The sequence below is a fragment of the Micromonospora sp. HNM0581 genome (assembly GCF_012726175.1).
Taxonomy (GTDB): Bacteria; Actinomycetota; Actinomycetes; order Mycobacteriales; family Micromonosporaceae; genus Micromonospora.
In genome coordinates this window covers 173015-228648 of record NZ_JAASAD010000008.1, presented here as the reverse complement: position 1 = coordinate 228648, position 55634 = coordinate 173015, and the positions used below count along the sequence as shown (strand labels likewise).

The following is a 55634-nucleotide window of genomic DNA, read 5'->3' as shown; positions in this document are numbered from 1 at the left end:
CATTCCGCAACGCATCCGACAACCGCTCCAAAACCAAAACCCCAGCACCCTCCGAAAAACCCGTCCCATCCGCCGCCTCCGCAAACGCCTTACACCGCCCATCCACCGACAAACCCCGCTGATGTCCGAGTTCGACGAGGATTCCGGGTGTCGGCATCGTGGAAACTCCGCCGGCCAACGCGAGTGAGCACTCCCCGGAGCGCAGGGAGCGCACCGCCTGGTGGATGGCGGTCAGCGACGAGGAGCAGGCGGTGTCGACCGACACCGCAGGGCCTGCCAGGCCCAACACGTACGCCACCCGGCCCGAGGCCACACTCGGGTGCGTTCCGGTGAGCGTGTACCCCGCCACCTGGGCAGCGGCCTCGCTGCCCATGCGGGGGCCGTAGTCGACCGCGTAGAGCCCGGTGAAGACCCCCGTTTCGGTGTCACGCAGGTCGGTCGGGTCGATGCCTGCCCGTTCCAGTGCCTCCCACGAGATCTCCAGCATCAACCGTTGCTGCGGGTCCATCGCCAGCGCCTCGCGCGGGCTGATCCCGAAGAACGACGCGTCGAACCCGGCGAGGTCAGTCAGGAAGCCGCCCGACTGCGGGTACGTCGTCCCACCCGGACCGGGTTCCGGCCCGGACAGCGAGGCCAGGTTCCACCCGCGATCCGAGGGGAGGTCGCCCAGGGCGTCCACGCCGTCGGACACGATGTCCCACAGGTCCTCGGGAGACGCGACGCCGCCCGGGAAACGACACCCCATGCCCACCACCGCGATCGGCTCGCGAGCGGACTCCTCCAGATGACGTACCCGGTCGCGCAGCCGCTGCGCGTCACCGACGGCACGGCGCAAGTAGGACCGGAGCTTGTCGAGATCCTCCACCGGGCCCTCTCCTAACATTGACGGACAGAACGGACGTGACTACAGGTAGCCGCGGTCGACGAGCGCGAACAGCTCGTCGTCGGCACGGTCATCGAGGCTCTCCCCCTCCGCCGGGGTGTCGGGCTCCGGCGGTTCGACCAGGCTGAACAGGTGTCTGGCGAGCGCCTGCGGTGTCGGATGGGTGAAGCCGACGGTGGCCGGGAGTCTCAACCCGGTGAGCGCGGCGAGCCGGTTGCGGAGGCCGACCACCATCGCGGAGTCGAAGCCGAGGTCGCGGAAGCTCTGTGCCGAACGCGCGATGAGAACGGACTGCGTCAGGGGCGGATTCTTCGTGCTCAGCATCGCCGCGGCTGCCGCGCACACCAGGCTCAGGGCGGACGACTCACTGTCGACGCACGGTCCGTCACCCGGTGCCCGAGGATCGAGCGACGTGGCGGTGTCGTCGGCCGTCAACCAGTACCGCTGCCGGTGGAACGCGTAGGTCGGCAGGGTGATCCGGCGTGCTCCCGAGCCGCGCCAGGCTGCGGTCCAGTCCACGGGCAGACCCCGCACGTGCAGCTCGGCCAGCGAGCTGAGAACCTGGCCCAAGCCGCCCTCGTTTCGGCTCAGGGTACCGACCAGCAACGGGGAGGCGGACAACGCGTCAGCGGTCTCGGCCAACGCCAGCTGCAGCACCGGGTGGGGACTGACCTCCACGAACACTGTCCCGGGCATGGGCATCAGGTGCTCGATGACCTCACCGAACCGGACCATCGAACGGAGGTTGGCGTACCAGTGGGCGCTGTCCAGTTCCCGGGTGTCGAACAGCCCACCGGTAACGGTGGAGTAGAACCTGACCGACGATTCCCGGGACGTGACGCCCGCGATGGAGTCGAGTAGCCGCTCCCGGAGGGGATCGAGGTGGTGGGAGTGTCCGGCCAGGTCGACCTTGACCCGGCGTACCTGGACGTCCTCGGCGGCGGCCAGTTCGGCGAACTCGTCGAGGGCCGACGCCTCCCCGGAGACCACCACGGACGACGGACCGTTGACCGCGGCGACCGACAGCCGACCGGGTGACCGCGCCAACCGGTCCCGGACCCAGTCCAGCGGTGCGGACACGGCGGACATTCCACCGCACCCGGACAGTGCCGCCATGGCCCGGCTACGTACGCTGACGATCCGCGCCGCGTCGTCGAGCGAGATCGCTCCGCAGTCGTACGCCGCCGCGATCTCGCCCTGTGAATGTCCCACCACCGCGTCGGGTACCACGCCCATCGAACGCCACACCCGTGCCAGCGACACCATCATCGCGAACAGGGCCGGCTGGATGACATCGATCCGGTCCAGCGTCGCGGCCGATCCGGCACCGGTGACCACCTCCACCAGGGACCAGTCGAGCCACGGTTCGAAGGCGGCGTGGCAGTCGTCGATCGCGCGGGCGAAGACCTCGGACTCCGCGTAGAGTTGCCGTCCCATGCCCTGCCACTGGGAACCCTGGCCGGGAAAGACGAAGACGGTCGGGCCGACCGGGTCGCTGACCACCCCGCGGACCGCCTGCGGAGTGCTCTTCCCGTTCGCCACCAGGTCGAGTCCGGCGAGCAGCGCCTCGCGGTCGGCGCCGAGCACCACAGCCCGGTGCGCGAACATGCTCCGTGTCGAGACGAGCGACTGCGCCACGTCGGCCGCTGACAGCGACGGGTCCGCCGAGACGAACGTCCGTAGCCGGGCTGCCTGCTCGGGCAGCGCCTCCGCAGAGCGCGCCGAGATCACCCACGGCAGCGTCCCGACGGTCGCCGTGGCAGCGGGTGCGGGCGGCGGCTCGGGTGCCTGTTCGAGGATCACATGTACCGTGGTGCCACCCATACCGAACGCTGACACCCCGGCCCGACGCGGCCGACCAGGTTGCCCCGGCCAGGGCCGGGTGTGCGGCACCACCTCGAAGTACCGCGCGAAGTCGGCGAAGGTGGTGTTTGACCGGAAGTTCAGGCTCGGGACCAGCCGGCCCCGGTCCACACAGAGCGCCGCCTTGACGAAGCCGACGATTCCGGCAGCCGGCTCCAGGTGGCCCACGTTCGTCTTCACCGACCCGATGGCCAGCGGCCAAGTGCGGCCAGCCTGTCGGCACAGCTCGCGCAGCCCGGCCAGCTCCGCCGGGTCACCGAGCCGGGTGCCGGTGCCGTGCGCCTCGACGTAGCCGATGTCCCTGAAGGCGATGGCGGCGCGGTCGAGTGCGGTCGACGTGGCCGCTGCCTGCCCGCTGGGGCTGGGATCCGGCATGCGGCTGGAGGCCCCACCACTCGCGACCCCCCAGCCCCGGACCACCGCGTAGACGTGATCGCCGTCGTCGACGGCCAGGTCGAGTCGTTTGAGCACAACGATCGCCCCGCCCTCGCCGCGCACGAAACCGTTCGCCCGGTCGTCGAAGGTGAAACATCGACCGTCCGGGGACAACGCACCCAGGTTGGCCAGGCTGGTACCCGCTTCGGGGTCGGTGACCAGGTGCACGCCGCCGGTGATGGCCATGTCGACCGCGCCGCTACCGATCCGGTCACAGGCCAATGCCAGGGACAGCAGGGAGGAGGACTGGCCGGAGTCCGCGCAGAAGCTCATGCCCCGCACGTCGAACAGGCCGGAGATCCGGTTCGCGATCATCGCGCCGCTTGATCCGATCGCGGCGTAGTGGTCGTCCCGGTCGCTGCCGGACAGTTTACGCAGCTGGTCGTACCCGCAGGGGGCGGTGCTGACCACGACGTCGATCTCACGACCAGCGAGCGCGGACGCGGGGATCCGGGCATCCTCGACCGCCTCCCAGGCCAGTTCCAGTCCCAGCCGCTGGGTGGGGTCCATGGCCGCCGCCTCCGCGGCTGCGGTGCCGAAGAAAACCGCGTCGAATCCGTCGATGGCGTCGAGGAACGACCCGGTCATCAGGGTGGCGGCGTCCGGGTGGGCCGAGACCTGCGAACCGGCCAGTCGGTGTTCCGGGAACCCCGCGACGGTCGATCCGCCCTCGACGAGTAGCCGCCAGAACTCCGGCAAGCCGGGCACGCCGGGAAAGCGGCACGACATCCCGATCACCGCGACGTCCGTTCCTGCCCTGACCATTCGCTTTCCTTCCGCTGCGGGGCGGCGGACGACTGTCGTCCCGCCGTGCCGTCGTCACCGCCAGATGGTCAACAGATCTCGAAGCTCGCCCGGGGCGTCCATGAAGTCGTAGTGGCCGCCGACGACGGTCCGGAGCTGCACGGAGTCGGAGTAGTGGCGCCACCCCGCGAGCGCGTCGAGGCTCACCTCGGGATCGTCCCGCCAGTGCACGACGACGATGGGACACGGCAGCTCGACCGGCTCCTGCCGCCGGTACCGTACGGCGGCGGCGTGGTCGTCGAGCAGCACCGCCAAACCCATATCGATCATGTCCGGTCGAGGCTCGATGCCGCGGCCACGTAGGAACGCCGCCACCTCCTGGCGTAGCTGCGGCTCGCTCATCGCGAGCATCCGGTCGCGCGACGCGTGATGCGGGGCCGGCTGGCCGGACACGTAGAGGCACTCCGGGTTCGGCAGTCCACCCGCGGCGAGTCGCACCACCGTCTCGAAGGCGGGCAGCGCACCCGAACAGTGGCCGAAGATCGCGAAGGGACGGTCGAGCATCGGTGTGATCGCCGCGACAAGTCCGTCGGCGAGGTTCTCGTAGGTGCCGTAGTGCGGATGGGCCAGGCGGTTCTCCCGACCGGGGAACTGCACGGGGCAGACCTCGGCGTCGCCCAGCAGGGCAGGCCAGCCGTTGAAGGCCGAGGCCCCGGCTCCGGAGAAGGGCAGGCAGAAGATGCGGGCCGGTGGCTCCGTGGCCGGTTGCCGGATGAACCACGGCGAGGCGGAGGCGACGGTGCCGGAGGTCATGATGCCGGCCGTTTCCGGGCCACGACGGGCAGATGGGTCATCCCGGCGATGAAGTACGACCGCAGGTGCTGCGCAGCGCCGGCGGATTCGATCGAGCCGAACCGGCGCAGCATCTCTTCGAAGAAGATGCGCAGGGTCATCCGGGCCAGCGGCGCCCCGACGCAGAAGTGCGGGCCGAAGCCGAACGCGACCTGACGCTTGGCGCCGACACGGTCGATGTCGAACACGTGCGGGTCCGGGAACTGCAACTCGTCCCGGTTCGCCGAGCCGATCCAGGCCACCACCGCACCACGTGCCGGGACGGTTCCTCCGCCGATCTGCACGTCGTCCACCGCGTACCGCATGAAGTTGCACGCCGCGGAGGTCCAGCGCAGTCCCTCCTCGACCAGGTTCGGGATCAGCGACGGGTCGGCAAGCGCCCGGGTGAACTGCTCGGGCCGTTCGATGAGCGCCTCGACCGTGCCCGACACGGTGTGCGGGGTGGTCACGTTGGCACCCAGCAGGATGCTGTAGCCGTCGAGGGCGATCTCCTCGTCGGTGAGCCCCGCGTCGTCGACACGAAGGTGCATCAGGTGATCGAGCAGACTCCCGTCGTCGCCGCCGACGGACCGCCGCCGCCGCACCCACTCGGTCACGTAGGTGATCAGTTCGTGGTGCGCGATCGCCAGGGTCGCGGCTTCGCTGCCGTGCCGGAAGTGCGGGTCGGCGGGAGCGGTCACCATCGCGGTCAGCTCCACCAGTTCCTGCCAGTCCCGCTCGGGGATGCCGAGCAGCGGCCCGGTGACCATCGCCGGCAGCAGCAGCGCCCGGTCGGCAAGATCGAAGACCTCGCCGTCGAGCGCTGGACCGAGGAAGTCCACGACGGTCCTGCGGATCGTCTCCGCCCAGGGCGCCACCGCCCGCGCGGTGAGTTTCGCGCCGATGGCGCGGCGTACCCGGGTGTGGCGCGGCGGGTCGGTCGAGGTGAGCAGCTTGCCCCCAGCCGGATCGTCCGTCCCCAGGTGGGTCGGGACCGTTCCCCGCTCGGAGGTGAACTCGCGGTGGTCGCCGAGCACCCGGCAGACGTCCTCGTACCGGGTCACCGACCAGAACTGCCGACCGTCGGGCAGGACCTGGTGGTGCAGCGGAGCCTTGGCCCGCAGCACGTCCCAGATCGTATGCGGGTCGCCGTGCTCGTAGAGGTCCAGGTCGAACAGGTCGACGGTGTCCACGTCGAGGTCGCCCACCGGCCCCGGTGTCAACCTCACCTCCCGGCCCTACCCTGTGCGATCAGATCGGCGACCCGGGCCGGTGTCTGTGCCAGGTAGAAGGCCCGCACCGACAGCCGTACGCCGTACTCGTCGGCCAGCCGGTCGATGATCTTGATGCCGGCCAGCGAGGTGCCGCCGAGGGCGAAGAAGTCGTCGTTCTCCCTGGCCTCGGCGCCCAGGTATTCCGACCACAGGTCCGCGATGGCCTGCGCCTTCGGGACGGGTCGTGCCACAGCTGCGCCACCGCCACCATTCTGGTGGTCGGTCCGTGGTGACGATTCCATTCGTTGAGCTCCCTTTGGTTCGCCCGCTCGGGATTACCTTCCGATCCCTTTCGGCCCGATTTGGGCCACCACCGCCGGCACCGTCGCACGGCTGAAGGAAATGCCGCTCGGAACCTCGCCTCGCTCGGTGAGCAGTTCCTCGGCGGCCAGTTCGAGTGTCGCGCGATCTGCCGTGACGGAATACCGGTAGAAGCGATTACAGGGGTCGGTCGGGGGCGAGGGCGAGGCACCTTCCGGGTACGCCGTCCCGCCGGCGGGACAGTACAACGTGGACCGGCTTCCCCGGGGACGTCGGAACCTCCGCACCGGTTGTCTCGCGACCTGCGAGACGTGACCGTGACAGTGTCGGACAACAGCGAGGGGGTACGACGTGGAACACAGCGGCGTGGACGCGGACGTGGTGATCGCCGGTGCCGGACCGACCGGTCTGATGCTGGCCTGCGAACTCCGCCTGGCAGGTGTCGACGTGCTCGTGGTGGAGCGACTCGCCCAACGGACCGGCGAGTCACGGGCCGGCGGAATGCACTCACGGACCCTGGAGGTGCTGGACCAACGCGGCATCCTGGACCGCTTCACAGAAATCGGCGCTCCACAACCCGTAGGCCACTTCTCCGGGCTGTATCTGGAGTTCGACGAAGCGGAGTCGCGGCACCCCTATCCGCTGATGATTCTGCAGACCGACATCGAACGGCTCCTCGAAGAGTGGGCCGTCGATCTCGGCGTGCGAATCCGGCGCTCGTCGGAGGTGACCGCAATCAGCCAGAACAGTTCAGGGGTAACCGTGGAACTGGGCACCACACCGGGACCAGCGCGGACGATCCTCACCCGTTATCTGGTGGGCTGCGACGGCGGGCGCAGCACCGTACGCAAACTGTCGGGAATCGGGTTTCCGGGTACCCCGGCGACGATGACCGCGCTTATCGGCGACGTGGAGCTTCCGGAGCTGACCGAGGACTACATCTGGGTACGTCGCTGTCCCACCGGCGACTATTCGGTGATCGCCTTCGAACCCGGCTGGCACCGGGTGATCGCCTCCGAATACGACCGCGCCGCCGAACGCGACGAGCCGGTCACCTTCGAGCAGCTCCGCGCATCGCTGTTCAGGCTCGCCGGTACCGACTTCGGGATGCGCAACCCTCGGTGGGTTTCGCGGTTCAGCGACGCCGCGCGACAGGCTGCCCGGTACCGGGCCGGTCGGGTGCTGCTCGCCGGCGACGCCGCGCACATCCACTTTCCGGCCGGTGGGCAGGGCCTGAACCTGGGCGTACAGGACGCGGTCAATCTCGGGTGGAAACTCGCCGCGGTGGTCCACGGCCAGGCCCCGGAAAGCTTGCTCGACACCTACCACCGGGAGCGTCACCCGGTCGGCGAACGGGTGCTGCACAACACCCGGGCCCAGTCCGCGCTGGCCCGCCCCGGCCCGCACACCGACGCGCTACGCGACGTCTTCGGCGATCTGCTGCAGTTCGACGACGTCAACCGGCAGCTGTGCGGCATGCTCACCGCGCTGAACCTGCACTACCCGATCGACGGTGACCATCCACTGACGGGTCGCCGGGTCCCGGACGTCGACCTCAAGACCGCCGACGGCGCCACCCGCGTGTACGAGCTGCTGCACGCCGCCCGTCCGGTGCTCGTCGACCTGCATGGCAGCGCCGAGGTCGCTGCGGCGGTCGACGGCTGGGCCGATCGCGTCGACCTGGTCGAGGCGACGAGCGTGGCCGGACACTGGATCGTCCCTGACCTCGACGAACTGTCCGTGCCGGCCGCGCTGCTCGTCCGACCGGACGGCCACGTCGCCTGGGCCGCGGCCACCGACGAACCGCCGGACACCTCGGCGCTGCGGGCCGCCCTGGCCACCTGGTTCGGTCCGCCCCGGCAGATCTGAGCAGGGATCGCCGACCGGCCGGTGACGGGGAGGGCCCCGAGCGTCGCTCGGGGCCCTCCGGGAACGCCGCGGCCAGACTCAGACCGTTGCGGCACCACTGAGGGCCTCGACCTGCTCGATGACGTCGAGCACCTGCCGACCCTGATCCACCAGGTACATGTGGTCACCGGGGAACTCCACGTAACCGAACCCGCCCGTGGTCGCCGTCTGCCACTGCTGAGCCTCCGCAGCCGTCACCAGGCCGTCAGAGCTGCCCCGCAGTGAGCAGATCGGCACCGGTAGTGGCCCGTCGAAGCTCGGCACGTACGCCTCGTGCATCTCGCAGTCGGCCTGCAACGCGGGAAGGATCAGCTCCCGCATCTCCGGGTGGTCGAGCGCCTCGTGCCGGAAACCGGCGAACTCCTCGACCCGGGCGAGGAACTCTTCGTCCGGGAGCCCGGCCGCCCGCCGCTCCCGCTGCGTCCACGGTCCCGGTGAACCACTGACGATCAACGCCTCGACGGCGACGCCCCGCCTGCTCAGCAGATGCACCAACTCGTACGCGAGCACCGCACCCAGGCTGTGTCCGAACAGCACGGTCGGCGTCCCGGTACCGAGGTCGGCGGCGACGCGGTCGACCTCGGTACGGGCCGCCTCGACCACGTTGCGGTACGGCTCCTCCAAGAATCGTCGCTCCCGGCCCGGCAACTCGACGGAGGTGACCCGCCATCGGCCCGCCGCCAGCTCACGCCACGGGTGGAAGAAGGAAGCACCCGCTCCCGCGAACGGCACGCACAACAGTGTGCCGCGCTCCCGTGTCGAACCGGCCACACCCTGCCCTGTCATCTCGATCAACTCCTGTCCTCGACCGCTTGCCGGTTCACTGCGCCGCGAGCTTGCGGTTGATGACATCGAAGATCTCAGCAACCGGGCCGGGCAGGTTCATCTCGTGGTGCGTGGCGTCCACGTCGTACTCCTCGATGGCACCGAGAACGTACGGTCGCCACAGGTGCGCGTACAGGTCGTCCTTGAGAACTGCGTTGAAGAACAACACGTCACCGTCGTACACCGGCGACTCGAACGTCATCATGAGTCTGGAGTTGTTGGCCAACACGCGGGCCATGACGTCGATGGAGTCCTGCTGGTTGTCGGTGCCGATGTACTGACCGAAGAAGTCCTCCAACTCGTCCCGGTAGTCCTCGATGGTCTTGTTGGCGTGAATCTCGGACCAGCCGTGCCCGCCGGGCTGGGAGTCGAGGATGGCTGTCAGGGCGATCTCGTACCCGCGGCGGGCGAGACCCGCCGCGACCGCCTGCGCCACGGTGCCGCCGTAGGACCAGCCGATCAGGTGGAACGGCCCGTCCGGCTGGATCCGCAGCATCTCCTCGATGTAGTGGTCGACCATCTCCTCCACGGACGTCACCAGCTCGCCGACACCGTTGTAACCACGCGCCTGAAGCGCGTACGCGGGCCGGTCCGGCACGTGCACCACGAAGCTGAAGTACGCCCACCCCAGCCCACCTCCCCCGTGGAAGAACCACAGCGGCGGTTTGCCCGTACCGGGGTCAGCGTTGAGCGGCAGCACCACACCGAGCGGGTCGGCGGACTCCCCGGCAGGCTGACCGATCAGCAGCAGCGAGGCCAACTCGGCCACCGTGGGGAACTTGATGATCGTCCGGAGTGGGAACTCGATCCCGAACTCCTTGCGGATACGCACGCTGAGCCGGGTGGCCAGCAGCGAGTGACCGCCCAGGGCGAAGAAGTCCTCGTCGACGCCGACGACCTCCCGGTCCAGCAGGTCACCGAAGATCGCGCACAGCCGCCGCTCCTGCGAGTTGCGCGGCTCCCGTCCGCTTCCCCGGCTGGTGTCCTCCTCGGGCAGCGCCCGACGGTCGAGCTTCCCGTTCGGCGTGAGCGGCAGCTCGGTGAGGGGGATCAACGTGCCCGGCACCATGTAGTCCGGAAGGCGCCCGCGCAGGTAGGTGACGAGTTCGGCGGGGAGCTGCTCGGTCCCGACGTCGGGCGACGTGGGCACCACGTAGCCCACGATGCTCCTGTCGCCCTGCGGGTTCTCGCGCACCACGACCGCGGCCTGCGCCACGCCGGGATGCGCGGCCAGTACATGCTCGATCTCCCCCAGCTCGATCCGGAAGCCTCGGACCTTCACCTGGAAGTCGGTACGCGCGACGTACTCCAGTTGACCGTCGCGGTTCCACCGGGCCAGGTCTCCGGTCCGGTACATCCGCGATCCGGCCGGCCCGAACGGACAGGACAGGAACCGCTCGGCGGTCAGGTCCGACCGGCCCTGGTAGCCGCGGGCCAGTCCATCGCCGGCGATGTACACCTCCGCGGTCACCCCGCGCGGCACCGGGCAGAACCGGGAGTCGAGCAGATACACCTGGGTGTTGCCGATCGGGGTGCCGATCGCCACCGGCTTGCCTGATGTCAGCGGCGCCATCGTCGACCACGTCGTCGTCTCGGACGGGCCGTACCAGTTGCCGACCTCGCTGGCCTGCCCGGCCAGCGTCTCGGCGAGTCGGGCGGGCACCGCCTCCGCACCGGTGATGATGCGCAGCCCCCGCGCGGCGTCCGGTTCGTGGGCGAGCAGCATCTGCCAGAATCCCGGCGTGGCCTGCACCACGCTCACTCGGTTGCGACGGATGAACGCGAGCACGGCCGCCGGATCGGTGACGGTCTCCCTGGCGGCCATCACCATCGTCGCGCCGGCGACGAAGGGGAGGTACAACTCGGTGTTCGCCATGTCGAACGACACCGTCGTGCTGAACAGCATGCGCTCCCCCGGCGACAACGGGAACCGCCGCTGGACGGAGGCCAGGAAGTTCGCGACCGCGCTGCGCGGAATCGTCACGCCCTTCGGAGCACCCGTCGAACCGGACGTGTAGATGACGTACTGGGTGTTGCCCGGATGCACGACCACCGTCGGCGGATGGTCCGGGTAGCCCGAGCAGTCGAGGCCGGACAGCGCTTCGTGGTCGAGTACCAGCACCGGCCTCGCCTGGGCCAGAATGTGGTCGATGCGGGAGCGCGGGTGTTCCGGGTCCAGCGGCACGTACGCCCCGCCGGCCTTGACGACCGCCAACAACGCCACCACAAGGTTCGCGGTGCGGGGCAGACAGACGGCGACGACCGACTCGGCCCGCACGCCGCGTTCCACCAACCAGTGCGCCAGCTGGTTGGACCGGACGTCCAGCTCGTGGTAGGTGAGCGACGCGTTCTCGGTGAGTACCGCGGGTGCCTGCGGTGTCTCCTGCACCCGGCGACGCACCGCCGCCAGCAGCCCGCCTTCGAGTGTCGGCTCGGCGGTGTCGTTCACCCGCACCAACAGCCGGTCACGTTCCGGTGCGTCGAGCACGTCGACGTCGCCGACGCACCGGGTCGGGTCGGCGACCAGTTGCTCCAGGACTCGGACGAACCGGGCGGCCATGGCCTCGACGGTGTCCCGGTCGAACAACCTGGTCCCGTACTGGATGTCGCCGTAGAGCACACCCGCCGCGTCGTCCAGGGTCATGCTGAAGAAGAGGTCGACCATGGCTTTCGTGGTCAGGGCCTGCTGGAACTCGGCCGTGAGCCCCGGGAAATCGAGCACCGGTCTGGCGAAGTTCTGCCAGCCGCACATCACCTGGAACATCGGCCGGTACGTGGCGGAACGATCCGGGTTGATCTCCTCGACCAGTACGTCGAACGGCACGTCCTGGTGCTCGTACGCGGTCAGCGCCTTGTTGCGTACCTGCGCGAGCACGTCCAGGAAGGTCGGGTCGCCGGACAGGTCGACGCGCAACACCAGGTTGTTGACGAAGCACCCGACCAGGTCGGCCAAGGCCTCGTCGGTCCGTCCAGCGATCGGAGACCCGATCGGCACGTCCTCGCCGCCGCCGAGTTTGCACAGCAGCACCGCCAGGGCGGCCTGCACGATCATCGACATGGTCATGCCACGTTCGGCGGCGAGGCGTTCGAGGCCGGCGGTGACAGCGGACCGCACCACGAAGGCCACCGCGTCACCGTCGGTGCTCAGGTCCGCCGATCGTGGACGGTCGAGCGGCAGGTTGAGCGGCTGAGGAACACCTGCCAGTTCCTTACGCCAGTACTCCAGCTGCGCCGCGGCGAGGCTGTTGGGGTCCTTCAGGTCACCGAGCACCTCACGCTGCCACAACGTGAAGTCCTTGTACTGCACCGGCAACGGCGTGAACCGGGGCGCCCGGCCGGCGCGGCGGGCGGTGTAGGCCGTGGCGAGGTCCCTGGCCAGCGGGAAGCTGGAGCTGCCGTCGGTGGCGATGTGGTGGATGGCCAGGACGAGGACGTGGTCGCGGGGCGAGGAGCGGATCACGCTGGCCCGGAACGGGATCTCGGTCGCCAGGTCGAAGGGGTGCGCGACCGCCGTGTCGACCGCTCCGGCCACCTCCCCCGGTGACACCTCGATGACCGGAGTCGTCACCCGGGCTTCCCCTGCCGGCAGCACCCGTTGGTACGGCTCGCCCTGGTCGTTGACCACGTACGTGGTGCGCAGGATCTCGTGCCGCTCGACCACGTCCCGGATCGCCGCGTCCATCGCGGGCAGGTCCAGTTCTCCGGTCAGCCGCAGGGCAGCCGACATGTTCCAGGTCTCGCCACCCTCCAGTTGGTGCAGATACCAGTAGCGGCGTTGCGCGAAGGACAACGGGATCATGTGCTTACTCCTCTACGGTCATCTTGCGCAGGCGGGGGCGACGCGGAGCTGCTGGTGCTTCCGGTCCGGCCCGGTCCAGCCATGCAGCGAGCGTGGCCACCGTGGGCAGGTCGAATATCGTGCGGATGGAGATCTCCGCTCCGGTCTCCGCCCGGAGGCGGCTGATCAACCGGGTGGCGAGCAGGGAATGTCCACCCAGCTCGAAGAAGTCGTCGTCGACGCCGACTTGTTCCCGCCCGAGCACCTCGGCGAAGAGCCTGACCAGGCACTCCTCACGGGCGGTACTCGGCGCCCGGTGGTCGGTCCCGCCGAACTCCGGTTCGGCAAGAGCGTCCCGGTCCAACTTGCCGTTGGCCATCAGCGGCAGCCGGTCCAGCAGCACGAAGGCCGACGGCACCATGAACTCCGGCAGCCGCTCGGCGGTGTACCGCCTCAACTCCGCGGCGTCGACGTCGCCCGAGGCCACCACGTAGGCGGCGAGTCGGGTGCCGGTCACCGCGCCGGGCCGGGACACCACGACGGTCTGGGCCACCGCCGGATGCGCGGTGAGCACCGCCTCGACCTCACCCGGTTCGATCCGGAAACCGCGCACCTTGACCTGCGTGTCGCCCCGGCCCGCGTACTCCAGCTGCCCCGCGTCGTTCCACCGGGCCAGGTCGCCGGTGCGGTACATCCGGGCCCCTGGCGGACCGAACGCGTCGGCGACGAAGCGCTCGGCGGTCAGGTCGGCGCGGCCGTGGTATCCACGACCGACACTGCCCCCGACGTACAGCTCACCGACGACCCCCGCCGGCACCGGCGCCAGGCCGGGACCCAGGACGTACGCCCGCATGTTGCCCAGCGGTGTGCCGACCGACACGCTCCCCGTCTGATCCGGTGGGTCCCCGGCGATCGTGAAGGTGGTGGCGTAGAACGACTCGCTTTGCCCGTAGGCGTTCACCACCCGCACGCCGGGGAAGACCGCCCGCGTCCTCTCGACGAGCGATCCGGGCAGCGCCTCGCCAGCGAACACGATGGTCTCCACGCTGGTGCGGCCGGCGATCCCGTCGACCAGCTCGGCGAAGGCCGACGGCACGGTGGAGATCACACTGCCACGCCAGCCCGCCCGCTCACCCAGAACCAGGACGTCCCGCACCATTTCGACGACTCCGCCGCAGGCCAGCGTCGTGAAGATCTCGAACGCCGAGACGTCGAAGTTCACCGAGGTGCTGGCGAGGAGCCGCTTGCCGAGCCCCAGGCCCACCCGGGGCGCGAGCCTCAGCACCCCGTTGACCAGGTTCGCGTGTGTGATGGCCACCCCCTTGGGCCGCCCCGTGGAGCCGGAGGTGTACATCACGTACGCCAACTGCTGTGCCTCGATCCGCCGTTCGGGGCCGGTGTGCTCGCCGGTCAGGTCGAGCGTGTCGAGGAGGAGGTCGGGTGCGTCGTGCTCCGGCAGCCCCGCCACCGTCGACGAGTCGGTGAGCACGAGGCCGGGGCGGGCCTGCCGGAGAATGGCGGCGGTGCGGGAGCTGGGGTACCTGGGGTCGACCGGCAGGTACGCGCCACCCGCCCGCAGGATCGCCAGCAGCGCGACGACCAGGTCCACCGACCGGGGCAGAGCCACCGCGACCAACGACTCGGGGCCCACGCCGCGACCGGTCAGCTCGTCTGCGAGACGGGCGGCCCGGACGGACAGGTCACGGTACGTGAGCGATCCGCCCTCGGCGACCACGGCCACCGCGTCCGGGGTCCGCACCACCTGGGCCTCGACCAGCCCGACGACCGTGGTCGACGGAGTCGGTACCGCAGTGTCGTTGACCTCGGTGAGCAGCAGTTCACGTTCGGCCGGGTCGAGGATGTCGAGCTGCGCCACGGTCGGGCTCGGTGTGGCCACCAACTGCCGCAGCACACGTCCGAGGCGAGCCGCCAGCACCTGCACCGCGTCCGGGTCGAAGACGCCGCGCGCGTACTGCAGGAGGAGTTGCAGCTGCGGATCCGCCGCCGCCATCAGAGTCAACGGGTAGTTGGTGGCCGTGGACGGGCGCAGGCCGGTGAAGGCGAGACCGTCAGCGGCGTCGGCGGCGGCGGCGAGCGCATCCCGGTCGACCGGGTAGGACTCGAAGACGACGAGAGTGTCGAACAGGGACGGTAGGCCGACCGCCTGCTGGATCTCGGTCAACCCGTGGTAGTGGTGTTCCAGCAGCCGGGCCTGCCGGGCCTGCGACCGGGTGAGGACCGCCACGACACTGTCGCCGGGGGTGAACTCGACGCGTACCGGAATGGTGTTGATGAACATGCCGACGATCGAGTCGACGCCGGCCACCGCGGGCGGGCGTCCGGAGACGGTCGCCCCGAACAGCACGTCCTGCCGGCCGGTGAGCTGGCCGAGCAGCAGCGCCCAGGCGCCCTGGACCAGAGTGTTGACCGTGATACCCCACTCGGCCGCCCGCCGGTTGAGGGCCTGCGCCTCGTCCGGGTCGAGTACGACATCGACCTGACCGACGCCCTCTACGTCTGCCGGGTCCGCGCCGGGGGCGAGCAGGGTCGGTTCCTCGACACCGTCGAGCTCGCTCGTCCACACCCGGGCGGACTCCGCGTGGTCCTGCTGGGCCCGCCAGCGAAGAAACTCACCGAAGTCACCGGATGTGGGCAGCCGGGCCGGGTCGCCGCCGGAGGCATAGAGCAGCAAAAGGTCCCGCAGCATCAGCGGCATCGACCAGCCGTCGACAAGCACGTGGTGGGCGGTGAGCACCAGTTCCGCGCGGCCCGGCGTCGCGACGACGAGGGCCATCCGCAGCAGCGGCGGGCTGGCCGCATCGAAGTGGACGGCCCGGTCCCGCGCGAGCAGGCGCTCGAACCTCTCCGTGCGCTCTGCCGCACCGAACACGGTCAGGTCGTGGTACTGCCACGGCAGCTCAACCAGCTGTGGCACCAGCTGCACCGTCGTGCCGTCCGCCCGGTCGACGAACGCCGCCCGGAGGGTGGCGTGCCGCGCCACCAACGCCTGCGCGGCGCGGCGCATCCGCTCCGGATCGACCGCGCCCGCCAGGTGGAACACCAGTTGCATGTGGTACGCGTCAAACGACGACCCGGCCATGGCCGTGTGGAACAACATGCCGGACTGCACCGGTGTGGTCGGCCAGACCGTGGTCAGTGCCCCGTGACGGTTCTCCCACGAGTCGATCTCCGCTTGACTCACCTCGACCAACGGTGCGTCGCTCGGGGTCAGCCCGCCGGCGCCGGAGGTGCTGGCGTGGCGTGCCAGGGCGCTGAGCGCCTCGACCCACAGCTCGGCCAGCTCGGTCACCTCGTCGCGGTCGAGCACTCCGGTGGGGAAACCGAAGTAGGCGGTCAGCTCGTCACCGTCGCCGGTGTGCGTGACGACAGCGTTGATCTCCAGTGCGGACAGAGCCGGCATGTCACCGTCCGGGGCGGCGATCAGGTCCCGGTATGTGGGATCCGGTGCCCAGCCGAGGCCGCGTAGTTCCTCTGGAATGTCGGTGCCGGAGGCACGGCCCAGGTAGTTGAAGCCGATCTGCGGCTCACAGGTTCCCGCCAGCGCGGCGGCGGTCTGCGTGTTCAAGTGACGCAGCAGGCCGTACCCCATGCCGTTGTCCGGCACGGCCCGTAGCTGCTCCTTGACGGCTTTGATCGCCCGCCCGGCCTCCGGACCACCAGCGAACGCGTCCGGCAGGTCCACACCCGCCAGATCCAGCCGGACCGGGAACATCGCGGTGAACCAGCCGACGGTGCCCGACAGGTCGGCGCCGGGAACCACGTGTTCGGCTCGGCCGTGCCCCTCCAACCGCACCAGCGTCGAGGTGCCGGAGCGGCCCCGCGTCGCACGCCAGCGGCGCAACGCCAGCACCAGACCCGCCAGCAAGGCGGCGTCCACGCCGGATCGGAACACCGCGGGCACAGTGGTCAGCAGGGTCCCGGTGACCTCCGGCGGCACCTGCACCCGCAGCGTGTCCACTGTTGCCGCCACGTCGCGGGCCGGATCGAGCCGACGAGCGCCGAGCACCGGCTCGTCGGTGCGCAGGATCTCCTGCCAGACGGGCAGTTCGGCCTCCCGACGCGGGTCGGTCGCGGCATCGGCCAGCGCCCACATCCACCGCCGCAACGAGGTACCCACCGTCCCCGTTGGTGCGGAACCACCCCCGTCGACCCGCTGCCAGGCCGACACCAGGTCGGGGACGAGGATCCGCCACGACACCCCGTCGACGACCAGGTGGTGCAGCACGATCAGCAGTCGGTCCACGTCCGTGTCGGAGGTGAACCGCACGAACTGGGCCATGACACCGGCGTCCGGGTCCAGCCGGTCCGCAGCCGCGTCCAGTTCGACCCGCACATCAGCTTCGTGCAGGGCGACGTCCCGCAGCAACGCGTCGGCGTCCACGCTGCCGACGGCCGCCATGACGATGCCCGCCCCGGCCCGGTCGAGCCGGGACCGCAGCACGTCGTGCCGGTCCAGCACAGCCTGCAGCGTCGCGACGAGTTCGCGCCGGCCGATGTTCTCCGGCAGGGTGAGCAGTGCGGACATGCAGAACCGTCCGATACCACCGCCCAATGCGAGCACGTGTGCCGCCGTCGGCGGCAGGGGTGCCCAACCCACGCCGCCGCCGGGCAGCTCAGCCAGGGTCACCGGCTCCTCACCCACCCGACCGTCGACCAGTTCCGCGAGCCGGGCGACGGTGCGGTGCTCGAAGATCTCCCGTGGGCTGAGGACCAGTCCCCGTGCTTTGGCCCGCGCGGCGACCTGGATCGAACGGATACTGTCTCCGCCACTCGTGAAGAAGTCGTCGTCGATCCCCACCGGCCCGGCGCCCAGCACGTCCGCGTACACCTCGGCCAGGACGTTCTCCACGGCGCTGCGCGGCGCCCGGTGCTCGGTGTCGGTGAATTCGGGTACGGGCAACGCGGCCCGGTCGATCTTGCCATTCGCGGTCACCGGCAGCCGGTCCAGCATCACGAACTGGACGGGGACCATGTAGTCCGGCAGCCGCTCGGCCACGAACGCACGCAGCTGCGCCGGTGACACTCCGGCCGCCCGTTGCTTTCCGTCGCCGGAGACGGTGTCCGCCGCGGCCACGTAGCCGATGAGCCGGGCCCGACCGTGGTGGTCCTGGCACACGGTGACGGCCGCCCGACCGACTTCGGGGTGCCGGCTGACGACGGTCTCGATCTCGGTGGGCTCGATCCGGATGCCGTTCACCTTCACCTGCGTGTCGACGCGTCCCGCGTACCGCAGTCGACCGTTGTCGTCCCACCGGGCCAGATCGCCGGTGCGGTACATGCGCGTACCCGCCGGACCGAAGGGGCAGGCGACGAAACGCTCCGCCGTCGACCGGCCGTCCCGGTGGTAGCCGCGAGCGAGTCGGCCTCCGACGTACAGTTCACCGGTCACGCCGGGGGCGACCGGTGTCAGTTCAGGGCCCAGCACGTAGACGCGCATGTTGGCCAGGGGCGCTCCGATCGGTACCGCTTCGACGCCGGTCAGCTCCTGCGGGACCGGATAGGTGGTGGCGTAAAAACTTTCCGTCTGCCCGTACGCGTTGACGACGCGCACGCCGGGCAGGGCACGCCGCACCTCGCGGACCAGGTCGGCGGAGAGGGCCTCACCGGCGAACACGACAGTCTCCACGTCGAGTACGGGACGGCCGGGCGCGCCGGAGTCGAGTTGGTCCAGCAACGCGGCGAACACGGCGGGCACGGCGCTCACGGTGGTGCCCGTCCAACCGGTACGTTCGGCGAGTTCGAGCACGTCACGAACGATCTCGATGCTCGCGCCCGTGGTCAGCGCCGTGAACGTCTCGAACACCGAGACGTCGAAGTTCACCGACGTGGCGGCAAGCATCCGGCCACCCGTGTCCACCCGAACCCTGCGACGCAGGTCCCGCACACCGTTGACCACGCACCCGTGGGTGACCGCGACCCCCTTGGGTACGCCTGTCGAGCCGGAGGTGAACATCACGTAGGCCAGATGGTCCGGCCCGACGCCGGCCGGCGGGAACTCCGGTGCCGGGCCGTCCAGGCGCAGGTCTTCGAGCCGGAGGACCGCAGCCGCGGCCGGCACCGCGGCCCCGGTCGCGGCGTCGGTCACCACCAGGGCGGGCTGTGCCGCATCGAGCAGGAAGGTGACACGCCCGGCCGGGTAGGTGGGGTCGACCGGCAGGTAGGCACCGCCGGCTTTGAGTACGCCCAGCAGCGTGACCACCAGGTCCACCGACCGGGGTAGCGCCACGGCGACCACGACGTCCGGTCCGACACCACGTTCCCGCAGCAGCGCGGCCAGCTGGCCGGCACGGTCGTCGAGCTCCCGGTACGACAACGTGACACCTCCGCACACCACGGCAGGCGCGTCCGGCGTACGGGCCACCTGGGCGGCGACCAGCTCCGCCACCGTCGTGTCCGGCACCGCTACCGTCGTCCGGTTCAGCCGGGCCAACCGGTCCCGTTCGTCGTCGGTGAGCAGATCCACCGCGGCGAGCCGAGCCGCGGGATCGCGGACCACCTGCCGTAGTACCCGTAGATAGCGCTCGACCAGGTGTGTCGCCGAGGCCGGGTCGAACAGCTCGGTCGCGTACTCCAACCGCCCGTAGGCCCCGCCGGTCGGGGCGGGGACGATGTTGAAGAAGAGGTCGAACTTGGCCGTCCCCGTGCCGGCCGGTACGGGGGTGACCTGAAGGCCAGCGAGCTCCACTTGCGTCCACTCGAACTGCCAGGCCAGCATCACCTGGAACAAGGGCTGGTAGGCCGTGGTCCGTTCCGGGCTGAGCAGCTCCACCAGGCGCTCGAACGGAACGTCCTGGTGGTCGTAGGCGGCGAGGGCCCGGTCCCGGACCTGCCTGAGCAGGTCCTCGAACACCGGGTTTCCGGACAGGTCGACGCGCAGCACCCAGGTGTTGGCGAAGAATCCGATCAGGTCGTCGAGTTGCTCGTCGGCGCGCCCCTCGATCGGGCTGCCGATCGTCAGGTCGTTGCCGGCGCCGACATGGTGCAGCAGTACCGCCAGTGCGGCCTGGGCGACCATCGGGGCCGTGGCACCGTGCTGCGCGGCGATCTTCGCGATGCCGGTGAGCAGTTCCTCGTCCAACTCGAAGTCGACGTGGCCGCCCTGGTGGCTGGCCGCGGTCGGGCGTGGCCGGTCCAGGGGCAGGTTCAGCGGTTGCGGCACGCCGGTCAACTCGGCGCGCCAGTACTCGACCTGCGCCGCGGCGATGCTGTCGGGGTCGGACTCGTCACCGAGCAGTTGTTGCTGCCAGACCGTGTAGTCCTTGTACTGCACCGGTAGCGGGGCCCACTGCGGTGCGGTGCCCCGCAGTCGGGCCGAGTACGCCGTCGCCAGGTCCCGCAGGAACGGTCCCATCGACGCCCCGTCCGCGGCGATGTGGTGGAACACGAACGCCACCAGGTGTTCCTGCGGCGCCTCCTGGAAAACGGCGGCCCGCAGCGGAATCTGCGTCTGCAGGTCGAATCCCTGGCGCACCGCGTCCTGCACCGCGGCGTGCGAGGCGTCGGGGGCGACGGTGAGGAACCGGCTGCTCAGAACCGCCTCCTCGGGCGACAGGACCCGCTGACCGGGAGTTCCGTACGCGTCCTCGACGATGACGGTACGTAGGCTCTCGTGGCGGGTGACGACGTCGGTGAGGGCCGCGCACAGCGCCGCCGTGTCAAGTGGCCCGCTCAGGCGTAGGACGAACGGGATGTTGTACGTCGCGGACGCGCCTTCCAGTCGGTGCAGGAACCACATCCGGCGTTGGGCGAAGGACAGTGGAATCATCGACGCACTCCTACACGTTCATCGGGCGCAGTTGCGGGCGACTCGAGGTGGAGAGCTTCTCGATCTGCGCCGACAGTTGGGCGACGGTCGGGCTACGGAAGACCATGGTGACCTTGACGTCGACCTCGAGTTCCCGGCGGATCCGGCCGATCAGGCGGGTGGCCAGCAGAGAATGGCCGCCAAGCTCGAAGAAGTCGACGTCGACACCGACCTCGTCGACCCCGAGCAGTTCGGCGAAGAGCCGGCAGAGGACCTCCTCGGTGTGGTTGCGTGGTCCTCGTCCGGTGGCGGTGGCGGGTTGTTCCGGGGCGGGAAGCGCATGGCGGTCGAGCTTTCCGCTCGGGGTCAGGGGAATCCGGGCCAGCGGGACGATCGCCGTGGGGACCATGTACTCGGGCAGGTGTTGCCGGGCCTGCTGGGTCAGCGTCGTCGGATCCAGCCGCGCGAGGTCCTCCGCCGGGTCGGCCGGCACGACGTACGCGACCAGCCGCTGGTCGCCGGGGCGGTCCTCGCGTAGCACGACCACGGCGGTACCGACCTGTGGGAGTGCGGTCATTACCTGCTCGATCTCACCGAGTTCGATGCGGAAGCCGCGAACCTTAACCTGGAAGTCGGACCGCCCGAGATACTCAACCTGGCCGTCGGGGTTCCATCGCACCAGATCGCCGGTGCGGTACATCCGGGCGCCGGGCGTGCCGAACGGACAGGCGACGAAGCGGTCGGCGGTCAGCCCAGTCTGGCCCAGGTAGCCGCGCGCCAGTCCGGCACCGGCGAGGTAGAGCTCGCCGACGACTCCGGGAGCGACCGGGAGCAACGCACCGTCAAGCACGTAAACCTGGGTGTTCCACACCGGGGCACCGATGGGCACCCGGTCCGCGCCCGGCATGTGCCGCCACGCCGTGACCTCCACCGCGGCCTCGGTCGGGCCGTACAGGTTGTGCACCTCGCACCCGGGCAGCAGATCGGCTGCCGCGTTCGCCAGGGCCGCCGGGAACGCTTCACCCGCCACCTCCATCCAGCGCAGGGTGTCGCACTCCTTGGCCGTGGGCTCGGTCAGGAAGGCGTCCAGGAGGGAGGGCACGAAGTCCGCACCGGTCACCCGTTCCCGCTGGATCAGGTCACTGAGGTAGGCGGGATCCCGGCGGCCGTCCGGACGTGCGATCACAATGGCGGCACCGACCTGAAGCGGTGCGAACAGTTCCGGTACCGACACGTCGAAGCTGGCGGTGGTGCTGAGCAGGACCCGGTCATCGGCGGCGACGCGGAAGTACGCCAGGCCCCAGCTCAGCCGATTCATGATCGACCGGTGGGTCACCTGCACGCCCTTGGGTACTCCCGTGGAACCCGAGGTGTAGATGACGTACGCCGCGTTGTCCGGCGACAACGTGCGCCGTGGGTCCTCCGTCGGGCAGCCGGACACGTCGGGTGTGTTCTGGTCGAGCACCAGCAGCGGCTTCGCGCTGTCCAGCACCTTGCGTACCCGGTCGGCGGGTAACTCGGTGTCCAGCGGCAGGTAGGCCGCGCCCGCCTTCACCACCGCGTAGATCGCCACCAGCAGATCGACCGAGCGGGGAATCCGGACCGCGACCAGCTGTTCGGGTCCGGCTCCCTGGTCGATCAGCCAGTGCGCCAGCTGGTTGGCGCGCCGGTTGAACTCACCGTACGTGAGGGTTTCCCGCTCGTGGATCAGCGCGAGCCGGTCCGGGTCGCGTTCCACCTGGGCCTCGAACGCGCCGGGCAGCGTGTCCGCAGACACCGGATGTGCGGTGTCGTTGACCTTCCGCAGCAACCAGTCCCGCTCGTCGTCGGAGAGCACGTCGACCGCGCCGACTGCCGTTGTCGGATCGTCGAGTATCTGCTCCAGTACCCGAACCAGTCGGGTGGCGATCACCTCGGCCCCGTCGCGGTCGAACAGATCGGTCTGGTAGTCGAGGGAGAGCCGCAGATAGGGGTCGGAGGAGTTCAGCGTGAGCGGGTAGTGCGAACCGGCGAGCGGCCGGATACCGTCGATCGTGAAACCGGCGGCCGTGTTCGCCTCGACGATGCCCGCCCGGTCAATCGGATAGTTCTCGAACACGACGATCGTGTCGAACAGGGCGGGCAACCCGGTGGCCCGTTGGATGTCGGCCAGTCCGTAGTAGTGGTGCTCGAGCAGCGCGACCTGCCGCTGCTGCAACCCGGTGACGACCGCGCCGACGGTATCGTACGGGCGGCAGTGTGCTCTGGTCGGCAGGGTGTTGATGAACAGACCGACCATCTCGTCGGAGCCCGTGAGCTCCGCCGGTCGGCCGTTGACCGCAGCGCCGAACACCACGTCGTGCTGGCCGGTCAGCTTCGACAGCAGGACCGCCCAGGCACCCTGCAGGACGGTGTTCAGGGTGACCCCGAGTTGCGCGGCCCGCCCGGCGAGCTCGCGTCCCTTGTCGATCGAGAACGGCACCTCGACACGGCCGAGAGCCGACACCGTCTCGGCGATCGGGGTGTCCGGTGCGACACGTGTCGGCCTGTCGAAACCGGCGAGTTCGGTCTGCCATCGGGCGGCCGACTCCTGCCGGTCCTGCCGGGACAGCCAGGTCAGGTAGTCGCCGTAGTCGCGGACCGCGGGCGGCGCCTGGTCGGCGTAGAGCTGGATCAGATCCTTGATCACCAGCGGTGACGACCAACCGTCGAACAAGGTGTGGTGCGCGGTGAGGACCAGCTTGGCCCGCTGCGTCCCGCAGCTGAGCAGGGCCAGGCGCAGCAGCGGCGGCCGGGTGGGGTCGAGCCGGTCCGCCCGGTCCTCGGCCAGGAACCGGTCCAGCGCGGCGTCCTGTTCCGCGTCGCCCTGTCCGGACAGGTCGATGTGCCGCCAGGGCAGGGCGACGTGTTCCGGTACGACCTGGACGGGGTCGCCGTCGGTCGCGGTGAGGAACGCGGAGCGCAGGTTCGGGTACCGACGTAGCAGCGCCTGCCCGGCCGCCCGGATCCTCGCCGGTTCGACGTGCCCGGACAGGTGCAGCACGAACTGCATGTGGTAGACGTCGAAGGCGTCGTCGGCGAGCGCGGCCTGGAACTGTATGCCGGACTGGCCGGGTGCCTGCGGCCAGACCTCGGCCAGCCGGCCGTACCGCTGCTCCCAACTTTCGATCTCGTCCTGCCGCACCGAGACCAGCGGCGCGTCGGAGGGGGTGAGGCCACCGACCGGCGCTCCGACGGCGTACGCGGCCATGCCTCGCAGCACGTCAGCCCAGAGGTCGGCCAGTTCGGTCACCCGCTCCCGGGACAGCAGACCGGACGGGAACATGAACATGGTCTCCAGCCGGGTACCGTCGACGGTGTCCACAGCGACCGAGTTGACCTCGAGTGCGGACAGGGCGGGCAGGTCCGGATCGGGCATCGCGATCAGCTCGGTGGACCACGAAGCCGGCACCCAACCGTGCGCACGCAGATGTTCGGCAACGTCGGTCTGGGAGATGCGGCCGAGGTAGTTGAAGCCGATCTGTGGTGCCGGGTAGCCGGCGAGCTGTTCGGCGGTCTCCGGGTTGAGGTAGCGCAGCAGCCCGTAACCCAGACCCTTGTCGGGGGCCTCGCGCAGTTGCTCCTTGACCAACTTGATGGCCGTCGCGGTGGCCGCACCGCCGGCCAGCACGTCGGCCAGGTCCACTCCGGAAACCGCCACCCGGGCCGGATACATGCTGGTGAACCAGCCGACGGTCCGGGACAGATCCGCACCGGCGACGATGTCCTCCTCGCGACCATGCCCTTCCAGCCGGACCAGGACGGGTTGCGCGACACCGCGCCACCGGTCGAGAGCCAGGGCCAACGCGGCGAGCAGAACGTCGGTACCGGTCGCCCGGAACGCCGCCGCAAGCGTGGTCAGCACGACGTCACTGACCTCGGCCGGCAACCGCAGCCGTACGGTGTCGACGGTGCCCATCAGGTCCACCGAAGGGTCGAACATCCGCTGCCCCAGCGCCGGGTTCGGCAGTTCCAGCAAGTCACGCCAGTAGGTCAGCTCGGCTTCCCGCCGCGGGGAGAGCGCCTCGTCCGCCAGGGCGGCGGTCCACCGGCGAGCCGACGTTCCGACGGCGGGCAGCTCGGCGCGGTGTCCGGAGCCGATCCGGTGCCACGCCTCGGCGAGGTCCGACATGAGGATGCGCCAGGAGACGCCGTCCACGACCAGGTGGTGCAGCACGATGAGCAGTCGCCCGGTGCCGTCGGTTGCGGCGAACCAGACGAAATCCGCCACGACACCGGCTTCCGGATCGAGCCGGCCGAGGGCGGCGTGCAACTGCGCCTGCGCCTGCGCCAGCGCGTCCGGCTCCGCCCAACGGCCGCCGCAGGCGACCGTGTGGAGCAGGTCACCCGCTCGTACGCTGCCCGGCGGACGGACGTCGAGGGTGGGTTCACCGTCGCGTACCAGCCGGGCACGCAGCAGGTCGTGCCGGTCGAGGACAGCGTCCAGCGTCGCGGTCAACCCACGCTCGTCGATACCTACCGGCAGCTCCAGCGTCATGGCCATGGCGAAACGGTCGATGCCACCGCCGTGCTCGAACACCTGCCGGGCCACCGGCGGCAGCGCCATCGGACCGACGCCGCCGCCCGGGTCCTCGGCGAGGGCGGGCACGCGGTCACCCCGAGCGCCCGCCAGCTCGGCGAGCCGGGCCACGGTACGGCCTTCGAAGATCTCCCGGGTGGTCAGGTGCAGGTCGCGTGCCCGCGCCCGCGCCACGACCTGAATCGAGCGCAGGCTGTCCCCACCGATGCCGAAGAAGTCGTCGTCGACACCGACCCGGTCGACTCCGAGGACATCCGCGTAGGCCTTCGCGATGATGTGCTCGGCCTCGGTGCGCGGCGCCCGGTAGGTTGCACCGAGAAACTCCGGTTCGGGCAGGGCCGCACGGTCCAGTTTTCCGGTCGGGCCGACCGGCAGCCGGCTCAGGGCGACGAAGGCCGACGGCACCATGTAGTCGGGCAGCCGTGCCGCGACGAACTCGCGCAGTTCGGCCGCTGAGGCGCCGGCCTGCACATCGACGTCCCCGATGCCACCGGCACCGTCGTCACCGACCCCACCCTCACCGGTGTGCACCACGTAGGCGACGAGCCGCCGCCCACCCGCAGGCACCTCGCGGGTGATCACGACGGCCTCGCTGATCCCGGGATGCTGCGCACAGGCCGCCTCCACCTCGGCAGTCTCGATGCGGAAGCCGCGTACCTTCACCTGGCTGTCGTCACGGCCCACACACTCCAACTGGCCGTCGGCCTTCCAGCGGACCAGATCACCGGTGCGGTACATCCGATCGCCCGGCGGTCCGAACGGGTTGGCCACGTACCGCTGCGCGGTCAGCCCCGGATCGCCGTGGTAGCCACGTCCCAGTGAGGCGCCGGCGACGTACAACTCGCCGAGCACCCCCTGCGGTACGGGGACGAGTCCCGGGCCCAGCACGTAGGCGCGCACGTTGTCCAGCGGCGTACCGATGGGCGTGACGTCACCGTCTGCCCAGTCCTGCTCCGCCGGCAGGGAGAAGGCGGTGGCGTAGAAGCTCTCGCTCTGCCCGTAGGAGTTCACGACCTGCACGTCCGGCCGGACGTCACGGATCTGCCGCACCAGCCGGCCCGGCAACACCTCACCGGCGAGGACGACGGCCCGGACGTTCGGTGCCTTGTCCAGGTGGTCGGTCAGCTCGCCGAGCACCGACGGCACCGCGCTGATCACGTGACCGTCCCAGCTGTCGCGCTCGCCGAGCACCAACGCGTCGGGCACCACCTCGACCGTGCCGCCGGTGGACAGCGTGGTCAGCAGCTCGAAGACCGAGACGTCGAAGTTGACGGAGGTGCCGGCCAGCATCCGCCAGCCGGGCGGCGCGTCGAGGCGACGGGTCAGCGCCCGCACGCCGTTGACGACGTTGCGGTGGGTGATCGCGACGCCCTTCGGTCGCCCGCTGGAGCCCGAGGTGTACATCACGTACGCGAGGTTGTCGGCGGCCGGTGCTGGCACCGGGTCCCCGGGCGGCGACGCCCACTCGCCGCTCTCGTCGAGGTTCACCACCGAGACGGCGTCCGGTGGCAGTTCCGCCGAGGTAGCGGTGTCGGTGACCGCGAAGCGCGGACGCGCCTCGGCCAGCACCCCCACGGCCCGCGGACCCAGATGCCGCGTGTCCATCGGTAGATAGCCGGCCCCGGACCCGAGGATCCCGAGGAGACCGACCACCAGGTCCTCCGAGCGGGGTACCGCCAACACCACCAGGTCCTCCGGCCCGGCACCGCGACGCCGCAGTTCCCCGGCGAGACGTTCCACCCGGTCGTCGAGTTGACGGTAGGTGAGTGTCCGGCCGTCGCAGACGACCGCCACTGAATCCGGGGTTCGGGCAGTCTGGCGCTTCACCAGTTCCGTGATGGTCTGCTCGTCGAGAGAGGTGGCGGTGTCGTTGAAGCGGGTGAGCAGACGGTCGCGTTCGTCCGGTGCGAGCACGTCGGTCCGGTCGACGTCGCGATCCGGGTCGGCGACGAGCTGGCGGAGAACCCGCGTGAAGCGGGCGGCGATGCCCTCGACCGTGTGCCTGTCGAACAGGTCGGTGGCGTACTCCAGGCGGACACCGGCTCCACCGGAAGCATTCGGGATGATGTTGAAGAAGAGGTCGAACTTAGCGGTTCCCGTCTCCAGGGTCTCCGACTCGGTACGCAGACCGGCGAAGCTCAGCTCACCCAACGGTTCCTGCCAGGCGAGCATCACCTGGAACAGCGGGTGGTACGCGGTGGAACGATCCGGGTTCAGCAGCTCGACCAGCCGCTCGAACGGCAGGTCCTGGTTGTCGTAGGCACCCAGGCACCGGTCACGCACCCGGTCGAGCAGCTGACGGAAGGTGGGGTTGCCGCTCAGATCGACCCGCAGCACCCAGGTGTTGACGAAGAATCCGACCAGGTCGCGCAGCTCCTCGTCGACCCGACCGGCAATGGGCGCACCGATCGGCACGTCGTCGCCGCAGCCGAGCTGGCGCAGCAGCACCGCCAACGCGGAGTGCATCACCATCGACACCGTGACGTCCTGCTCACCGACGAGCCTCTGCACGGCCGCGAGCAGATCCGGCTCGATCGGGAACTCCACGAGGCCGCCGTGCGGGCGCATCACGCGCGGGCGGGGCCGGTCCGTCGGCAAGGCCAGGGGCTGCGCCAGACCGTCGAGCGCCACGCGCCAGTACGCCAGCTGCCGGGCGGCCACGCTCCGCGGGTCGGACTCGTCGCCGAGCATCTCCTGCTGCCACAGCGTGTAGTCCGCGTACTGCAGGGCCAGCGGCGCCGATTGGGGTGCCTGCCCCGCGCGGCGTGCCGCGTACGCGGTGCTCAGGTCGCGCAGCAGCGGCCCGAGCGACTCCCCGTCCAGGGCGATGTGGTGCACAACCAGGACGAGTGTGTGCTGATCAGGTCCGGTACGCAGCAGCCGGGCACGGATCGGTACGTCAGTGGCCAGGTCGAAGGTCTCCGTCGCGACCGCGTCGACCGCCGCGCGCCGGTCCGCCTCCGCAACCTCGACCACCGCCAGGGCGAACAGTCCGTTCTCGGCCGGCAGGACCTCCTGGTGAGGGATCCCGTCGTCGCCTTCGACGATGACCGTACGGAGAACCTCGTGCCGGTCGAGGACGTCCCGGAGCGCTGCTTCGAGCGCATCGACGTCAAGCTCACCGGTCAGCCGCAGGGCGAAAGCGCCGTTATAGGTCGGCGACGGGCCCTCGAACCGATCCACGAACCACAACCGGCGCTGCGCGAACGACAACGGAATCATTGTTTCTCCAAATCGGCGGACCTGGGAGCGGACCGTCGGGTCAGCTCTGGTCGAGCAGGGTCAGAAGTTCCTCGTTGTAGAAGTCGTCGATGGAGATCGCCCCCGACAGGGTCGAGAAATAGCGATCGATGTGGTCCTGGTGACCGACAAGCTTGCGCAGCATGTCCGTACGGCCCTCGGGTTTGAGTTCGGCCACGTTGAGAGCGCCCTGGTAGTGGTTGAGGGCCTCGTCGCTCAGGCTGTTCTCGTAGCGCCGCAGTGCCGACCTGAGCGCGCGATCGTCGTGTAGGTTCGCGCCGATGTACCCGGTGAGCGTCTGCGCCTGCACCCACGCCTCGGTGATACCCCGAGCGGTGATGGAGTCCTTGTGGTTGACCGCGTCGCCCACCAGCACCCAGCCCGGCCCGTAGGCCTTGCGGAAGTAGTTCTCCTGGTGCCCGGTGCCGTACAACTGCTCCACCCGCTCGCCGGACTGCATCCGCTCATACAACTCGGGCGCCGTCGAACGGAACGCCTCCAGGTACGCGGGCTCCACCGACCTGCGGACCTCGCCGAAATCAGCCTGCGGAAAGTAGGTCATGAGCAGCGTCAGGTCGTTGTTCGTGGGGACGACGCCGATCCATCGGCCCGGCCGCTCGTAGAGCTCGAAGTCCGCCGGCACCCCGGCCCAGTAGCTGTAGTAGACGCAGGTCAGGCGGGCGTGTTCGACGACGTTCGGCGCACCGACCTTGCGGGCCACGAGCGAACGCATGCCGTCCGCGCCGACCACGAGACGGGCGCGTTCGGTCGTCTGCACACCGGCGGGTGTGGTGTACCTGACCCCTACGACCCGGTCGTCGTCGTAGATGAGGTCGTTGACCGCGCACGACTGCCGGAACTCCGCGCCGGCCCGGACGGCCCCGGCCGCGAGGATGGGGTCGAGGACGTACCGCCGCGGCGCGTACGTGGTCCGTAGGCCATCGATCGGCAGGGAGAACCCCTCCACACGTACCCCGGGCGCCTCGTACACCTGGTGGGTGATCGGCTGCACGTCGGTGGCCCGCAGTTCGTCGAGCAGCCCCCAGCGGTCCAGTAGCGCCACACCCTGCGAGTGCAGGTAGTGGGAGGAGAGCGTGTCCTGCGGAAACTTCGCCTTCTCCAAAAGCAGGACCCGGTAACCCTGCCGCGCGAACAGCATGGCCGTCGGCGCACCCGCACAGCGGGCACCTATGACAATGACGTCGTACATGGCGCCTCTCTTAACCAGGCTTTGACGATTTCTACGGCCCCGATGAGGCCGGGTGAGATGAGCGTTCACGGCGCGTTGGTAACAGCCGCTCTCGAGAGTCGACAGAACTGTCTGCCGCTACCCGGTCATGGTTTCTGAGGACGTGATGTACGCCGATATGGATGACACCGTCGGGTTACGGAACAGCTGGTCGACCGGCACCTCGACACCCAGTTCCACGATGAGGGACCGTTGAATTCTGGCCATTATCACCGATTGGCCACCGAGGGCGAAGAAATCGTCGTCGAAGGCTATGTCGTCGCGCCCGAGTTCCCGGCACCAGATCGCGTGCACTCTTTCGGTGATCATCATGTTCCTTTCGTCGGTCATCGGGTCGGCACCCGGGCCCGCAGCTCGTCGAGCAGCGCCGCGCGGTCGACCTTTCCGTGGGGAGTCAGTGGCAGTCGGTCGACGCGGCGGAAGGTCGCCGGGACCATGTTCCGCGGCAGTGCCTCCAGCAGACGGGCACGGACGTCGCTGTCGGCCGGATCGTCCCCGGCAGGTTCCAGGAAGGCGGTCAGCTGGCAGTCGCCGGCGGCGTCGACGGTGACCACCACGGCGGCCTGCCGAACTCCGGCCAGTCGACCCAGCGCCCGTTCGATCTCGTGCGGGTCGATGCGCATGCCGCGCACCTTCACCTGGGTGTCCATCCGACCGAGAACGACCAGTTGACCGGTCTCGGTGACGTATCCGCGGTCCCCGGTGCGGTAGATGCGCACCGAAGCGCCATGGACCTGGATCGTCGTGAAGCGGGCGGACTCGGGTCCCGAGCCGTTGAGGTAGCCGGCGCCGACGCTGCGTCCGGCGATGCAGATCTCGCCCGGCTCTCCGATGCGTACCCCGCGCAGCTGCTCGTCGAGGATGTGGATGTCGGTGTTGTAGGCGGGGCGGCCCACCGGAGCGACGTCGTGCTCGTCACGGCGGTAGTCGGCGAGGTCGTACGAGGTCGCGACGTCCGCGCACTCGGCCACGCCGTACTGATGCAGCAGGGTGCAGGTGTTCCCCTCGGCGACGGCCCAGTCCCAGACGCGTCCGACGTGCAGCGGCTCACCGCCGAACAACACGTAGTCCAGCCCGGTGAGCGCGCTCCGCCCACTCGCGGTCTCCCAGTCCACCAGCACGTAGAGGGTGGACGAGGCGCAGTTCACCGTCCGGATGTCATGCTCGGTCACCATCCGGTACGCCATCGCGGCGTCGAAGTTGCGGCTGGCCATGAGGTACTGGGTGGCGCCGCAGAACAACGGCATCATCAGGCTGCGCTGCGACAGGTCGAAGCCGAACGCGCTGACCACGAGGTTGTGCGAACCGCGGTGCAGGCCGTACTCGACGGTCAACCAGTTCAGCAGGTTGAACCAGTTCTCGTGCCGCAGGGCGGTCAGTTTCGGGGTACCTGTCGATCCCGAGGTGAAGACCGCATAGCAGATGTCGTCACCGGTGACCGGCACGTCCGGGTCGACCGCCGGCAGTGCCGCCAACTTGTCGGACAGGTGCGCCAGGTCGACGACCGGGGCTTTCGCGCACGCCACCAGCTCGACCGTGGCCGCACCGGCGACGATCGCGGCGAGCTGGGGTATCTGTCCCAGCAGCAGCCGCAGCCGTGCGGCCGGGTAGGCCGGGTCCAGCGGCACGTAGGCCGCACCCGACTTCAGCGTGCCCAGAATGGCGACAAGCATGTCGATCGAGTAGTCGAGGCAGATGCCGACCTTGGTGCCCCGTCCGTGTCCACGCTCGATGAGCAGATGCGCGAACTGGTTGGCTCGGGCATTCAGCTCGCGGTACGACATGCGCTGCCCGGCACAGAAGACAGCCGTCGCGTCGGGAGTTTCCGCGGCGTGTGTCTCGAAACGGCGGTGGACCACCGGAACCGAAGGCAGCGTGACCCGTTTACCCGGAAGAATCATGGACCTACTCCGATGTGACGAGTGGCCGGGCCTGGTCGCCGGACCACCACGAGGGGCGTACGGCGTCGTCAGGCGACGCGCCGGTCAACGGCGTCGAGGACTCGGGTGGCCCATTCGTCGACGGAGAGACCGCAGGCGGCGGCCAACTTCGAGTAGCAGTCGAGTTGACTCGCGGACAGTTCAATGATGATCTTTGTGGTGGATGCCTGGTGCTTCTCGGTGCCGCCCACCTCGTCCAGCTGTGCGACACGCTGACTCTGACGGCCACCGTCGACCGCCGAGGCGGCGGTGGCACCGCGCTCGGTCAGACTGGCCCGAACCGCCTTACGGAGCTCGTTACGCGACCACTTCTGCTGCTCCGCCTTGCGTAGCCAGTAGTCCTGCTCCGCCGGTGCCAGGCGGGCCAGCTCGGCGTGGTGGGCGAAGCTGAGGGTGTCCCGTCGGCGTCCCTGCTCGAACCGTCGGGCCACCCAGGCGTAGTTGCGCAGGGTCTGGTAGTCCAGGCCGGTCCGTTCGATAGCCTCCCGGTACCGCCGCCATCCGTACGCGGTCTCCCCGAAGATGAGCCAGTCGGCAAGCCACCAGGCCGACGAGTTCGTCAGCTCGCGCAGGCTGCTCCCGATCTGTTCCCAGGACCGCTCGGACAGGCCCTGCGGAAAGACCATCCCCGACTTCCGTACCGTCGCCTGGTTCCCGACGAACGAGACCACGAGATCGTGCTGCATGGCAACCCCGGCGCTCACTGGTCTGGTCCGGCACTCGTCAACGGTCTTCACCGATGTCCCCCTAATCCTCGTCGGACGGTGCAGGCGACGTCGACCGGATCGGTCGGATTCTCCGCCGCCCGGCCGTTTCAGTTGCTCTCAGTCAATCGGCTCATGTACTCCGCCACTTCGGGCTGCCCCCCGGCTGCTTCCTGAAAGTGACGGCAAACCCGGCCCTGTGTCTCGCGGTTCTGTTCCTGGCTGAGCTTGAAAATCGCAGCGGACCGGGTGACCGTGAAACGAAACGCACCCACCCCGGGAAGAATTCGACGGAAGTGGTCCATCGAATCGGTCATGTCCCAGCCGTTCCCGAACTCGGTTTCCAGGGCTCCCGCTGTCGCCCGCACGACCGACAGCGTCTCCTCCTCGGACTCGATCGGCTCGAGCACACCGCGCAGCTGCGCCGCCGTGTAGTTCCACGTCGGTGCGGCGGGGACGGACGGGTAGAGCGTCGGTGAGACGTACCCGTGCGGGCCGGCGAAACTGAGCACCGCGGGAATTCCGGCGCACAGTGCCTTCCACTGCGGATTCGCCCGATTCATGTGACCGAGCAGCGTCGTGCCGGTCAGGTCCGGCGAAGACTGGGCGGCCGGGTCGGTTTCGATGATGACCGGCAGATGGGTGCCGAAAGGCCCCTCCCTGTCGTCACCGTTGGTCAGCAACAACGCCAGAGGATTCCGCCGCACCAGCTCCTGGATCCACTGCGGTTCCGGCTCCCGGTACATACGAGGCACGAACATGGCTCTCCACTTCTCCGCACGCTGCGACGACGGTCAGTTCGCCGCCATGGCCTCACGGAGGCTCCGCGGGCGCAGGTCGGTCCAGTTCTGCTCCACGAACTCCAGACAGGCGGCCTTGACATCGGCGCCGAAAACAACCCGCCAGCCGGCCGGCACCTCGGCGAAGACCGGCCAGAGGGAGTGCTGGTCCTCGTCGTTGACCAGGACGTAGAAGCTGCCGCTGTCGTCGTCGAAAGGGTTCGTGCTCACAGGCCACCGTCCTTTGGATCGTCACGGGACTACTCGGATTCCACAGTGCATCCGGCAACCGGCATTCGCGATTACCGAAACAATTTCCAGGTCATCGTAAGTGCCGACTCGCAAGACGTGTCAATATCACCCACACCCCTGTTCCCGGGGCACTGCCCCACCACTCGCGGACGCCCTGCAGCAGGGGCCAGGAACCCCGCACCGGCTCCGACCCCTATTTACACCCCACAACCCTTACAGGCAGCTTCAGGACGTAGACACCGCTTTGGCGACAAATACGCTTACTACTCAGCGGGTGCAGCGCCGAACAACCCGAGAGGACCGCCGGGTGCCCGATGACGGCACGCGTACTGCATTTCGGTCCGAACGAGGACGGTGGAGAAGTGAGACGTTCAGCGGTTCCTGTCTCAGGGCTGCGTAAGAGCTACGGCGACAAGATGGCCCTCGATGGCATCGACCTCGATGTCCCCGCAGGGTCGACCTTCTCCCTGCCCGGCCCGAACGGAACAGGGATGACCAAAGGCATCGTCGATCGTTTCAAGGTCATGGACGTCTCTCGCGAGAACCGTGGAGTCGGCCGGCATCGCCACCGTTCCGCTGATCATGTCGCCCTTCCTGAGCAGCGCGTTCGTACCCGCAGAGTCGATGGGGGCCGGCATCCGGCAGTTCGCCGAGTACCAGCCGTTCACCCCGGTCATCGAAACGCTCCGTGGACTGCTGACGGTCAACCCTCGGCCAGCAGCGCTCTCGCCGCCGCCGGCTGGTGCCTCGGACTGGCCCTCACCGGATACCTGTGGTCGGTTCGCACCTTCAACAAACGCGCGCGATCCCCGGATACTGACCACGTAACGGGTCCGAACGGCTACGGGGTGAACACGTCCCGCACCTCGGCCCCAGCGGTGCCGGCGCGACGAGCCTTCTCGCCGAGCCGGCGCGCCGCACGATCGACACGCCGCAACGACCGCCGACGTTCACCACCGCGGCACCCGCCTCTCTCCCTGGGAGTCACCATGACAGAGAACCCCATCGAAATCGCCGACCTGCGCAAGTCGTTCGGCTCCGGCAAAGCGCTCGACGGCCTGCACCTGACCGTCGGTCCTGGTGAGATCGCCGGATTCCTCGGCCCCAACGGCGCCGGCAAGTCGACCACGATCCGGGTGCTGCTCGGCCTGCAACGCCGCGACTCCGGCACCGCCCGACTCTTCGGCAACGACGCCTGGCGCGACGCCGTGGCCCTGCACCGCCGACTCGCCTACGTCCCCGGTGATGTCAGCCTGTGGCCGAACCTCACCGGCGGCGAGGCCATCGACTACCTGACCCGGCTGCACGACACCTCCGACCGGGCGGAGCGCCGAAGGCGTAAGAACGCCCTGCTGGAGCACTTCGAGCTCGACCCGACCAAGAAAGCGCGGACGTACTCGAAGGGCAACCGACAGAAGGTGGCGCTCGTGGCCGCCTTCCTCACCGACCCCGAGCTTTACATCTTCGATGAACCGACCTCCGGCCTGGACCCGCTGATGGAGGCGGTCTTCACCGACCACGTCCAGCAGGCCAAGGAGGCGGGGAAGGCGGTACTTCTCTCCTCGCACATCCTCAGCGAGGTGGAGAAGGTCTGCGACACCGTCACGATCATCAGGAGCGGTCGTACGGTGGAATCCGGAACCCTCGCCGAACTGCGACACCTGACCCGCACCACCGTCACCGCACTCGTCGGCGAGGACCCGGGGGTCCTCGCCGGGCTCGCCGGTGTCCACGACGTCACCACCACCGCGGAAGGCGACGAGATCACCAAGGTCGACCTTTCCGTGGACAACGCGCAGATCAGCGCGGTCCTGGCCGCGCTGTCGAGGCTGGACGTCCGGGGCATCACGGCCACCCCACCGTCACTTGAGGAACTGTTCATGCGGCACTACGGGGCAGACCCGACGGCTGTAGCGCACCGGGACGTCGAGGCGGTGACCCGATGAGCACACCGACCGCTGACGTCGCTCGGCAGACACCCCCGACCCGTCCCGCAGCCGCCCGGACGCCGGCTTCGACCGCCGCTCTGGCCGGTACCGGTCACCTCCTGCGCTTCATGCTGCGCCGTAACCGGGTCCGGCTGAGCGTCTGGACCGGCTCCCTGGTGGCCTTCTGCGGTTACTACGTCGTCGCCATCGCGGCGGTCTACCCGACCGCCGCCGACCGACAGAACCGGGCCGAGTCGATCGACAACGCCGGTGGCACGCTGCTGGCCGGGCCGGGCTACGGGCTAGCGGACTACACCATCGGCAGGATGTTCGCCAACGAGATGTCGCTGTGGCTGATGGCGCTCCTGGCGACGATGAACATCCTGCTGATCGCCCGCAACACCCGCGCCGAGGAGGCGAGCGGCCGCAGCGAACTCGTCCGTGCGCTGCCCGTCGGCAGGCACGCCGGGACCGTCGCGGCGTTCCTCGTGGTGACGATCGCCGACGTCGCGTTCGCCCTGTTCGGTAGCGTGCTGCTGATCAGTGCCGGGCAGCTCGCCGCGGTGGACACCGTCACTCTCCTGACCGGTGTGATGCTGACGGCCCTGGTCTTCGCCGCCGTCACCACGGTCACCAGCCAGCTCACGGTGCACAGTCGCGGGGCCTCCGGGCTCGCCTTCGCGGCACTCGCCGCCGCGGTACTGGTCCGCGGCATCGGGGACATCCAGCAGCGGCACGGCGGCTGGCTGTCCTGGCTGTCCCCGATCGCCTGGGCGCAGCAGACCAGACCCTACGCCGACGTGCGGCTCTGGCCACTCGGCCTGAGCGTGCTGGCGATCCTCGTCGCGCTGGTCGTCGGGGCCGTCCTGGCTTCGCGGCGTGACCTCGGTGGTGCCCTGCTACCCGGTAGGCCGGGACGGGCCGACGCGGTTCCGTCACTGGCCAGCCCGATCGCGCTCGTCGTCCGACAGCAGCGCGGAGCGCTGCTGTGGTGGCTCGTGGGTTGTGTGGCGATGTTCGGCCCCGCCGGGCTGTTCCTCGGCGCGGATTCCGGCGAAGCCCTGCGGCGCATCGCCGATCAGAACGAGCTCACCGGGACCATCTTCGGCGACGATCCCATCCTGGCTTTCCTGGCCATCATGATGCTGCACAACGCACTCGCCGTGGCGGTGTTCACCACCGCGTCGGTGCTGCGCGTGCAGACCGAGGAGGATGAGGGACGACTGGGTCTCGGCCTGTCCCGGCCGGTGTCGAGAACCACATCGCTGCTCAGCCATCTGGCCGTCGCCGGGGTCGGCGCGCTCGTGCTGCTCGTCGCCGGTGGAGCTCTGCCACTGTGGATCGGCGCGTCGATCTCCGGTGGCGACGCCAGTCTGTTGGTCCTGTTGAACAGTGCCGGGGCGTTCGCGCTCGGTATCGCCGTGCTGATCGCCTTCGCCGCGGCGCTCTACGCCTGGATTCCCCGGGCGAGCGCGCTCGCGTGGGTGCTCTGCGGGATCGTCGTGGTGGAGCGGTTCTTCGGATCTGTCCTCCAACTGCCCACAGCGGTCAAGGCGCTCTCGCCGTTCTGGTGGGTCGGCAACTATCCGAGCACGTCCCTCGAACCAGCCAACCTGGTGGGTCTCGCCGCGGTTGCCACCGCGCTGGTGGCCCTGGCGGTCGCCGGCTTCCGCCGACGCGACCTCCGTGCGGGCTGAGCACCGGTCCCATCCCGTGACAGCGCTCCCGATGGTCCCGGCACGCCGGCCGGGGCCATCGCGCGGGTCGCCCACACCATCCCCTTGCGATGATGAACGACTCCGGTCCGTCGCCCGGCCCGGTGCCGCCCAACCGGCGTCGCGCATGTTCGACACCCGAGAACCCACCCGGGCCGTCCGGCCGTGCCACCGACGTCACGCCGCCGGTACGCCGAGCAGCTCGGCCGTTCGTTCCCACAGGTCGATTGCCAGCCGGTCGTCCCTGGCCTGCCGGTGGACGGGACCGTTCGGTGTGCGGTGGTGGTAGTACCCGCCGTTGGCCGTCTCCGGATCAGGCATCGTGGCCAGGTGGACAAGCGACTCGGCCCCCTCGTCGAGGGTGCGCAGCCCACCCAGCAGACGACAACGGACCAGTGCGGCGACGAGCGGGGCTTCCCGGTTGATGCCGGTGGTCGCGACCACCCCCGGGTGAAACGCTGTCGCGGTCAACCCGCTGCCCCGTGTACGGCGGGCCAGTTCTCGGGTGAACAGGATGTTCTGCAGTTTCGTCGTGCCGTAGCGCACCAGTTCTGATCGTTTGCCGGCACCTTCGAGGTCGTCGAGATCGACCCTGCCGAACCGGTTGCCCTTGCTGGAGGTGGTGATGACCCGCGCCGGCCCGACGGTGGTCATCCGGTCCAACAACAGGTTGGTCAGCAGAAACGGGGCCAGGTAGTTGACCTGGAACATCAGGTCGTGGCCATCCTCGGTACGGCTCCGCCTGGTCAGCACGACACCGGCGTTGTTGGCCAGTACGTCGATCCTGGGGTGGCGGCTCAACAGGGTGTCGGCGAGCCGGCGTACCTCCGACAGCCGGGCGAAGTCGGCCACCAGCGGCTCGGCACCGACCTGGCGAGCCACGGCGGCGGTCTTCGCCGGCGACCGGCCGACCACTGCCACGGTCGCACCCAGGCGCGCCAACCGGCGGGCCGCCTCGGCGCCGATACCCCCACTGGCGCCGGTGACAACAACGGTCTTTCCATCCATGCTCCGATCGACCATGCCCATCATTGTCACCGTTTCTGTCGTAACCGTCCGCCATGATCCTCCCGTCATGGCGGCGTCGGCATTCGTCGACGCGGCTTCAGCACGGGCGGGCACACAGGCCCGCGTCAGGCAGGGAGGACACAGGTGACAGACGCTGACGAGGCCGCCTGGACGCGGCGCAGCGTACTGGCGGTGGTGCCGCCGGCCCAGCCGCGCAGGTTGGCGAAGGTGCCCTTCGTCGAGCTGGCCGATGGACGGCTGCAGGGCGTGGTGTCCAGTGGCTCGGACATCGAGCGGGTCTACGTCTCGTCAGTGGCTGCCGGCAACCACGCCTACCACTGCAGCACCAACAACAACCGGCCCTGCGGCGGGCTGCGTGGTGCGCCTTGCAAGCACCTCGAAGCACTCGCCGAGGAGGCCGTCCTCCAGTACGGCGTCGACCCGGTAGCCCGCTACCTCCGCGTCGACGCCGGTCCCGACGTACGCGGCGGACGTGACCTGCTGGCCCGGATGGACACCCGACACGAACCCACCCCGGCCGCGGTGGTGTTCAGCCGGTTCCTGCGCCACCTGGCCTATCTCGAACTGCCGGACAGCACCACCGCGCTGCCCGAGCTGCACTGGTTCCCGGCCACCGGGGCGGTCCGCTGATGTTGGGCAGCCAGTTGACGCAGCTGCACCAGCGGGTCCCGACCGGGCTGGCCGAGGCCGACGCGGTCGTCGCCGCCTTCGACCACGCTCTCGTCGGTGGATTCGCGCGGGTCGGTGACGACGCCGCCGACGCGCTGGCCGCCCTGGCCGGTGCCGTCGCCGGTACCCCGCTGCACGACCGGGTGTCCGAGGCGGCGGGCAGGGTCACCGCCGGATCGTTCAGCCAGGAGCACCTCGTCAGCCTGGCCGGTGCCCGGTCGGCCCTGCTCGGCGCAGCCCACGATGCGCTACTCGGTCAGTTCGACACCGCCGTCGGACGCGACCGGGCACCGTGGCGGGCATCGGTGGGCGGGCCGGCCGAAGTGTCCGCCCCTCGCGGTGCGGCACGGGCCTGGCTGCACGAGACGGCCGTGGCCGGTTGGCGAAACGCCGACCACGACCTGCTGTCGGCCGTCGGGGCACCGGTCGAGGCAGCCCTCGCCGAGCCGTCGCACCGCCGACTCGCGGTGCTGCTCGACGGCTTAGCCGCCGAACTGCGGGCCAGTCTCCCGGTGGTCGGGATGCCACAGGTACCGATCCGCCGCTGGGCCGATCTGTGGTCACGGGCCGTGCTTCTCGCCCAGGACTGGTCCGGCCCGGCCGACGACGTCGAGGCGGTCTCCGGCCGTCTGCTTCCGCTCGGGGTGGACATCCACGAGCACGGCACGTCCGTCCAGGTGCAGGTGCACGGTGTCTTCGAACCAGCCGGCGGACGACCGGCCCGTCTGGTCCGCACGGCGGTGGCCGCCGCGAAGGTCGCCACGATCACCGGGCCGGCGGTGTGGCGACTGTTGCAGGCTCACCCGGCTCTGCTGGCCGCGCTGGCGCAACGGCGGGTGCTCGCCCTGACCGACCTGCCACTGCACGGTGCCGACCTGCGGTGGCTCGACGGTCAGGCTCGTGTCGGTGAGCCGGCTGACCCGTTCGTGACCGCCCGACTGCTGCTCGCTGCGGCGACCGCGGCGGCGACCGCGCCGCTGGACCGGCACCCGACCGCGATCGCCGAGCCGGTGCTGTTGGAGGGCTATACGGTGAGGACCGCCGACGGACTCACCATCGAGTGCGACGGCCAGCAGCTTCCGATCGCCGTCGACCGGCTGCCGGCGGCGGGTCCGCTCACGCCCGCACTTGTCGCCGCCTCGTCGTGCTGCCTCGGACTGCTCCGCTGGGACGGAGGTCGCTGGCTCGTACAGCCGCTGGCGGTACGCGCCACCATCAGAGGCAAGCCCGTCGAGGCCCACAACGGTGACTGGGCTGAAGGTGTCACCGATCCGAAGGCGGCGAAGGTGGCCGCCAAAGCGGGCGACGCCGTCGCGGTGCTACGCGAGCGGGCGGGACGGTTGCTGCGCCGATGACCAGTTTCTTCACTCCTGGCGACCGGGCCGCCGCCAACCGCCGTCAGGTGCTCTACTGGCGACTGCTGGGCCGGATCTTCGACCCGGACGAGCAGCCCGCCCTGGAGTCGGCGAGCATGGCCGTGGTCGACGACCTTGGCCTGCCCGCCATCCTGCTGGATCCGGCGGTGTCGGTGGATACCGTGGTCCAACGCTTCCCGCAGCTCGCCGAGGAGCTACGCGGCCTGCTCGCCGACACCGGGGCCGCCGGCACCGAAGAGGGTGCCGGGCCGCACCGGCCCGGTGTCGCCGAGGTACGCCGAGCGGCGCTGGTGTCGAAGCTGTTGCTCAACGTCTTCGCCACCGGATCGGGGTCGGTCGGTGCCGGTCAGCTGGCCCGTTGGCAGTCCGACGCGGGCTGGTTCGAGCAGGCGCACGGGTGCGCGCCCGGCGAACTGCGACGGCAGGGCACCGGAGTGGGTGCCACCCTGGCCGGCATCGAGAGCGACCTGGTCAACCGGATGCACCTGCGGGAGGTGTTGGCGGATCCGACGCTGGCCCGGCAGCTCACCCCCAGCATGTCGCTCGTCGAGCAACTGCTGCGGGACAAGGCCAACCTGTCCGGGGTGGCACTGGCCAACGCTAAGTCCCTGATCCGTCGCTACGTCGACGAGGTCGCCGAGGTGCTGCGTACGCAGGTGGAGCAGAGCCCAGTCGGTGCAATCGACCGGTCGGTGCCGCCGAAACGCGTCTTCCGCAATCTCGACCTGGACCGCACCATCTGGCAGAACCTGACCAACTGGAGTCCGGAGGACGAACGGCTGTACGTGGACCGGCTCTACTACCGGCAGACCGCCCGCAGGACGACACCGTCCCGGCTGATCGTGGTGGTCGACCAGTCGGGTTCGATGGTCGACGCGATGGTCAACTGCACCATCCTGGCATCGATCTTCGCCGGCCTGCCCAAGGTCGACGTGCACCTGATCGCCTACGACACCCGGGCCTTGGACCTGACCCCGTGGGTGCACGATCCGTTCGAGGTGCTGCTGCGCACCAACCTCGGTGGCGGCAACGACGGACCGCTGGCTATGGCGATGGCCCGTCCGAAGATCCTCGAACCGACCAACACCGTGCTGGTGTGGATCTCGGATTTCTACGAGTTCGACAGGTCCCAGCCGCTGTTCGACGGCATCGAGGCGGTACACCGGTCGGGAGCACGTTTCATCCCGGTCGGCTCGGTTAACAGCTCCGGCCAGCAGAGCGTCAACCCCTGGTTCCGGCAACGCCTGAAGGACCTGGGCACTGCGGTCCTCTCCGGTCACATCCGCAAACTCGTCTTCGAGCTGAAGAGTTTCCTCACCTAGGAGAGACATCCCTCATGTCCGACATGCTGCGCGCCCCCGCAGAGATCAAGTACGCCGACGAACTCGACTTCCTGGAGTCGGTCGACACCGGCACCAAGCCGTACTCGTGGCGACTCAGCCCGCGCATGGTCCGGCTGTTCGTCCTGGGCTCCGAACGCGCCGACGGACTCGACCGGAACATCCCACAGAAGTGGTTCGGTGATCGCAGCTTCGTCGAACGCAGCATCGTCACGCTGGCCTCGGACCGTGGTCTGCTGCTCATCGGTGAGCCGGGCACCGGCAAGAGTTGGCTCGCCGAGCTGCTGGCCGCGGCGACCTGCCGCAACTCCACCCTCGTCGTGCAGGGCACCGCCGGCACCACCGAAGACCACATCAAGTACTCGTGGAACGTCTCCATGGTCATCGCCAAGGGGCAGTCCCGCGAGTCGATGATTCCTTCGCCGATCATGACGGCGATGGAGCAGGGTGTGCTCGGCCGCTTCGAGGAGTTGACCCGCTCCACGAGTGACGTGCAGGACGCACTGATCTCCATCCTGTCGGAGAAGTACGTCTCCATCCCCGAACTCAACGACGACAACATCGTCTTCGCCAAGCCCGGATTCTCGATCATCGCCACTGCGAACAGCCGGGACCGAGGCGTCAACGACCTGTCCTCGGCGCTGAAGCGGCGGTTCAACTTCGTCCGGATCCCGGTGGTCACCAACAAACGCAGCGAGGCGGAGATCGTCCGGTTCCGTACCGAGGAGCTGCTCCGACGCCACCGCGTCGAGTTGGAGGTGCCACCCACCCTGTTGGACATCCTGCTGCAGAGCTTCGCTGACCTGCGCGCCGCCGCCGCCTCGGCGACGAGCGACGACGACAAGCTGGAGTCGGCGTTGTCCACCGCGGAGCAGATCGGGGTACTCGAAGACGCCGTCCTGCACAGCCAGTTCTTCGGCGACCGTACCCTCCGCGCCGCCACGCTGGCCGGATCGATGGTGGGATCCCTGGCCCGACGCAGCCCGGAGGACCTGGCGATCCTCAACAAGTACCTGCACGCGGTGGTGGAGCCACGGGCCAAGAAGGACGGCGGCGAGTGGCCCGGCTTCCTCGACGGTGGCCGCCAGGCGATCGCTGCCCTGTCATGACGGCCCCGACCGCCACGGGCGCGTTCGCCGCCCTCCGTGAGCAGCTCACCGGCGCAGCCGCCGCGTTCGCCGACGGCCCCGACGACCTCGCCGGCATCCTCAGCGGCCTCGTCGACGACGTCGACCGGGCACTTGGCGAACGCCTGGAGATCTTTCCGGTGTGCCATCATTCGCCGGCCTCCGCGCTGGCCATGGCGCGCCGACTTCGACAGAAGCAGCCCCGCGTCATCTACCTGGAGCTCTGCGAGGATTTCCGGCCGATCCTCGCAGAGCTGCGCAACTGTCGGCTCCCGGTGGCAGTGCAGGCGTTCGCCTCGGAACTCCACGGGTTCCCGGCGGCGTGGGCTCCGCTGAGTGTGATCGCCCCGGTCACCGAGGCGTCCGCGGAGTACCAGGCGATCGCGTACGCGCTCGAGTCGCCGGGCGTGGAACTGGTGCTTGTGGACCGCTCCACCGACCACGTCTTCCAGTGGTCACCACGCGACGGGACGCCCCCGGCGGACGGGGCCGCGCCCGAACCGACCGGCAGCGACCCGGGTGAACAGGCCGCTCTGCACGGCGACGCGTTCGGCGTGGAGATCGGCGACCTGCGACCCCGCTTCGCCGAGTTGGAGGCGCACCTGCTGCATCACGGTAAGGTGCGGCACTGGTCGGAATGGTGGGACAGCTACGTCGAACGACCGCTCGCCGTCGCCGACCACGACACCTACCGTCAGGTCATGGTCCTGATCGGAAGTCTGTTCCGGCGGCTGCGTCCCCCCGGGGCGGATCGTACCGACCGCGACGAGGACCGCGAACGCTACATGTGGACCAGGATCCGGCAGCACTTGGCAACCACCGATGTCGACCCGGCCGACTGTCTCTACGTCTGCGGGGCCTTCCACGCCGCCAGCCGGGTCGACCAGTTCGGCCTGGACTCCGCCGCCCCCGACTTCGAGATCACCGCACCTACCGCCACCGTGTGGCAGTACGGGCTGATCCCGTCGAGCCACTCGGCGATCGAAACCCAGTTCGGTCTCGCGCCCGGGTCGGTGTCGATCGCGGCCGCCACCTGGAGCAGGGCGGTGAACAGCTCGGGTGCGACGCCGTACCGGCTGGGCGGTCAGCGTGGCCCGACGAGCCGAGGTCGGCGCGGGCTCGGCCGATCTGCCGCCGCGCCGGCTTCCGCGATCACCGACCGGCTCTCCGGTTTCCTGGCCGCACCGCCGGCCCCCGACGGGCTCGACGAGCCGGAGCTGCGCAGCTGGTGCGTGGACATCGTCCGGCTGGCCCGCCGCAACGGCTACCTGGCCAGCACCGCGGACGCGATAGCGGTGTTCGAAACCTCGATCCTGTTGGCCGGGCTACGCAACCGGGCCCGTCCCACCCCGTACGATTTCGCCGACGCGGCCGTCACCTGCATCGAGAAGGACGTCGTGCCCGGCCGCCGGGACGTACGTCGGCTCTGCGAGATCCTGCTCGGCGGAGACCGGATCGGCCAGGTCGGCTACGATGCCCTGCCACCGTTGGCCCGCGATGTCCTGCACCGACTTCAGCCGCTCGGTCTCGACCTGGAGAAGCGCGCCGTGCAGCGGGCATTGCTGGACCTGCAGCACCGCCCCGAGCTGGCCGAATGCTCGAATCTGCTCTGGATACTGCGGCACCTGATGCCACCCGGCGCAGTCCGCCCGATCATGGGTGAGCACCGACTCGGGCACCGGTCGATGCAGGAGAGCTGGGATTTGGCGCTGGGCCGCCACCAACGCGCGCTCATCGAGCTCGGCTACGAGGGTGTCACCGTCGAGCAGGTGCTGGAACAGCGCCTGCGCCGCACGGTACACGGCCCGGAGGCGACGGTCGTCGGTGCCCTCGCCGCGGTCGAGGACGCCCTCCGGCTGCTGCACGGTCCTCGACTGGTCGACGAGCTGGGCGCCCGGGCGGTCGAACTGCTCGCCACCGAACGCAGCGTCGACGACGCCCCGGAGGTGTTGCGCCGGATCCGCCGGTTGCTCGCCCACCACCAGGCCACCACGCCGAGATTGCCGGCCTGGTGCGAGGCCTTCGTGACCACCGGCTACGCCCACTACTGCACCCTACTGCCGACCGCGTTCGTCGATCAGGAGACCGGGGTACGGCAGGTCGGTGCGATGCTCGGTTTCCTGGTCAGTCTGGAAAGCCTGGCGCTGTCCCTGGGGTGCGACCGGTCCCAGCTCGAACTCGCATTGGCGCAGTCCCACCCCCAGGCGCCGCCCAAGGTGGCCCTACTCTGGGCGGCCCACCACCATCTTGGGATGCTGCCCCTGGCCGAGTTACGGCTCCGCTGCCTGGCGCTGCTGTCCAACCCACTGGTGGTGCCTGCCTTCCCGCAGTATCTGTCCGGTTTCGTGCACGCGCTCGAACCGGTTCCTGGGCTCGCGCCCTTCGTCGTGGAGACGATGTCCACCGCGTTCGCGCGGCTCCCCGACCCGGTGCTGCTGCCCTGGCTACCGAACCTGGTCACCACCCTGCGCGAGCACGGGCCGGAGCTGGTGCCGCTGCTGGTCCGGGAAGCCGGACGCACCTTCCCGGCCACGCTCGCCGAACTGGATTCGTGGGTGCCGCCCTGGTCAGCCACCACCCGCACCCACCCGCAGGGCACCCCCGGACAGTCTGCCGGGCAGGTGCTCGCCCTGCTGACCGACCATCGGGAGCCGGTGAATGCCGTCGCCACCCTCCTCGGTGTCGGAGGCGATGCACCACCCCCGACCTGACGAAAAGGGAATATGGTTACCCCGTGGACCAGGACCGTCTGATTCAGCCCCCTGTCATCACCGCGCAGATGCTCATCCGCAGGCCCGTCGCCGAGGTTTTCCAGGCGTTCATCGACCCGGCCGTAACCACGAAGTTCTGGTTCACCAGAAGCAGCGGACGGCTTACGCCCGGCACCACCGTCACCTGGGACTGGGAGATGTACGGCGTCTCCACCGTCGTGGTCGTCAAGGAGGTCGAGGAGAACAGCCGCATCCTTGCCGAGTGGGATGCGGAATCCCCCACCCAGATCGAATGGCGGTTCCTGCCCGGCGAGGGTGCGGCGACCCTGGTTCGGGTCACCGAGAGCGGGTTCAGCGGCACCGCCGACGAAGCCGTGACGAAGGCGACCGACTCGATGGGCGGCTTCACCATGGTGCTGTGCGCCTGCAAGGCACTGCTGGAGCAGGGGGTACTGCTGAACGCGGTCGCAGATGCCCACCCGACCGGATTCGACGCCTGATCGCCCGGTAGCCTGCCCGACGATGTCGTCGCGGGACGACGCCACCGCCGCTTCGGGTTCAGGGCCCGGACGGCTGTCGGTCACCCGGCGGTGCGGTGGGCGGTGGTACGGCGAAGGTCACCGGGGCGTCGAAGGCGGCACGGCGGGCGGCACGGCGAAGTGCGGCCAGGACAGCCGGTCCGACCAGAACGATCGCCACGGTGGTGGTGATGGCACGGCCGGTGTCCCACCCGAAGGTGGACGTGACGGCGGTGAACACCGCGAAACGGTGCAGGTTCTCCAGCACCGGTGCCCCGGCGACGTAGGAGAGCTGGGTGTCCGCGCCGGTGCTGAACGGCCAGAACCACAGGTTCATCAGCAGCCCGTAACCGTAGGCGGCGACCGCACCGTAGCCGGCGAGCACAGCGACCTCGACCCGGCCCCGCAGCCGGGCCGGCAACAGGCCGGCGCCGAGGCCGATCCACGCGGCGGCCAGCATCTGAAATGGCAACCACGGTCCGACACCGGCGGTGAGCAGAGCCGAGGCGAACAGCGAGATGGCACCGAGCAGGAACCCGAAGCCGGGCCCGAACACCCGGCCGGCGAGGACGAGCAGGAAGAACACCGTCTCGATACCGGCGGTCCCGGCGCCCAGCGGGCGTAGGGCGGCGTTGACGGCGGCGAGCACACCGAGCATCGCCAGGGCCTTGCTGTCGACGCCACCGGAGCTGAGTTCGGCCAGGACGAGAGCCACAAGCACCGGAAGCACGACGATGAAGACGAGGGGCGCCTCGGTGGTGCGGGCCATGCTCTCCGGTCGGGCCGGCACGAAGAACGGCCAGCTGAAGGCGGCCAGCGCGGCGACGGAGGCCAGGACGAGGACGACGGCGGTACGCGGGGCGACCCGCAGGGCGGTCGTCATCCTCGTGTCCCGGCAACGGCCAACGCGCCGGTGACCTGGTCCACGGTCAGCCAGGACTGCGGCGCCATCACCTTGGCGACCTGCGGGGCGAAGGCCGGTGAGGCGAGCATGACCTCGGTGGTGGTGCCGTCGGCCACGATCTCCCCCTGTGCCATCACGACGACCCGGTCGGCGACGGCGGCGACGAGTTCGACGTCGTGGGTGGCGACCACGACCGCCCGTCCTTCGGCGGTCAACCGCCGGACGATGGTGCTGAACTGCCGTTTGGCGAGGTAGTCGAGGCCCCTGGTGGGCTCGTCGAGCAGCACGACCGGTGGGGCGGCGGTGAGCTGGATGGCCAGGGCGAGGGCCAGCCGTTGCCCTTCCGACAGGTCACGTGGATGCTGATCGCCGGGCAGCGCGGACGCAAGCTGGTCCAGTAGTGCCCGGCAGGTGCCCGCGGGGGCGTCGGACTCACGGTCGGCCTGGGCACACTCGGCGTCCACCGTCTCCAGGTAGAGCAGGTCTCCGGGGGTCTGTGGGACCAGACCGACCTGTCGCCGTGCCCGGCCGGCGGGCAGGGTTCTCGGGTCGACGGCACCGTCGGCGCCGGTGACGGTGACGCTGCCGCCCTGTCGTGGGCCGCCGCCCTGCACCGCCCACAGCAGGCTGGACTTGCCTGAGCCGTTGCGGCCCATCAACGCGACGACCTGACCGGGGTACAGGTCGAGATCCACACCGGCCACGGCGACGGTGCCCGGATAGCGCACCACCATCCTGCGGGCGGCCAACGCTGTGGTGCCGTCACGTGCCGGCGCGGGTGACGGTGGTGTGGCGTCGGCGAGCCGCTGCCGCAGGCCAGACGCACGACGACGGGCGTCGCGCACGGACAGCGGCAGCGGCGTCCAGCCGGCGACGCGGCCCAGCTCGACGAGGGGCGGGGCGAGGTCGACGCCGGCGAGGACAGCAGCCGGTTCACCGTCGACGACGGTGCCGTCGCCGGGCAGGTAGAGCAGCCGGTCGGCGTACTGCACGACGCGTTCGAGGCGATGTTCGGCAAGCACGACGGTGACGCCGAGGTCGTGGACCAGGCGGGTGACGGTGGACAGGACGTCCTCCGCTGCCGTGGGGTCCAGCGCGGAGGTCGGTTCGTCGAGCACGAGCACCTGCGGGTGGCTGGTGAGCACCGCGCCGATGGCGACCCGCTGCTGCTGACCGCCGGAGAGGGTCCGCAGCGGACGGTCGCGCAGCTCGGCGATGCCGAGCAGGTCGAGGGTTTCCTCGACACGCTTACGCATCACCGCGGCGGGCAGGGCGAGCTGCTCCATGCCGTAGGCAAGTTCCTCCTCGACGGTGTCGGTGACGAAGCCGGCCAGGGGGTCCTGACCGACGACTCCGACGACATCAGCGAGATCGCGGGGCGGGAAGCGACGGGTGTCGCGGCCCTGCACGGTGACCGTGCCGTACAGGGTGCCGCCGGTGAAGTGCGGAACCAGCCCGTTGACGGCCCGCAGCAGGGTCGACTTGCCGGCGCCGGTACGCCCGGCGACCAGGCACAGCTCACCCTCGGGGATGTGCAGGTTCACCTCGCGCAGCATCGGTTCGCGGGCCTCGGCGTAGTGGACGGTGACCTGGTCGAAATCGATCATCGGTGCGCCTCCCGCTGTAGGTCACGGCCCGGTGTTGCGCTGCGAATCGCGCCGGCCGGTGCAGCGGTGACCGGCGTCGAGGTGCGCTCGGCCGTGCGCGTCGGGGGTGGCGGCGCCAACCAGGCCGGGGCCACGGCGACCACGACGGCCAGGAGCATCAGCGGGGTCAGTTCAGGCCAGGTGAGGGGGCTGACCGGCGGGTAGAGCCGGGCCGGGTCCACGGACCCGGCCGCTGCCGTCACGGCAGCCGTGACCACTCCACAGCCGGCGACGACGACATCGGCCAGGCCCCAGCGATCCGGCCGGTAGCGGCTACGGTCGACCCGCCGCCCGGCCAGGAGCATCCCGACGACAGCCGTTGTCAGGCCGGTCAGCAACATCGGCAGACCGAGGTAGCTGGGCACGGTGGCATCGAGCAGCCCGTACGTGCCGACGCAGACGCCCACCAGTCCGGCGAGCACCAGGCCACCGGTGAGGGCACGATGGCTGGCCGGTATCGCGGCGGTGCGACCGTAGCCGCGAGAGTCCATCGCCGCCGCCAGGGCCAGTGACCGGTCAAGGGCGTCGGCCAGCACCGGCAGAGCGATCCCCCGTAGGGCACGCAGACCCTTTCCGGTGGCACCACGCAACCGGCGCGCCCGACGTACCCGCAGTACGCTCTCGACGAGTTGCGGGGCGACCGAGAGCGCAACGACCACGGCGGTACTCACCGCGTACAGGGCACCGGGGACGGCTCGGAGTAGGCGCTTCGGATTGGCCAGGGCGTTCGCGGCGCCGAGGCAGATGAGCATCGTCGCCAGGCGCAGCCCGTCGTAGAAGCCGCCGAGGAGTTGTTCGGCGGCGACCGGCCCGAACAGTCGGATACCCGCCGCCCAGGCCGGCAGTGGGATCTCCGGTAGGTGAAACAGGACAAGGTCGCCCTGTCCACCGCCGAAGACGAGGCGGAACACGATCCGCATGGCCACGACCATCCCACCGAGTACCAGGTACAGCCGGAACGCGAACGCCCAGGGGGCATCCGTGCGGCGTCGCACGACCACCAGCGCGGCGGCGGCGACGAGCAACGCCAGGGGCAGCGGGTTGGTGGTGTGGTTGGCCGCGGTCGCCAGGCCGAGCGCCCACAGCCACCACGCCCCCGGATGCAACGCCCGCGGTAGCCGACCGGCGATCGTCGGACCGGACCGGGCGACCTGCGTCGGCGGCGGGGCGACCTTGCCGGCGGTGACCTGTTCAGTCATCCGACGCGACGCTTCGACGACGGGCCGCGACGAGCCCGCCCCCGACGAGCGCGACCAGCACGAGCAGCCCGGCTATTGTTCCCACCGGTAGTTCGCCGGTGTCCCGGCTCGCGCTGATCTCGGTTGGTGTGAACGAGTCCGTCGACTTGTCGGTCGGTGTGGCGGCGGCCCCGCGCGGGGGTACGCCGACGACCACCGGCGGTGTCTCCGCTGTGGCGACGGGCGGGCCGGCGGCCGAGGTCGAACCCACCGCCGCAGGGGCGGGCGGCCCGGTGGTGCCCGCCGGGGCCGTCCCGGTCGGCACGACGTTTCCACCCGCGGCGGGGGGCGGGGTCGTCGGTGGCGACGAGGGACGGGGGGCAGGTGCCGTGGTACGCGGAGGTGCCGGTGGAGCGGTGCGGGGAGGTGCCGCCGGCGTGGTACGCGGAGGGGGTGCCGGCCGGGCCGGTGCCGCCCCCGGTCGGGGTGCGTCGTCGGCGTTGCGGTTGACGGAGAACGACCAGCCTTCGAAGCTGCCCGGGGGTGGCCTGCGGTTCAGCACACCCTTGTCGCTGTAGGTCCAGGAGCCGCCGTTGGGTGCGTGCCAGTAGGACCAGTAGGCGCTGGCCGGCGGCGTGTCGATGCACCTTTCCGCGCTGGCCGAGGGCTTGCCCTCGATCCGGCAGATGAACCCTTCGCCCCACCGCAGCGTGCCGGCGATCTGGAAGCCAGCGTTCTTCAACGCCGCCAGGCCGGTGGCCTGGTCGCCGGGAGCACACCGGACCACCGTGCCGCCGCCGAGTTCCTTGAAGTCCACCACGACTGTCACTCCCCCGGCGTCGGGGCAGTAGCCGGCGTTGCCCGTGGCAGCAGCCGGGACCGGCCCGGTCAGGACACTCACGGCGACAAGCGCGAGAGCGGACACGGCCGAGGTCGGCCGGGTACTCATGTGGCCCGCCGACGGCCGAGGACCAGCAGCACCACGCCCCCACCCACCAGCAGCAGCGCCGCGAGAACGTACCCGCCGATCGCCACACCAGTCCTCGGCAGTCGGCCCACCCCGCCCGGGGCGGGTTCGGTGGCGGTGGGGGTGGGAGTCGGTACCGTGGCGGTCGGCGTGGTCGGCGTGATGCTCGGTGAGGTACTCGGTGAGGTGCTCGGTGTCGGGCTGGCGGTGGGCGAGGCGGTGGCCGTCGGCGTCGGCGAGCCGGTGGGGGTGGCAGTACCGGTGGGGGTGGCAGTGCCGGTCGGCGCGGGTGACACGGTGGAAGACGGAGTGGGCTCACCGGACGGCGGAGGATCAAGACCGATCCGGCCCAACGGTATCTGGGCCAGCCCGAGCAGTGCCTGCGCGGTGGCCCGACGCCACTGGTCCCGGACGTTCGCGACGATCCCGACCCGCACCGCCTCGGTCCGGGCGCCGGTGTCGTAGGCGATGGCTCCGCCATCGGCCGCCGCCGCGCCGCCGTTGGCGGTGGTGAGCTGCAGTGCGGCCAACGCCTCGGCGGCACGAGCGGACTCGGCGGCACGTCCGGCCGCAGCGAGGGCCTGCCCGGCCAGGCCGGTGCTGTTGGAGTTCGCGCCGCTCGTGGGTCCCGACCCGCCGAACGATCCGTCGGCGCGTTGCTGCGCCACCAGCCAGTCCGCGCCGCGCTGCGCGGCCTGGTCCGCGCCGGTGGCGTCGGTAGCCAGCAGTGCCTGGACGGCCATGGCGGTCGAGTCGACGTCGAGAGTGGCGTCGCCCTGGGCGTCGCAAGACGGCGACGGTGCGCCGTCGGCATCGGGGTAGAGCCGGAAGCCACCGGCCGTGCACTGCTGCCGGATGAGGAAGTCGACGGTCTCCTGCGGCGTACCGCCGCTGCGGGCCAGACCCAGCACGGCGAAAGCCTGGTCGAAGGTGTTGCTCGGATCCGGGCCGGTCGCCTCGGTGGTGCGGCTGGTGATCCGACCGTGCTGGTCACCGGTCGCTGCTCCGGAGATCAGCGCCACAGTCTCGGCACGGAGGTCCCAGCCGCCGAAGTCGGTGGGATCAGCACCAGCGGCCGAGGCCGCGTAGAGCAGCTTCGAGGTGGCGCCACCGTCGGTGAAGCCATCGAGACCCCAGTCGTCGTAGCTGTTGTAGGACCGCACGTGTGCGGCGATCTGCGCCGTCGCTGCCTGCCGAGTCGCGCCGGCTACCCCGGTTGCGGCGAGAGCGATCACGCCGTCGATGCTCAACCCCCAGTCCTCAGGACCGACCGGGCCGGGTAGCACGCCGTCGGTGTACTCCCCGGCGAGCCAGGTCGCGGCGTCGCGCGCGGCGGCGGCATGGGCTGGCGAGGGTGCGGCGGGCACGCCGATCGGGGTGACCGCGACGATGGCGAGCGCGGTGGCGGTGGCGACGCCGAGACCGGCGCCGACACGCCGGAGCGGAGACGTGGGCATGAGGGGTGCCTTTCGCAGAGCGGTCGGTGGAAGCTCCGGAAGGCACCGGACGGCGGTATCCGATCGCGTGGTCGCGACGATGCCGTACCGCTGTTGCCCGGACTCCACCCTGTAGACCTCGACAGTGGAAGCCGCTCGTCCTGTCCGGGGCATTCCGGCTCGCGAGAAGGTCCTCGCACACGGTTGCGGGTCAGCGTCGGCTTCTACCGACTTTCCCCCACACAGGACGTATTCAGTTGGGTACCCGACGCGCCGGGTGCCGCCACCGTACCGCCCGGCCGCCGCACGGCGCCAGCGTGGCGGGTGGCACCCGGCGTGCCGACGGATCGTGCCGGTTACCCGCAGGTCAGGGTGCGGTGATGCTGGGTGCGGTACCCGAGCCGAAGGACCAGCCCTCGACCGTGCCCGGGGCCGGGTCGTAGCTCGACGCTCCCAGCGTGCTGTACGTCCAGGCGGCACCGCTGCCGGAAGCGTGCCAGTACGACCAGTACGCGCTGGCCGGCGGGGTGTTGACGCACGGTTCCGTGGCGGCGGTCGGTTTTCCGTTGATCCGACAGACGAAGGCCAGCCCCCACCGCTGCGTACCGGTCGCCGTGAAGCCCGCGCCCTGCAGTGCGGCCAGTCCGGTGGCCGGGTCTCCGAGCGCGCACGCCACCTGGACGCCGCCGCCGAGTGAGCCGTAGTCGACCACCACGGTGACCCCGGACGTCCCGGTGCAGGCGGCGGCCTCGGCGGCGCGCGGCGACGGTTCGACAGCGATCAACCCGATGGCGACGACCGCCACCGCCATGATGCCGGCCAGCCATCGACGGCCGGATTCGTAGAAACCAGACATTGTGCGCTCCTTCACGGGAGAGTGGAACTGCCGACCTGTCAGTGGCAGGGCAGGCTGGGTGCGCCGCTGGTCGCATCTGCTGTGGAAAGACGGGCGTATCCGGTGCCGGCCAGACCGAGGACGGCCTGGGCGGTGGCGCGGGCGGCGGTACCGGGGTCGAAGACACCGCCGTCGAAGTCGACTGCACCTCGGTCAGCGACCGGTGCGGCACACCCGACCTGAAGACCCGCGAGGAACCCGCGGGCCCGCCACCAGGCCCGCAGCCGGCCGCCGTCGCGCAGTGCCTGGGCCGCCAGCCCGGTGCTGTTGGCGTTCGCCACCCCACCGGCGTTGCTGAAGCCGCCGTCGGCTCCTTGCACGGAGATCAGCCAGCGCAGTCCTGCGGCGGCATCGGCCCGGCGCCCCGCGGCCCGCAGTGCCTGCACCGCGACGGCGGTGGCATCCACGTCGGAGACACAGACTGGCTGCTCCGGCAGCAACGGGTAGCCGCCGTCCGGGCACCGGGTGTCGGCCAGCCACCCGGCGGTGACCGGCGGCACACCCTGCGCAGTCCGATCCAACGCGAGTATCGCGAAGGACTGGCTGAACGCGTTGCTGTAGTCACCCCACGCCGACCGGTCGGTGAACCGGCCACTGGCTTCCTGCAGTGACCGCAGCCGGGCGACGAGATCCACCCCGCCGACGTCGGTCGGGTCACCGCCACGAACCGCGACGGCCAACGCGAGCTTCGCGGTCGCGCCCGCATACGCCGCCGAGGCCCCGTCACCGATGTACCCGTCGCGGATGTCCGGCCGGGTGGCCCAGGCCAGCGCCGCGGCACCGAAGTCATCGGCAGCCTCGGCGGCGGCGAACGCGAAGACCGCGTCCAGGGTCAGCCCCTGGTCCGGGTACGCGACCCCACCGAAGACGGCTTCGAACCGTTCCCCGTCGACCAGCTGCCGGGCCAACCAGCCGGCGGCGGCCTCCGCTCGGACGGCACCCACCTGTGTGGGCGCGGCGATCGCCGGTGCGCTGAGGGTGAGAGCGGCGAGTACACCGCAGAGCAGGACGAGCAGGCGGTTCCGGCCCACACGAACGACCATCGGAGGCGCCTTTCCGGCCCCCGCGGTCGTATGACCGGGCCGCGCGGTACGCCGCGGACGGCCGGCCTCCGACCCGTGGGCCACGACGGGTGAGGAGCAGAGACTCACGAGTGCGGCAGGTATTCGGGCTCGCCGCCAGCAATCACCTGGCGGCCTACCGTTGCGGGCCAGCGCCGGACTTCGACCGGACTTCCCCCGCACACACACGCGGTTGTGCAGTTGTTGCGCCAGTCTCGTCCGACCTTCCACCACTGTCAATCCGCTACCGGAGGCACACCGTAGGTAACCACTGCTCCCGCGTCGGCCCGTCCCTGCTCGTTGTGGACGTCGCCGGCGACCGGCGTCGCTACCGGGAGGCGGAGATCCGTCGTGAGCACCGGCTGGCCCTACGCCGGGCCCTGCTCGACGACACCGGGGAAAACTGAGGCAGGCCCGCATTCTCCGGGACCGCCCTCGCGGGCCACCTCCCTGCGGTCGTTCCCCTCATCTCGTTCCCGGTCGGTCGGTCAACCGACGGCGTCGTCGGGCCGGCGCCGTCGATCGGCGGACCGGGTCGCGGCGACCAGCTCTTCGCGGGCTCGCGCCACCCGGGAACGGATCGTCCCGACCGGGCATCCGCACACCTCGGCAGCCTCGGCGTAGGAGAGCCCGAGCAGCTGGGTGGCGACGAACGCCTCCCGCCGGTCGGCGGGCAGCGCCGCGATCAGCTGTTCCAACGCCACCTGCCGGTCGAAGCCGCTGCGGCGCGGGTCGACAGCGTCGTGTGATTCCAGGATCGGCACCGTGCGCGGCCGGGACATCGCCATCCGGACCTGATCCACCGCGACCCGTCGGGCGATGCCGAACAACCAGGTGCGGGCGGAGGACCGGCCGGCGAACGACGGTAGCGACCGTAGGGCCCGCAGGTACGTCTCCTGCGCCAGGTCGTCGGCCTCGGCGGAGGAGGTGAGCGCGGCGACGAAGCGCCACACGGACGACTGCGTGGCCCGGACGAACGCGCTCGCGGCGTCCCGGTCCCCCCGACCGGCAGCGAGCGCCCACGCGGTCACCTGCGCGTCGTCGATCACCTTCAACACCTCCGCGTCGCCACCTCGCACAGTTGACGACAGCCTGTAGTAGTAGCTGGTTGCCGACGTGGGGCACGCCCCTTCGGCCGACGTGCACTGGTACGGACCGCGGACCGCTCCGGTTCAACAACGGTGGACCAGGACACCATTTCCTCGCGGCGACCAAACCGGTGGAGGCCCGACGGCCGCACCCCGACCGGCCCGGCGGCTGTTCCGGATCGTGCGGTGGTGCCGGCTACCCCACGGCCGGGGATGAGCCCGGTTCGGGCGCGAACGCTGGGGCGCGGCTGTCATCTGTGGGTCCCTGCGTGGGGGGACGACGCCACCGTCTGGTGAGCAGGCCATGCCGGGGAGCGAACAGCCACGCGACGAGAAAGCCGATGGTGGCGACCAGGACGATGGTGCCGCCGACGGGGGTGTCGTAGCTCCAGGACAGGTACAGTCCGACGAGCGCCGATGTGCCGCCGAGCACCGGGGCGAGCAGCATCATCACGCCAAGCCGGTCGGTGAGCAGGCGAGCAGCCGCGGCGGGCGTGATCAGCAGCGCGAGGACGAGGATGTTGCCGATGGTCTGCAACGAGATCACCACGGCCAGCGTCACCAGGACGTAGAGGGCGATGTCGAGCCAGAAGACCGGCAGCCCCATCGAACGGGACATCTCCCGGTCCAGGCAGACCGCGACGAACTCCTTGTGCAATGCCAGGACCAGGCCGAGGATGACCAGGCCGGCGCCCCCGACGACGTAGAGGTCCCGGTCCGGGATGCCGGTGATCGAGCCGAACAGGAACTGCTGGAG

34 protein-coding genes, 1 pseudogene and 2 riboswitches (1 of these 37 cut by a window edge) are annotated in these 55634 nt (G+C 70.0%); of the genes and pseudogenes, 9 read left to right on the top strand and 26 right to left on the bottom strand.

Translation table 11 applies throughout. From position 1 onward, the window contains the following. The 5 genes from HCA58_RS13035 to HCA58_RS13015 all read right to left on the bottom strand — a co-directional run. Nucleotides 1-835, bottom strand: an 835-nt coding sequence (locus HCA58_RS13035) for a polyketide synthase (RefSeq protein ID WP_240956166.1), incomplete at its 3' end; no start/stop codon positions are given. A gap of 69 nt (nucleotides 836-904) precedes the next feature. Then, nucleotides 905-3946, bottom strand: coding sequence for a type I polyketide synthase (locus tag HCA58_RS13030; protein ID WP_169598063.1), 3042 nt, complete (start codon nucleotides 3944-3946; stop codon nucleotides 905-907). A gap of 54 nt (nucleotides 3947-4000) precedes the next feature. Next, a complete protein-coding gene (locus HCA58_RS13025) occupies nucleotides 4001-4738 on the bottom strand; it encodes a thioesterase (RefSeq protein WP_169598062.1) in 738 nt (245 codons plus the stop codon). Continuing rightward, nucleotides 4735-5985: a cytochrome P450 gene (locus HCA58_RS13020; protein WP_169598061.1), complete on the bottom strand. Its 1251-nt coding sequence runs from the start codon at nucleotides 5983-5985 to the stop codon at nucleotides 4735-4737. The genes HCA58_RS13025 and HCA58_RS13020 overlap by 4 nt, the downstream gene beginning before the upstream one ends. Further along, complete coding sequence (locus HCA58_RS13015) at nucleotides 5982-6221, bottom strand: acyl carrier protein (RefSeq protein ID WP_346775977.1); 240 nt, start codon at nucleotides 6219-6221, stop codon at nucleotides 5982-5984. Before HCA58_RS13015 ends, HCA58_RS13020 begins: the two co-directional genes overlap by 4 nt. A gap of 421 nt (nucleotides 6222-6642) precedes the next feature. Between HCA58_RS13015 and HCA58_RS13010 the strand changes: the two genes are divergently transcribed. After that, entirely contained in the window at nucleotides 6643-8160 is a 1518-nt protein-coding gene (locus tag HCA58_RS13010) for an FAD-dependent monooxygenase (protein WP_169598059.1), read from the top strand. 78 nt (nucleotides 8161-8238) lie between these two features. Here the strand turns inward: HCA58_RS13010 and HCA58_RS13005 are convergent, their stop codons facing one another. The 11 genes from HCA58_RS13005 to HCA58_RS24060 all read right to left on the bottom strand — a co-directional run bounded on the left by HCA58_RS13005 (nucleotide 8239) and on the right by HCA58_RS24060 (nucleotide 33966). Then, nucleotides 8239-8985 (bottom strand): alpha/beta fold hydrolase, encoded by a 747-nt coding sequence (locus HCA58_RS13005; protein WP_169598058.1) that lies wholly within the window; start codon nucleotides 8983-8985, stop codon nucleotides 8239-8241. Between the two features lie 34 nt (nucleotides 8986-9019). Next, nucleotides 9020-12823: a non-ribosomal peptide synthetase gene (locus tag HCA58_RS13000; protein ID WP_169598057.1), complete on the bottom strand. Its 3804-nt coding sequence runs from the start codon at nucleotides 12821-12823 to the stop codon at nucleotides 9020-9022. Nucleotides 12824-12827: 4 nt separating this feature from the next. Further along, the gene (locus HCA58_RS12995) at nucleotides 12828-20588 is read right to left on the bottom strand and encodes a non-ribosomal peptide synthetase (protein WP_169598056.1); all 7761 of its coding nucleotides are present in this window, start codon (nucleotides 20586-20588) and stop codon (nucleotides 12828-12830) included. Between the two features lie 10 nt (nucleotides 20589-20598). After that, the gene (locus tag HCA58_RS12990; RefSeq protein ID WP_169598055.1) at nucleotides 20599-28347 is read right to left on the bottom strand and encodes a non-ribosomal peptide synthetase; all 7749 of its coding nucleotides are present in this window, start codon (nucleotides 28345-28347) and stop codon (nucleotides 20599-20601) included. A 40-nt stretch (nucleotides 28348-28387) separates the two neighbouring features. After that, complete coding sequence (locus HCA58_RS12985; RefSeq protein WP_169598054.1) at nucleotides 28388-29575, bottom strand: NAD(P)/FAD-dependent oxidoreductase; 1188 nt, start codon at nucleotides 29573-29575, stop codon at nucleotides 28388-28390. A gap of 117 nt (nucleotides 29576-29692) precedes the next feature. Beyond that, nucleotides 29693-29944: a phosphopantetheine-binding protein gene (locus HCA58_RS12980; RefSeq protein WP_240956129.1), complete on the bottom strand. Its 252-nt coding sequence runs from the start codon at nucleotides 29942-29944 to the stop codon at nucleotides 29693-29695. After that, on the bottom strand, nucleotides 29941-31515 hold the full coding sequence (locus HCA58_RS12975; protein ID WP_169598053.1) for an amino acid adenylation domain-containing protein: 1575 nt from the start codon (nucleotides 31513-31515) through the stop codon (nucleotides 29941-29943). Before HCA58_RS12975 ends, HCA58_RS12980 begins: the two co-directional genes overlap by 4 nt. Before the next feature lie 68 nt (nucleotides 31516-31583). Continuing rightward, a complete protein-coding gene (locus HCA58_RS12970) occupies nucleotides 31584-32258 on the bottom strand; it encodes an LmbU family transcriptional regulator (protein ID WP_346775976.1) in 675 nt (224 codons plus the stop codon). A gap of 110 nt (nucleotides 32259-32368) precedes the next feature. After that, nucleotides 32369-33019: an FMN-binding negative transcriptional regulator gene (locus HCA58_RS12965; RefSeq protein WP_169598052.1), complete on the bottom strand. Its 651-nt coding sequence runs from the start codon at nucleotides 33017-33019 to the stop codon at nucleotides 32369-32371. A 33-nt stretch (nucleotides 33020-33052) separates the two neighbouring features. Continuing rightward, nucleotides 33053-33268 (bottom strand): MbtH family protein, encoded by a 216-nt coding sequence (locus tag HCA58_RS12960; protein ID WP_169598051.1) that lies wholly within the window; start codon nucleotides 33266-33268, stop codon nucleotides 33053-33055. Nucleotides 33269-33675: 407 nt separating this feature from the next. Continuing rightward, a complete protein-coding gene (locus HCA58_RS24060; RefSeq protein WP_169598050.1) occupies nucleotides 33676-33966 on the bottom strand; it encodes a hypothetical protein in 291 nt (96 codons plus the stop codon). A gap of 312 nt (nucleotides 33967-34278) precedes the next feature. On the opposite strand from HCA58_RS24060, the gene HCA58_RS12950 reads away from it, so the two are divergent. Together HCA58_RS12950 and HCA58_RS12945 are read left to right on the top strand one after the other, a co-directional pair. Further along, nucleotides 34279-35235: an ABC transporter ATP-binding protein gene (locus HCA58_RS12950; RefSeq protein ID WP_169598049.1), complete on the top strand. Its 957-nt coding sequence runs from the start codon at nucleotides 34279-34281 to the stop codon at nucleotides 35233-35235. Continuing rightward, entirely contained in the window at nucleotides 35232-36914 is a 1683-nt protein-coding gene (locus tag HCA58_RS12945; RefSeq protein ID WP_240956126.1) for a hypothetical protein, read from the top strand. The genes HCA58_RS12950 and HCA58_RS12945 overlap by 4 nt, the downstream gene beginning before the upstream one ends. 195 nt (nucleotides 36915-37109) lie before the next feature. Here HCA58_RS12945 and HCA58_RS12940 read toward each other — a convergent pair whose 3' ends face one another. Next, the gene (locus HCA58_RS12940; RefSeq protein ID WP_169598048.1) at nucleotides 37110-37955 is read right to left on the bottom strand and encodes an SDR family NAD(P)-dependent oxidoreductase; all 846 of its coding nucleotides are present in this window, start codon (nucleotides 37953-37955) and stop codon (nucleotides 37110-37112) included. A gap of 129 nt (nucleotides 37956-38084) precedes the next feature. Here HCA58_RS12940 and HCA58_RS12935 point away from each other — a divergent pair, with 129 nt between their 5' ends. The 6 genes and pseudogenes from HCA58_RS12935 (at nucleotide 38085) to HCA58_RS12910 (ending at nucleotide 45684) form a co-directional block, all read left to right on the top strand. Beyond that, nucleotides 38085-38591, top strand: a complete 507-nt coding sequence (locus HCA58_RS12935) for a hypothetical protein (RefSeq protein WP_169598047.1) — start codon at nucleotides 38085-38087, stop codon at nucleotides 38589-38591. Continuing rightward, nucleotides 38591-39985: a hypothetical protein gene (locus tag HCA58_RS12930; protein WP_169598046.1), complete on the top strand. Its 1395-nt coding sequence runs from the start codon at nucleotides 38591-38593 to the stop codon at nucleotides 39983-39985. Before HCA58_RS12935 ends, HCA58_RS12930 begins: the two co-directional genes overlap by 1 nt. After that, entirely contained in the window at nucleotides 39982-41328 is a 1347-nt protein-coding gene (locus HCA58_RS12925; RefSeq protein WP_169598045.1) for a VWA domain-containing protein, read from the top strand. Before HCA58_RS12930 ends, HCA58_RS12925 begins: the two co-directional genes overlap by 4 nt. A gap of 14 nt (nucleotides 41329-41342) precedes the next feature. Beyond that, nucleotides 41343-42455, top strand: coding sequence for an AAA family ATPase (locus HCA58_RS12920; RefSeq protein ID WP_169598044.1), 1113 nt, complete (start codon nucleotides 41343-41345; stop codon nucleotides 42453-42455). Continuing rightward, a pseudogene (locus HCA58_RS12915) lies at nucleotides 42452-45154 on the top strand (DUF5682 family protein); the annotation flags it as partial. The gene HCA58_RS12920 and the pseudogene HCA58_RS12915, both read left to right, overlap by 4 nt. Nucleotides 45155-45252: 98 nt before the next feature. Next, complete coding sequence (locus tag HCA58_RS12910; protein WP_205808504.1) at nucleotides 45253-45684, top strand: SRPBCC family protein; 432 nt, start codon at nucleotides 45253-45255, stop codon at nucleotides 45682-45684. A gap of 58 nt (nucleotides 45685-45742) precedes the next feature. Here HCA58_RS12910 and HCA58_RS12905 read toward each other — a convergent pair whose 3' ends face one another. From HCA58_RS12905 to HCA58_RS12860, 9 genes are all read right to left on the bottom strand, one after another. After that, the gene (locus tag HCA58_RS12905) at nucleotides 45743-46585 is read right to left on the bottom strand and encodes an ECF transporter S component (protein WP_169598043.1); all 843 of its coding nucleotides are present in this window, start codon (nucleotides 46583-46585) and stop codon (nucleotides 45743-45745) included. After that, entirely contained in the window at nucleotides 46582-48213 is a 1632-nt protein-coding gene (locus HCA58_RS12900; protein WP_169598042.1) for an ABC transporter ATP-binding protein, read from the bottom strand. Before HCA58_RS12900 ends, HCA58_RS12905 begins: the two co-directional genes overlap by 4 nt. Next, complete coding sequence (locus HCA58_RS12895; RefSeq protein ID WP_169598041.1) at nucleotides 48210-49451, bottom strand: CbiQ family ECF transporter T component; 1242 nt, start codon at nucleotides 49449-49451, stop codon at nucleotides 48210-48212. Before HCA58_RS12895 ends, HCA58_RS12900 begins: the two co-directional genes overlap by 4 nt. Then, nucleotides 49444-50379, bottom strand: coding sequence for a hypothetical protein (locus HCA58_RS12890; RefSeq protein WP_169598040.1), 936 nt, complete (start codon nucleotides 50377-50379; stop codon nucleotides 49444-49446). The genes HCA58_RS12895 and HCA58_RS12890 overlap by 8 nt, the downstream gene beginning before the upstream one ends. Then, nucleotides 50376-51854 (bottom strand): prenyltransferase/squalene oxidase repeat-containing protein, encoded by a 1479-nt coding sequence (locus HCA58_RS12885; RefSeq protein WP_169598039.1) that lies wholly within the window; start codon nucleotides 51852-51854, stop codon nucleotides 50376-50378. The genes HCA58_RS12890 and HCA58_RS12885 overlap by 4 nt, the downstream gene beginning before the upstream one ends. A gap of 130 nt (nucleotides 51855-51984) precedes the next feature. Next, nucleotides 51985-52117: riboswitch (cobalamin riboswitch) on the bottom strand. Between the two features lie 83 nt (nucleotides 52118-52200). After that, entirely contained in the window at nucleotides 52201-52689 is a 489-nt protein-coding gene (locus HCA58_RS12880; protein ID WP_169598038.1) for a hypothetical protein, read from the bottom strand. 38 nt (nucleotides 52690-52727) lie between these two features. Then, nucleotides 52728-53771 (bottom strand): prenyltransferase/squalene oxidase repeat-containing protein, encoded by a 1044-nt coding sequence (locus tag HCA58_RS12875; RefSeq protein ID WP_169598037.1) that lies wholly within the window; start codon nucleotides 53769-53771, stop codon nucleotides 52728-52730. Between the two features lie 96 nt (nucleotides 53772-53867). Then, nucleotides 53868-54007, bottom strand: a riboswitch (cobalamin riboswitch). Between the two features lie 270 nt (nucleotides 54008-54277). Next, entirely contained in the window at nucleotides 54278-54838 is a 561-nt protein-coding gene (locus HCA58_RS12865) for a sigma-70 family RNA polymerase sigma factor (RefSeq protein WP_169598036.1), read from the bottom strand. Between the two features lie 235 nt (nucleotides 54839-55073). Continuing rightward, nucleotides 55074-55634, bottom strand: the 3' portion of a protein-coding gene (locus HCA58_RS12860) for an anchored repeat-type ABC transporter permease subunit (protein ID WP_169598035.1). Its footprint extends 369 nt past the window's final position; the window shows 561 of its 930 coding nt (coding positions 370-930); its start codon lies off the right edge, out of view; it ends in the stop codon at nucleotides 55074-55076.

Bases quoted from the DNA above. Each gene is read 5' to 3' on its own strand.
- HCA58_RS13030 (WP_169598063.1), bottom strand. From the start codon at position 3,946: ATGGTCAGGGCAGGAACGGACGTCGCGGTGATCGGGATGTCGTGCCGC.
- HCA58_RS13025 (WP_169598062.1), bottom strand. From the start codon at position 4,738: ATGACCTCCGGCACCGTCGCCTCCGCCTCGCCGTGGTTCATCCGGCAA.
- HCA58_RS13005 (WP_169598058.1), bottom strand. From the start codon at position 8,985: ATGACAGGGCAGGGTGTGGCCGGTTCGACACGGGAGCGCGGCACACTG.
- HCA58_RS13000 (WP_169598057.1), bottom strand. From the start codon at position 12,823: ATGATCCCGTTGTCCTTCGCGCAACGCCGCTACTGGTATCTGCACCAA.
- HCA58_RS12995 (WP_169598056.1), bottom strand. From the start codon at position 20,588: ATGATTCCACTGTCCTTCGCCCAACGCCGGATGTGGTTCCTGCACCGA.
- HCA58_RS12990 (WP_169598055.1), bottom strand. From the start codon at position 28,347: ATGATTCCGTTGTCGTTCGCGCAGCGCCGGTTGTGGTTCGTGGATCGG.
- HCA58_RS12985 (WP_169598054.1), bottom strand. From the start codon at position 29,575: ATGTACGACGTCATTGTCATAGGTGCCCGCTGTGCGGGTGCGCCGACG.
- HCA58_RS12980 (WP_240956129.1), bottom strand. From the start codon at position 29,944: ATGACCGACGAAAGGAACATGATGATCACCGAAAGAGTGCACGCGATC.
- HCA58_RS12975 (WP_169598053.1), bottom strand. From the start codon at position 31,515: ATGATTCTTCCGGGTAAACGGGTCACGCTGCCTTCGGTTCCGGTGGTC.
- HCA58_RS12965 (WP_169598052.1), bottom strand. From the start codon at position 33,019: ATGTTCGTGCCTCGTATGTACCGGGAGCCGGAACCGCAGTGGATCCAG.
- HCA58_RS24060 (WP_169598050.1), bottom strand. From the start codon at position 33,966: ATGACCGGGGTGAACGGCTGGTACTCGGCGAACTGCCGGATGCCGGCC.
- HCA58_RS12950 (WP_169598049.1), top strand. From the start codon at position 34,279: ATGACAGAGAACCCCATCGAAATCGCCGACCTGCGCAAGTCGTTCGGC.
- HCA58_RS12945 (WP_240956126.1), top strand. From the start codon at position 35,232: ATGAGCACACCGACCGCTGACGTCGCTCGGCAGACACCCCCGACCCGT.
- HCA58_RS12940 (WP_169598048.1), bottom strand. From the start codon at position 37,955: ATGGTCGATCGGAGCATGGATGGAAAGACCGTTGTTGTCACCGGCGCC.
- HCA58_RS12930 (WP_169598046.1), top strand. From the start codon at position 38,591: ATGTTGGGCAGCCAGTTGACGCAGCTGCACCAGCGGGTCCCGACCGGG.
- HCA58_RS12925 (WP_169598045.1), top strand. From the start codon at position 39,982: ATGACCAGTTTCTTCACTCCTGGCGACCGGGCCGCCGCCAACCGCCGT.
- HCA58_RS12920 (WP_169598044.1), top strand. From the start codon at position 41,343: ATGTCCGACATGCTGCGCGCCCCCGCAGAGATCAAGTACGCCGACGAA.
- HCA58_RS12910 (WP_205808504.1), top strand. From the start codon at position 45,253: ATGCTCATCCGCAGGCCCGTCGCCGAGGTTTTCCAGGCGTTCATCGAC.
- HCA58_RS12905 (WP_169598043.1), bottom strand. From the start codon at position 46,585: ATGACGACCGCCCTGCGGGTCGCCCCGCGTACCGCCGTCGTCCTCGTC.
- HCA58_RS12900 (WP_169598042.1), bottom strand. From the start codon at position 48,213: ATGATCGATTTCGACCAGGTCACCGTCCACTACGCCGAGGCCCGCGAA.
- HCA58_RS12895 (WP_169598041.1), bottom strand. From the start codon at position 49,451: ATGACTGAACAGGTCACCGCCGGCAAGGTCGCCCCGCCGCCGACGCAG.
- HCA58_RS12890 (WP_169598040.1), bottom strand. From the start codon at position 50,379: ATGAGTACCCGGCCGACCTCGGCCGTGTCCGCTCTCGCGCTTGTCGCC.
- HCA58_RS12885 (WP_169598039.1), bottom strand. From the start codon at position 51,854: ATGCCCACGTCTCCGCTCCGGCGTGTCGGCGCCGGTCTCGGCGTCGCC.
- HCA58_RS12880 (WP_169598038.1), bottom strand. From the start codon at position 52,689: ATGTCTGGTTTCTACGAATCCGGCCGTCGATGGCTGGCCGGCATCATG.
- HCA58_RS12875 (WP_169598037.1), bottom strand. From the start codon at position 53,771: ATGGTCGTTCGTGTGGGCCGGAACCGCCTGCTCGTCCTGCTCTGCGGT.